This is a genomic window from Pseudomonas sp. 10S5 (genome assembly GCF_035019745.1).
In the GTDB taxonomy this organism is placed as follows: domain Bacteria; phylum Pseudomonadota; class Gammaproteobacteria; order Pseudomonadales; family Pseudomonadaceae; genus Aquipseudomonas.
Map to the genome: position 1 here is coordinate 57,672 of NZ_JASJVL010000012.1, position 57,671 is coordinate 115,342.

At 55.2% G+C, this 57,671-nt stretch carries 49 protein-coding genes and 1 pseudogene (2 of these 50 cut by a window edge); 23 read left to right on the forward strand and 27 right to left on the reverse strand.

Annotated elements, in window-relative coordinates; genetic code table 11:
- The 7 genes from ccoP (QN378_RS14710) to ccoN (QN378_RS14740) form a co-directional block, all read right to left on the reverse strand.
- On the reverse strand, positions 1–29 hold the start of the coding sequence (gene ccoP / locus QN378_RS14710; protein ID WP_322204562.1) for a cytochrome-c oxidase, cbb3-type subunit III. It extends 949 nt beyond the left edge of the window; only the first 29 of its 978 coding nucleotides appear in the window; its start codon is at positions 27–29; the stop codon falls past the left edge of the window.
- The gene (locus QN378_RS14715; protein ID WP_322165071.1) at positions 26–217 is read right to left on the reverse strand and encodes a cbb3-type cytochrome c oxidase subunit 3; all 192 of its coding nucleotides are present in this window, start codon (positions 215–217) and stop codon (positions 26–28) included. The genes ccoP (QN378_RS14710) and QN378_RS14715 overlap by 4 nt, the downstream gene beginning before the upstream one ends.
- Positions 218–222: 5 nt before the next feature.
- Complete coding sequence (ccoO, locus tag QN378_RS14720; RefSeq protein ID WP_322204560.1) at positions 223–831, reverse strand: cytochrome-c oxidase, cbb3-type subunit II; 609 nt, start codon at positions 829–831, stop codon at positions 223–225.
- Positions 831–2,273 (reverse strand): cytochrome-c oxidase, cbb3-type subunit I, encoded by a 1,443-nt coding sequence (gene ccoN / locus QN378_RS14725; RefSeq protein ID WP_322204558.1) that lies wholly within the window; start codon positions 2,271–2,273, stop codon positions 831–833. Before ccoN (QN378_RS14725) ends, ccoO (QN378_RS14720) begins: the two co-directional genes overlap by 1 nt.
- 502 nt (positions 2,274–2,775) lie before the next feature.
- Complete coding sequence (gene ccoP / locus QN378_RS14730) at positions 2,776–3,726, reverse strand: cytochrome-c oxidase, cbb3-type subunit III (protein ID WP_322204556.1); 951 nt, start codon at positions 3,724–3,726, stop codon at positions 2,776–2,778.
- A gap of 3 nt (positions 3,727–3,729) precedes the next feature.
- Positions 3,730–4,338 (reverse strand): cytochrome-c oxidase, cbb3-type subunit II, encoded by a 609-nt coding sequence (gene ccoO / locus QN378_RS14735; RefSeq protein ID WP_322204555.1) that lies wholly within the window; start codon positions 4,336–4,338, stop codon positions 3,730–3,732.
- A 10-nt stretch (positions 4,339–4,348) separates the two neighbouring features.
- Positions 4,349–5,773, reverse strand: a complete 1,425-nt coding sequence (gene ccoN, locus QN378_RS14740; RefSeq protein WP_322204553.1) for a cytochrome-c oxidase, cbb3-type subunit I — start codon at positions 5,771–5,773, stop codon at positions 4,349–4,351.
- A 100-nt stretch (positions 5,774–5,873) separates the two neighbouring features.
- On the opposite strand from ccoN (QN378_RS14740), the gene QN378_RS14745 reads away from it, so the two are divergent.
- Positions 5,874–6,566: an alpha/beta family hydrolase gene (locus tag QN378_RS14745; RefSeq protein ID WP_323547382.1), complete on the forward strand. Its 693-nt coding sequence runs from the start codon at positions 5,874–5,876 to the stop codon at positions 6,564–6,566.
- Positions 6,567–6,635: 69 nt separating this feature from the next.
- On the opposite strand, the gene QN378_RS14750 is transcribed toward QN378_RS14745, so the two are convergent.
- Positions 6,636–9,356 carry a hypothetical protein gene (locus QN378_RS14750; protein WP_323547384.1) on the reverse strand — a complete coding sequence of 907 codons (2,721 nt, stop codon included), beginning with the start codon at positions 9,354–9,356 and terminating at the stop codon, positions 6,636–6,638.
- Positions 9,357–9,360: 4 nt separating this feature from the next.
- The gene (locus QN378_RS14755) at positions 9,361–11,142 is read right to left on the reverse strand and encodes a hypothetical protein (protein WP_322204547.1); all 1,782 of its coding nucleotides are present in this window, start codon (positions 11,140–11,142) and stop codon (positions 9,361–9,363) included.
- Positions 11,143–11,830: 688 nt separating this feature from the next.
- On the opposite strand from QN378_RS14755, the gene QN378_RS14760 reads away from it, so the two are divergent.
- Positions 11,831–14,068: an autotransporter outer membrane beta-barrel domain-containing protein gene (locus tag QN378_RS14760; protein WP_323547386.1), complete on the forward strand. Its 2,238-nt coding sequence runs from the start codon at positions 11,831–11,833 to the stop codon at positions 14,066–14,068.
- An 86-nt stretch (positions 14,069–14,154) separates the two neighbouring features.
- Here QN378_RS14760 and QN378_RS14765 read toward each other — a convergent pair whose 3' ends face one another.
- From QN378_RS14765 to acnA, 4 genes are all read right to left on the reverse strand, one after another.
- The gene (locus QN378_RS14765; RefSeq protein ID WP_322204544.1) at positions 14,155–14,796 is read right to left on the reverse strand and encodes a hypothetical protein; all 642 of its coding nucleotides are present in this window, start codon (positions 14,794–14,796) and stop codon (positions 14,155–14,157) included.
- A 409-nt stretch (positions 14,797–15,205) separates the two neighbouring features.
- Complete coding sequence (locus tag QN378_RS14770) at positions 15,206–15,871, reverse strand: hypothetical protein (protein WP_322204542.1); 666 nt, start codon at positions 15,869–15,871, stop codon at positions 15,206–15,208.
- Between the two features lie 240 nt (positions 15,872–16,111).
- Positions 16,112–17,677, reverse strand: a complete 1,566-nt coding sequence (locus tag QN378_RS14775) for a PAS domain-containing methyl-accepting chemotaxis protein (RefSeq protein ID WP_322204541.1) — start codon at positions 17,675–17,677, stop codon at positions 16,112–16,114.
- A 398-nt stretch (positions 17,678–18,075) separates the two neighbouring features.
- The gene (gene acnA / locus QN378_RS14780) at positions 18,076–20,844 is read right to left on the reverse strand and encodes an aconitate hydratase AcnA (RefSeq protein WP_322204540.1); all 2,769 of its coding nucleotides are present in this window, start codon (positions 20,842–20,844) and stop codon (positions 18,076–18,078) included.
- Positions 20,845–21,077: 233 nt separating this feature from the next.
- Between acnA and rlmM the strand changes: the two genes are divergently transcribed.
- Positions 21,078–22,142, forward strand: coding sequence for a 23S rRNA (cytidine(2498)-2'-O)-methyltransferase RlmM (gene rlmM, locus QN378_RS14785; RefSeq protein WP_323547389.1), 1,065 nt, complete (start codon positions 21,078–21,080; stop codon positions 22,140–22,142).
- Between the two features lie 74 nt (positions 22,143–22,216).
- Complete coding sequence (tusA, locus tag QN378_RS14790; protein WP_322204536.1) at positions 22,217–22,471, forward strand: sulfurtransferase TusA; 255 nt, start codon at positions 22,217–22,219, stop codon at positions 22,469–22,471.
- 146 nt (positions 22,472–22,617) lie between these two features.
- On the opposite strand, the gene QN378_RS14795 is transcribed toward tusA, so the two are convergent.
- A complete protein-coding gene (locus tag QN378_RS14795; RefSeq protein WP_322204535.1) occupies positions 22,618–24,030 on the reverse strand; it encodes an MATE family efflux transporter in 1,413 nt (470 codons plus the stop codon).
- Between the two features lie 142 nt (positions 24,031–24,172).
- Here QN378_RS14795 and pdxB point away from each other — a divergent pair, with 142 nt between their 5' ends.
- The gene (pdxB, locus tag QN378_RS14800; protein ID WP_323547392.1) at positions 24,173–25,315 is read left to right on the forward strand and encodes a 4-phosphoerythronate dehydrogenase PdxB; all 1,143 of its coding nucleotides are present in this window, start codon (positions 24,173–24,175) and stop codon (positions 25,313–25,315) included.
- A gap of 43 nt (positions 25,316–25,358) precedes the next feature.
- Here pdxB and QN378_RS14805 read toward each other — a convergent pair whose 3' ends face one another.
- Positions 25,359–26,348 carry a zeta toxin family protein gene (locus tag QN378_RS14805; protein WP_323547394.1) on the reverse strand — a complete coding sequence of 330 codons (990 nt, stop codon included), beginning with the start codon at positions 26,346–26,348 and terminating at the stop codon, positions 25,359–25,361.
- Positions 26,349–26,520: 172 nt separating this feature from the next.
- Positions 26,521–26,697, reverse strand: a complete 177-nt coding sequence (locus tag QN378_RS14810) for a PA1571 family protein (protein ID WP_323547396.1) — start codon at positions 26,695–26,697, stop codon at positions 26,521–26,523.
- A 286-nt stretch (positions 26,698–26,983) separates the two neighbouring features.
- Here QN378_RS14810 and QN378_RS14815 point away from each other — a divergent pair, with 286 nt between their 5' ends.
- Positions 26,984–28,762, forward strand: coding sequence for an ABC transporter transmembrane domain-containing protein (locus QN378_RS14815; protein WP_323547398.1), 1,779 nt, complete (start codon positions 26,984–26,986; stop codon positions 28,760–28,762).
- A 78-nt stretch (positions 28,763–28,840) separates the two neighbouring features.
- Here QN378_RS14815 and QN378_RS23625 read toward each other — a convergent pair whose 3' ends face one another.
- Together QN378_RS23625 and QN378_RS23630 are read right to left on the reverse strand one after the other, a co-directional pair.
- The gene (locus tag QN378_RS23625) at positions 28,841–29,578 is read right to left on the reverse strand and encodes a methyl-accepting chemotaxis protein (protein ID WP_407074126.1); all 738 of its coding nucleotides are present in this window, start codon (positions 29,576–29,578) and stop codon (positions 28,841–28,843) included.
- 117 nt (positions 29,579–29,695) lie between these two features.
- Positions 29,696–30,841 (reverse strand): annotated as a pseudogene (locus QN378_RS23630) (cache and HAMP domain-containing protein); the annotation flags it as partial.
- A gap of 288 nt (positions 30,842–31,129) precedes the next feature.
- Here QN378_RS23630 and QN378_RS14825 point away from each other — a divergent pair.
- A complete protein-coding gene (locus tag QN378_RS14825) occupies positions 31,130–32,575 on the forward strand; it encodes a SulP family inorganic anion transporter (protein ID WP_323547402.1) in 1,446 nt (481 codons plus the stop codon).
- A 66-nt stretch (positions 32,576–32,641) separates the two neighbouring features.
- A complete protein-coding gene (gene zapE, locus QN378_RS14830) occupies positions 32,642–33,766 on the forward strand; it encodes a cell division protein ZapE (RefSeq protein ID WP_323547404.1) in 1,125 nt (374 codons plus the stop codon).
- Positions 33,767–33,832: 66 nt separating this feature from the next.
- Here zapE and rarD read toward each other — a convergent pair whose 3' ends face one another.
- Positions 33,833–34,729: an EamA family transporter RarD gene (gene rarD / locus QN378_RS14835; protein ID WP_322204521.1), complete on the reverse strand. Its 897-nt coding sequence runs from the start codon at positions 34,727–34,729 to the stop codon at positions 33,833–33,835.
- 225 nt (positions 34,730–34,954) lie between these two features.
- Between rarD and QN378_RS14840 the strand changes: the two genes are divergently transcribed.
- The 3 genes from QN378_RS14840 to QN378_RS14850 all read left to right on the forward strand — a co-directional run bounded on the left by QN378_RS14840 (position 34,955) and on the right by QN378_RS14850 (position 37,967).
- Positions 34,955–35,596, forward strand: a complete 642-nt coding sequence (locus QN378_RS14840) for an HD domain-containing protein (RefSeq protein ID WP_322204519.1) — start codon at positions 34,955–34,957, stop codon at positions 35,594–35,596.
- A 187-nt stretch (positions 35,597–35,783) separates the two neighbouring features.
- The gene (locus tag QN378_RS14845; protein ID WP_322204517.1) at positions 35,784–36,935 is read left to right on the forward strand and encodes an MFS transporter; all 1,152 of its coding nucleotides are present in this window, start codon (positions 35,784–35,786) and stop codon (positions 36,933–36,935) included.
- A 150-nt stretch (positions 36,936–37,085) separates the two neighbouring features.
- Positions 37,086–37,967, forward strand: coding sequence for an alpha/beta hydrolase (locus QN378_RS14850; protein WP_322204515.1), 882 nt, complete (start codon positions 37,086–37,088; stop codon positions 37,965–37,967).
- A 3-nt stretch (positions 37,968–37,970) separates the two neighbouring features.
- Here QN378_RS14850 and QN378_RS14855 read toward each other — a convergent pair whose 3' ends face one another.
- The gene (locus QN378_RS14855; protein WP_322204514.1) at positions 37,971–38,099 is read right to left on the reverse strand and encodes a hypothetical protein; all 129 of its coding nucleotides are present in this window, start codon (positions 38,097–38,099) and stop codon (positions 37,971–37,973) included.
- A gap of 378 nt (positions 38,100–38,477) precedes the next feature.
- Here QN378_RS14855 and rbsK point away from each other — a divergent pair, with 378 nt between their 5' ends.
- The 3 genes from rbsK to QN378_RS14870 are packed head-to-tail and all read left to right on the forward strand — an operon-like array spanning position 38,478 to position 41,871.
- The gene (rbsK, locus tag QN378_RS14860) at positions 38,478–39,416 is read left to right on the forward strand and encodes a ribokinase (protein WP_323547406.1); all 939 of its coding nucleotides are present in this window, start codon (positions 38,478–38,480) and stop codon (positions 39,414–39,416) included.
- A 38-nt stretch (positions 39,417–39,454) separates the two neighbouring features.
- Positions 39,455–40,786, forward strand: coding sequence for an L-fucose:H+ symporter permease (fucP, locus tag QN378_RS14865; protein WP_323547408.1), 1,332 nt, complete (start codon positions 39,455–39,457; stop codon positions 40,784–40,786).
- An 11-nt stretch (positions 40,787–40,797) separates the two neighbouring features.
- Positions 40,798–41,871: an aldose 1-epimerase family protein gene (locus QN378_RS14870; protein ID WP_407074085.1), complete on the forward strand. Its 1,074-nt coding sequence runs from the start codon at positions 40,798–40,800 to the stop codon at positions 41,869–41,871.
- Between the two features lie 88 nt (positions 41,872–41,959).
- Here the strand turns inward: QN378_RS14870 and deoR are convergent, their stop codons facing one another.
- Positions 41,960–42,724, reverse strand: coding sequence for a DNA-binding transcriptional repressor DeoR (gene deoR, locus QN378_RS14875; RefSeq protein ID WP_323547415.1), 765 nt, complete (start codon positions 42,722–42,724; stop codon positions 41,960–41,962).
- 96 nt (positions 42,725–42,820) lie between these two features.
- Positions 42,821–43,783, reverse strand: a complete 963-nt coding sequence (locus QN378_RS14880; protein WP_322204507.1) for an alpha/beta hydrolase — start codon at positions 43,781–43,783, stop codon at positions 42,821–42,823.
- 290 nt (positions 43,784–44,073) lie between these two features.
- On the opposite strand from QN378_RS14880, the gene QN378_RS14885 reads away from it, so the two are divergent.
- From QN378_RS14885 to QN378_RS14895, 3 genes are all read left to right on the forward strand, one after another.
- On the forward strand, positions 44,074–44,424 hold the full coding sequence (locus tag QN378_RS14885; protein WP_322204506.1) for a metalloregulator ArsR/SmtB family transcription factor: 351 nt from the start codon (positions 44,074–44,076) through the stop codon (positions 44,422–44,424).
- A gap of 28 nt (positions 44,425–44,452) precedes the next feature.
- Positions 44,453–45,742 (forward strand): arsenic transporter, encoded by a 1,290-nt coding sequence (locus QN378_RS14890; RefSeq protein ID WP_323547410.1) that lies wholly within the window; start codon positions 44,453–44,455, stop codon positions 45,740–45,742.
- A 76-nt stretch (positions 45,743–45,818) separates the two neighbouring features.
- A complete protein-coding gene (locus QN378_RS14895; protein ID WP_322204501.1) occupies positions 45,819–46,289 on the forward strand; it encodes an arsenate reductase ArsC in 471 nt (156 codons plus the stop codon).
- 4 nt (positions 46,290–46,293) lie between these two features.
- On the opposite strand, the gene QN378_RS14900 is transcribed toward QN378_RS14895, so the two are convergent.
- The gene (locus QN378_RS14900) at positions 46,294–47,163 is read right to left on the reverse strand and encodes a LysR family transcriptional regulator (protein ID WP_323547412.1); all 870 of its coding nucleotides are present in this window, start codon (positions 47,161–47,163) and stop codon (positions 46,294–46,296) included.
- Between the two features lie 98 nt (positions 47,164–47,261).
- Between QN378_RS14900 and QN378_RS14905 the strand changes: the two genes are divergently transcribed.
- Complete coding sequence (locus tag QN378_RS14905; RefSeq protein ID WP_323547413.1) at positions 47,262–48,200, forward strand: DMT family transporter; 939 nt, start codon at positions 47,262–47,264, stop codon at positions 48,198–48,200.
- A gap of 38 nt (positions 48,201–48,238) precedes the next feature.
- Here the strand turns inward: QN378_RS14905 and msrA are convergent, their stop codons facing one another.
- The 3 genes from msrA to msrB all read right to left on the reverse strand — a co-directional run bounded on the left by msrA (position 48,239) and on the right by msrB (position 51,347).
- A complete protein-coding gene (gene msrA / locus QN378_RS14910) occupies positions 48,239–48,889 on the reverse strand; it encodes a peptide-methionine (S)-S-oxide reductase MsrA (RefSeq protein ID WP_322206892.1) in 651 nt (216 codons plus the stop codon).
- Positions 48,890–48,991: 102 nt separating this feature from the next.
- Positions 48,992–50,773, reverse strand: a complete 1,782-nt coding sequence (locus tag QN378_RS14915; protein WP_322204495.1) for a cytochrome c biogenesis protein DipZ — start codon at positions 50,771–50,773, stop codon at positions 48,992–48,994.
- A gap of 52 nt (positions 50,774–50,825) precedes the next feature.
- A complete protein-coding gene (msrB, locus tag QN378_RS14920; protein ID WP_322204493.1) occupies positions 50,826–51,347 on the reverse strand; it encodes a peptide-methionine (R)-S-oxide reductase MsrB in 522 nt (173 codons plus the stop codon).
- Positions 51,348–51,516: 169 nt separating this feature from the next.
- On the opposite strand from msrB, the gene QN378_RS14925 reads away from it, so the two are divergent.
- Both QN378_RS14925 and QN378_RS14930 read left to right on the forward strand, forming a co-directional pair.
- Complete coding sequence (locus tag QN378_RS14925; protein WP_322204491.1) at positions 51,517–52,239, forward strand: response regulator transcription factor; 723 nt, start codon at positions 51,517–51,519, stop codon at positions 52,237–52,239.
- On the forward strand, positions 52,236–53,702 hold the full coding sequence (locus QN378_RS14930) for a HAMP domain-containing sensor histidine kinase (RefSeq protein WP_322204489.1): 1,467 nt from the start codon (positions 52,236–52,238) through the stop codon (positions 53,700–53,702). The genes QN378_RS14925 and QN378_RS14930 overlap by 4 nt, the downstream gene beginning before the upstream one ends.
- A gap of 79 nt (positions 53,703–53,781) precedes the next feature.
- On the opposite strand, the gene QN378_RS14935 is transcribed toward QN378_RS14930, so the two are convergent.
- Complete coding sequence (locus tag QN378_RS14935; RefSeq protein WP_322204487.1) at positions 53,782–54,729, reverse strand: LysR family transcriptional regulator; 948 nt, start codon at positions 54,727–54,729, stop codon at positions 53,782–53,784.
- Between the two features lie 135 nt (positions 54,730–54,864).
- Here QN378_RS14935 and QN378_RS14940 point away from each other — a divergent pair, with 135 nt between their 5' ends.
- The 3 genes in view from QN378_RS14940 to QN378_RS14950 are tightly spaced (at most 55 nt apart) and all read left to right on the forward strand, a layout consistent with a single transcriptional unit that may run on beyond the window.
- The gene (locus QN378_RS14940) at positions 54,865–55,692 is read left to right on the forward strand and encodes an FAS1-like dehydratase domain-containing protein (RefSeq protein WP_323549816.1); all 828 of its coding nucleotides are present in this window, start codon (positions 54,865–54,867) and stop codon (positions 55,690–55,692) included.
- 55 nt (positions 55,693–55,747) lie between these two features.
- Positions 55,748–56,911: an acyl-CoA dehydrogenase family protein gene (locus QN378_RS14945; protein ID WP_322204483.1), complete on the forward strand. Its 1,164-nt coding sequence runs from the start codon at positions 55,748–55,750 to the stop codon at positions 56,909–56,911.
- A gap of 10 nt (positions 56,912–56,921) precedes the next feature.
- Positions 56,922–57,671, forward strand: partial view of an MmgE/PrpD family protein gene (locus QN378_RS14950; protein WP_322204481.1) — the 5' portion only. Its footprint extends 600 nt past the window's final position; only the first 750 of its 1,350 coding nucleotides appear in the window; its start codon is at positions 56,922–56,924; its stop codon lies off the right edge, out of view.

Genomic DNA, 57,671 nt, shown 5'->3' on the forward strand with positions numbered 1-57,671 from the left:
GTGACGTACAGGCTCCAGAACGTTGTCATTCTTTGTTACTCCTGGACGCTTGTTCTTGCTCGACGTGCTTGATGGCTTCGGGATCATCCGCAAAGGGCAGCAAGGTCGCCTCATCGAACTCGGACTTACGTCGTCCGCTAAATACCCACAGTGCCAGACCGATAAACGCCACCAGCACAACAACTGTGCCAAGGCCTCGAATCATGCCGATATCCATCACTATCACCGTTTGCTTTTGATGATGGTGCCGAGGCCCTGAAGGTAAGCGACCAACGCATCCATTTCAGTTTTGCCTTTCACGGCAGCGCTTGCACCGGCGATATCTTCGTCAGTGTAAGGAACGCCAAGCGTGCGTAAGACTTCCATTTTTTTCCCTGTGTCTTTGCCGTCGAGCTTGTTTTCTACCAAGAACGGGTAGGCAGGCATTTTCGACTCGGGCACGACGTTACGAGGGTTGTACAGGTGGGCGCGGTGCCAGTCGTCAGAGTAGCGACCGCCGACGCGGGCCAAGTCAGGACCGGTACGCTTGGAACCCCACAGAAACGGGTGATCCCAAACGCTTTCACCGGCTACTGAATAGTGACCGTAGCGTTCTGTTTCCGCGCGGAAAGGACGAATCATTTGCGAGTGGCAGCCAACACAACCGTTGGCGATGAAGATGTCGCGACCTTCAAGCTCCAGTGCCGGGCGCGGCTTCATGCCTTCGACAGGTTTGTTGGTCACATCCTGGAAGAACAATGGAACGATCTGGGTCAAGCCACCGACGCTGACGGCGATGACCATGAAAAAGGCCAGCAGGCCAATGTTCTTCTCGAGAACTTCGTGTCTCATCAGTGAGCTCCAACTACAGCGATCTGAGCGGCGGCATCAGCTTCAACCGGGTCCGAGGCGCGTACAGTGCGAAACACGTTGTACGCCATGAACAGCATGCCGCTGGCGAAGAAAGCACCGCCAATGGCGCGCACAATGTAGCCCGGGTGGCTGGCTTGCAACGCTTCAACGAACGAGTAGGTGAGGGTGCCGTCATCATTGATCGCACGCCACATCAGGCCCTGAGTAATACCATTGACCCACATCGAGGCGATGTACAAAACGGTGCCGATAGTTGCCAACCAGAAGTGGGTGTTGATCAGGCCAACACTGTGCATCTGAGGACGGCCGAAGACCTTCGGGATCATATGGTACAAGGCGCCTATCGAGATCATCGCTACCCAGCCAAGAGCGCCGGCGTGTACGTGGCCGATTGTCCAGTCGGTGTAGTGAGACAGCGAGTTGACGGTCTTGATGGCCATCATCGGACCTTCGAAGGTCGACATGCCGTAAAACGCCAGGGAGACTACCAGGAAGCGCAGGATCGGGTCGGTGCGCAGCTTGTGCCATGCACCTGAGAGGGTCATCATCCCGTTGATCATCCCGCCCCAGCTAGGCGCCAGGAGAATGATCGACATCGCCATGCCCAGCGACTGAGCCCAATCCGGTAATGCGGTGTAGTGCAAGTGGTGCGGACCGGCCCAGATGTACAGGGTAATCAGCGCCCAGAAGTGCACGATCGACAAACGATAAGAGTAGATCGGCCGCTCGGCCTGCTTCGGAACGAAGTAGTACATCATTCCCAAGAAGCCCGTGGTAAGGAAGAACCCTACCGCGTTGTGGCCGTACCACCATTGAATCATTGCATCCGTCGCACCGGCGTAAGCCGAATAGGACTTAAAGAGCGAAACAGGTAACGAGGCGTGGTTAACGATGTGCAACATCGCAGTCACAAGAATAAACGCGCCATAGAACCAGAGGCCCACGTAAATGTGTTTGGTCTTGCGCTTAACGATGGTGCCAAAAAACACAATCGCGTAAGTAACCCAGACAATGGCCAACAAAATAGCGAGAGGCCATTCCAGTTCGGCGTATTCCTTAGTCGTTGTATAGCCCAACGGCAGAGTGATGATTGCGCCGACGATTACTGCTTGCCATCCCCAAAAGTGGAAAGCAGCCATGCCATCAGAGATCAATCGTGTCTGGCAGGTTCGCTGCACGACATAATAAGAAGTGGCAAACAATGCACAACCACCAAAGGCGAAAATCACCAGGTTTGTGTGCAGTGGGCGTAAGCGTCCGAATGTCGTCCACGGCAAACCCAAATTTAAATCGGGCCATACAAGCTGTGAGGCGATAAAGACACCAAGCCCCATGCCAAGGATCCCCCAGACCACCGTCATAATGGCGAACTGGCGGACTACCTTATAGTTATAAGCAGTCGGACTGATTGCTGTGCTCATTCTAAGGTTCCACGGTTGGAGTGTTTTTTTGGAATAAAAAAGCGGTCGCAAGTATGGAGAAAGCAGGTTTTCATTGCAACGCGACCAAAGCCGTGCAATTGCTCCCTGAAGCTTATTCTGCGGCCGTTACAGCATGGTCAGGAGGCCATCGGGCATCCTGAAGAAATGCTGAGGTAGACATACAAAGTAACGGTTCCAAGCGAGTGAAATAAAGTGTGCATCACGAGAAGCTACCCGCTAATACCAAAGTAAGCGGCGAAGAGCCGTATTACCGGGCGTTTTGCGCGCAGTGTCGAACAATCTGCAATGCACAATGTGTATCACTTTTTCGGTGGCCTACTGTTATGCGTCCACTGTGCGGGGAAGCTTAGTCCTGAATGACTAGGGTGGGAAGCCGTTCTCATAATAGGTGCGACACTTAGTCGCGGAAAATAAGAAAACTGCCGCTCTTGTCCAGAGAGTGGCAGTTTCTTAGCCTTAGGTTATTTTCTTTACAGAAAGACTATTTTGCCTTGGCTGTTTGTTCCCCAGTCTGTGCATTGTCTTGGGATAGGCTGTAAACATAGGCCGCTAACAACTGCACTTTGTCATTACCTAGCAGATCGTTTTGCGCAGGCATATGGCCCTGACGCCCGTAACGGATGGTTTGTTGCAATTGCGCCACGCTGCTGCCGTAAATGAAACCGGCAGGTTGAGTCAAGTCCGGCGCGCCCATTGCCTGAGTACCTTTACCGGCAGGGCCGTGGCAAGCAACACAGGTGGTGTTGAACGTTTGTTGGCCTGCCTCAATGTTGGCAGTGTCGTCAGCCGAGCGTGGCAGACCGGCAAGACCGTGACGTACATACGCCGCCACATTCTTCACCCCTTCGTCACCAAGAATCGGACCCCAAGCCGGCATCATCGCGATGCGACCACCCATGATGGTGGTCTTGATGGTGTCGGGACTGCCGCCCCAGCGCCAAATTTTATCCGCCAGGTTAGGAAAGCCGTAAGCACCCTTAGCGTCCGAGCCGTGGCAAACCGAGCAGTTGGACGCAAACAGGCGACCACCCATTTTCAATGCCTGTGGATCTTTTGCGACTTCCTCCACCGGCATGGCAGCGAATTTGGCGAAGATGGGTCCGAACTTGGCGTCAGCCTTGTCCATTTCCTTCTGCCATTCGTTAACCCCGGTCCAGCCATTTTCATAGCCGGGCAAAACGCCTTTCCAGTTACCTAAACCCGGATAAAGGATCAAGTAACCGATCGCAAATACGATCGTCCCGGCGAATAACATGAACCACCATTGCGGCAGTGGATTGTCATATTCCTCAATGCCGTCGAAGCTGTGACCCATGGTCTGATCGGTGCTGCCTTTGGTTTCGCCTTTGCGGGTGCCGACCAGCAACCAAGTGAGGGCTATCAGCGTGCCAATGGTCAGGACGCAAATGTAGGTGCTCCAAAAAGTTGTCATGGCTTACCTCTTGCTCTTGATCGAAGTGCCAAGCACTTGCAGGTAGGCAACCAGCGCGTCCATCTCGGTTTTGCCCTTGACAGATTCGACGGCCCCGGCGATGTCGCCGTCGGTGTATGGCACGCCAAAATTACGCATGGTTTTGAGCTTGATTTCAGTGTGGCTACTGTCGAGTGGAGTCGTTACCAGCCATGGGTAGGCGGGCATTTTCGATTCCGGCACGACGTTGCGCGGGTTGTACAAGTGCGCGCGGTGCCAATCATCCGAATAGCGTGCGCCGACCCTTGCCAAATCCGGCCCTGTACGCTTGGAGCCCCACAAGAATGGGTGATCCCAAACGCTTTCACCGGCCACTGAATAGTGCCCATAGCGTTCGGTTTCAGCCCGGAACGGCCGAATCATCTGCGAGTGACAACCCACACAGCCGTTGGCGATATAGATGTCGCGACCTTCAAGTTGCAGCGCGGTGTAAGGCTTCATGCCTTCGACCGGTTTGTTGGTCACGTCCTGAAAAAACAGCGGCACAATCTGCGTCAGACCGCCGATGCTCACAGCCAGCACCATCAGGAGCATTAAAAGGCCAACGTTTTTCTCGATTACTTCGTGTTTCATGGCGAACTCCTCAGGCCATTTGCGCAGCGGCGATGGCTTCGGCAGGCACTGAAGCCCGCACGGTGCGCCACGTGTTGTAGGCCATCAGCAGCATGCCGCTGAAGAAAATTGCGCCACCAATTAGCCGCACCACATAGCCGGGGTGGCTTGCGACCAGGGTTTCGACGAAGGAGTAAGTGAGCGTGCCGTCTTCGTTGACTGCGCGCCACATAAGGCCTTGAGCAATGCCGTTGACCCACATCGAGGCGATGTACAACACGGTGCCAATGGTTGCCAGCCAGAAATGCGCATTGATCAAACCCATGCTGTGCATTTGTGGACGACCGAAGATTTTCGGGATCATGTGGTAAAGGGCACCAATCGAGATCATCGCTACCCAGCCAAGAGCGCCGGCGTGTACGTGGCCGATGGTCCAGTCGGTGTAGTGGGAGAGGGCGTTGACGGTTTTGATGGCCATCATCGGCCCTTCAAACGTCGACATGCCGTAGAACGCGAGTGAGACGACCAAGAAGCGCAGGATCGGATCGCTGCGCAACTTATGCCAGGCACCTGATAACGTCATCATGCCGTTGATCATGCCGCCCCAACTTGGAGCCAGCAAAATCAGTGACATCACCATGCCCAACGACTGGGCCCAATCCGGCAGGGCGGTGTAGTGCAAGTGGTGAGGACCGGCCCAGATGTACAGCGTGATCAATGCCCAGAAGTGAACGATCGACAACCGATACGAATACACCGGACGTTCGGCTTGCTTGGGCACGAAGTAATACATCATCCCCAAAAAGCCTGCAGTGAGGAAAAACCCTACTGCGTTGTGCCCGTACCACCACTGCACCATGGCGTCCGTCGCCCCGGAGTAGATCGAGTAGGACTTGGTCAAACTGATCGGTACTTCAAGGTTGTTGACGATGTGCAAAATTGCCACGGTGAGGATGAACGCACCGAAGAACCAGTTGCCGACGTAAATGTGTTTAGTGGTGCGCTTTTTCAGCGTGCCAAAAAACACGACCGCGTAGGCGACCCAAACAATGGTGATCAGAATATCGATCGGCCACTCCAGTTCGGCGTATTCCTTGGAGCTGGTATAACCGAGTGGCAACGAGATGGCGGCCAGTACGATCACAAGCTGCCAACCCCAGAACGTAAACTGCGCCAGTTTCGGGGCGAACAGTTGCGTCTGGCAGGTGCGTTGTACCGAGTAGTAAGAGGCTGCAAACAGCGCACAACCACCAAAGGCGAAAATCACCGCATTGGTGTGCAAGGGGCGCAGACGCCCAAATGTTGTCCACGGTAAGTCGAAGTTGAGTTCGGGCCAAACCAATTGCGCGGCGATAAATACACCGAGCCCCATTCCGACGATCCCCCACACCACCGTCATAATGGCGAATTGGCGGACCACCCGGTAGTTGTAGGCGGTACTGTTCGTTGTAGTCATTTAGGTGTGTTCCTATCTTGCTTTGTTCGCAACAGAGCTCCGGAACAGAGCTCCGGGTCATAGCGCCGAGTTATTCAGACTGATCAAAAGCGAGGCAAGCATGAGCAATGGGCAAAGGGCCGGTATTGACGAGGATCAATGCGCGCAACTGGCGTACAACAATGGTTGGTTATGGACGCCTTCCTCGAAGCGGGCTGAAGACCCTGTGGCGACCCTGATTTTGGCTCACGGAGCGGGTGCGCCAATGGACAGCGATTTCATGAATGGAATCGCTGAACGCCTTGCAGCACGGGGCGTCAACGTATTGCGCTTCGAGTTCGCCCACATGGCCCAGCGGCGGGTTGATAGCCGCAAGCGCCCGCCCAACCCGCAAGCGCAGCTACTTGACTGTTGGCGGCAGGTCTACACGCAGGTGCGACCACAGGTCGCTGGCCGCCTGGCCATCGGCGGCAAGTCCATGGGCGGCAGAATGGCCAGTCTGGTGGCTGATGAGTTGGGGGTAGATGGGTTGGTATGCCTGGGCTATCCGTTTTATGCCGCGGGTAAGCCGCAAAAGCCCCGGGTCGCGCACTTGGCGGGGTTGAAAACGCCGACGCTGATCGTGCAAGGCGAACGGGACGCGCTGGGTAATCGCCAGACAGTGGAGGGGTATGAGTTGTCAGCGCTGATCAGTCTTTATTGGCTAACGAGCGGTGATCATGATCTGAAACCGTTGAAGTCGTCGGGGTTTACTCATGAGGAGCACTTGGACAGCGCGGCGCAGGCCGTTGAGACATTTTTAAAGGGCCGCTAAATACCTGTTGGTGCGTGTTTAGAGCAGGTAGGGCCCAAACCGGGACCTACCTGTTACAGCGCTTGATTTTTACTTTCTAATCCCGAAACAGTTCAATTTCAAATTGTTCGACACCAAGTTCACGCTGCCACCGTCCAGGTTGAAGGAGCGAGAGTTGCCGAGTGAACCACTGGATACTTGTTCATTCGTCCACCAGCCCCAGCCGTTATTCCAGCCCAATAGGTGGCCTACTGACGGGTCTTCCTCTGCATAAACGGCGCGAAGTTGTTTGAAGTCATTAACGTTCATTGAATGAACGCCTTGCTGATCGCAAAAAGCCCGATAGCCATAGAAGTCTTTGCGTATATCTTGGAAACCCACGAAAACCCGTGCACCCGAGGTGGTCAGTGTGTAACTAGCCGTGGCACCCAGCGCGTCCGTAACCGTGATCGTCGTAACGCCGTTACCAGCAGCGATAACCTTGCCATGGTTATCCACAAGCGCAACCGCTGTGGCGCTTGATTGGTATTGGTAAGGTGGCTGACCACCGGTTGCGACGCGGGTATAAATTGCACTCACCGGCGGATTCGCGGGTGGCCGCCCTTCGAATACTACATAGCCACCGAGTGTCAGTGCGTGGTCGGCGCCCAAATTCAAAGGCGGCGCCAGCGCCTGCACATGAAAGGTCTTCGCTGGTGACTCAACCGGCGCGGCTTCGCCACGAGTGACGCTGTAGTTGACGCTGACCTCACTGCCTGCACTCGCCACCGCTAACGACTTGGGCAATGTAAAGTCGATCTCTCCCGCGTCGCCCGCTACCTGAGGCGCGGTCGTATAAGGAAAACTGCCTGCCCACTTCACAATAATGCTGTCTTTGCCATCAATGTCGGTGTAGCGAGGGACCGTCACGATGACGCCGGAATCAGGGACGTTTTCCGGGATCAGGATGTCGTCTTGATCTACACCGGCGACGGTAGGTTTGGGGAGCAAAGTAGGGCCATGCGCAGCAACTTTTACGAGCAGCACGTCCGAGGAGAACGTCTGATTACCTCGTTTCACCGTGTACGACACGTTGACATTGCCGTTCAGGTTGGCGTCCACATACATTTTTTTGACCCGGAAAAGCACTTCCTTCCCCGACGTTCCGCTGTTAAGCGTAGTGCTTGTGCTGTATGCCCCGCCCGGGGATGTGCCATCCCAATGAAGGATAACTTTGTCCAACGGCGCCATGCCTGCGAACGGTCGAATACGCACGATTGCTTCCAACACGATGTCAGCTGGATCGAGTACACCGTTAGCACTCAGTCCCTCGACAATCGCAGGCGGCAGTAGCGTGCTTCCACCTGCGCTCACTTGAACATGCAGCGAAGGTGACTTGAAAAACGCTCGGGCGAACGTAGTCACTGTGTAATACAGCTCTAGCGTGCCACCTGCCAACGCGCTGACTTTTTCGTCGGGGATCAGAAACGCCAGCGGCACCCCGACGTCATCACTATTGAGATTCTTGACTTCCTCATGGATAACATTGGCCCCGCTGGCCGTCTTGCCCATCCATACCAACGTGACATCGTTGCCGTCAGCCATAAAATAATAGGCCGGCACCTGAGCGATTACGTTGTGCGCGGTAGGATCAAGCACGCCGTTATTCTGCTCCGCCGCAGGTAGCTTCGGTGGCGCCAACACCTGAGTTTCTCCGACGATTGACAGGGGCAGGCTTTTGGAACGCAACTCATCGCCGGATGCCGTCTTAACCTTATATTTAAGCCGCGCCCGGCCTTGGGCGATAGGCTCGAATTGTTCATTCGGAATCAAGAACTGCACAAATCCGACTGACGTCCCTACTGCCTTTTTCGAGACATAAGGTTCCAGCCCCATGCCTTCAGCCGTGCTGCGTTCGAGAGTTAGTGTGATTTCATCCGTGGCATTGATACCCGGATAAGACAGCACCAGTGCCTGTACGTCGGCACCGGCCAGAGTCACCAGATCCAATTCCATATTCAGGGCCTGTGGCGCGACTGGGGCGGGCAAAGTCGAGTTGCCGACTTCGACTTCGACGTAAGTGGGAAGAGACCAGCGCGACCAATTGTTTACAACGTCGCGAAGTTCATAACGTACTTCTAACATGTCGGAATCGCCAGCGGCATCAATGATGTCCTTGGCAATGGGGAGTACGACGGGTTTGCCAATCTCGGATTCAAGACTCAATTCATACTTGACGAATTCACCGTTCCACGAAAGTGTAATTCTGTCGCCTAATTCCATATTGTGATACGGCGCAATAGTAACGCTTACACCTTTGGTCGAATTGATAATACCTGGCGGTGAAATAACCACTTTGATCAGGGCTTCGTTTTCCCACGGTGTGACCGGGTTAATGTCAGTCCCACCGGGTAATGTCAACTTAACTCTGATGGTGGCAGGGTGGGATGTATTTTTTAACCCGCCAATAGGTTCGGTCACTTCGTAAAGTAGGGTTATCTGCTCAGGACGAATGTACTGCTGATCCAGTCCCAATACAATATGTGACGGCGTTTCAGGGATGAGATCTCCATCTTTGATCGTATAGTTTAAAACAGGGATGCTATCGCAATATAGATCGATGACATCACCCACCGCCATGCCTGAGTAAGGTCCTACTTTTACGAGAAGAGGTACTCTGGGGTCAAGTGTATCCGCATAACCTATACCACTAGGATCATGAAGGTTTTGCATAGAGGGCGCAGGGAGTAAGGTTTTTAAAAAATTTGTCATTATGTTTTCCGGTTTTATTAATTCATTAGAGGGCGAGCCGTTAGGACTCGCCCAGTTCATTACATCAGCAGCCTACGCCAGGGATGGCCATTCGAATCAAAACCGACGCGGTTCTGGAATTCACCGGACCGTTAGGACCATCGACTTTGTAATAAGCTTCTGCATGGCCTGTACAAATTAACCGTAACTTGGTATCTGGAACGCGGAAGCTATAACCGTTGACAATTTCGTCAACGTCTAGTGTATGCGTCTCCTCTAGACTTGCGCCCGGTACAGGTGTGCTTCCGTTGGCTGCGTTGTACCCATGAAACACCAGGGTGACGCGAGGGTATTTCTCGATATTTTCGTAGGGAGCAATGAAAATGGGAGTACCGTCAGGACTTAAAACCGGGCTGATAGCGTTATTTTCATTGGCACTTGTATACACTGGCTGAGATAAGCCAACTTCGCCGCCAGGTAAATCGCCCTCGGATCGAACTTCGACTGATTGGGCGAAGGATTTGGATATGTTTGGGTTACCGTCATGACTGACGGTATAGTAAACTTTGATCGCCTCGCCTGATCCCTCGGCAGCCATTACTTCATTGGGGATGGTTAGCGTAATATCCTTGTTTAGATCGATGGTTTTTATCTGGAATGTAATCGGTGTTGGTTGTGAACCCCAGAATAAGTGGACTTGGTCGCTTATTACGAAATCACTCTTCCAGCCAATGACGGCTTTTGCCTCTAGTAAAAAATCTTCTTCATCAATTACGTTGTCATCGTTATTAGCGTTACTGCTGGTTCCTCGGATTATCGGTAGATCGAGATTCTCATTTTCTGGGGTTTCCGGGTCCGGGTCAACGGGGCCTGGTAATTTCAAATTGACATTTACCATTAGCTCAGTAGAGCTACCGATCAAAATATTATTGCGCAAGACTTCATAACGAAGCGCGACCTCTCCATCCCCAGACAGTGCAATAGTTGAATAACGAACATTGATATCAAAGATTGGCTCTTGTGATTCATCGCCAGGCTTTAGCTCAGCTTCTGGCAAAGCAATATTACCCCAGTACAGGGTCACTTTGTCGCCGGATTGAGCATCGGGATATTTAGAAATACTCACGGCTACATTGGCGCGTGCGTCCGCGTCATCAATCACACCGTCTTCTGCTTGTTCGCAGAGTGGCGCAGGGAAGTTGTTTGGTACGGGTGTTAGAAGCAGGCTAAATGTTTTTGTCTGGGATTTAATCGATACGTTTCCAGCACGGTCGGTGATAATGTAGTGTACAGGCTCTGTAACATCGCCAACACTCTCCAAAAATGCTCGGTTAAAGTCGATCATCACCTCATCCATAGTGACTTCATCTTCCATTACCGTATGCGTCGGGCCAGCTTTCTCCCCCCAAAACGTTTGAATATAGTCGCCCCACGCTATGCCGGTATACCCAGGCACCTTCGTGTTTAATACATCGCCCAAAGCTGACAATTCGGCAGAAGTTAGTACACCGTCATTGATAACTGACGGGAATACCAGCCCGGCCAGCAGTCTGCCACCTGGCGCGGTTCTGTCGACAATGATCTGGGTGGGGTCAGAGTCGTTACTTAGGCCCCCTCCCGAGTTTTTGGCTTGATAAGCAACAGCATACCGTCCGTCGTTAACCAAAAGAGCTGCGGGGACGTTGAGAAAAATTGAAGCGCCGGGTTCCTCATTCTCGGCAATTTTTTTGATTTGTCCCGTAGGGATTTCATTCCATAACAGTTGGTATGTGTCTCCAGGTAAGGCTTCGTCCCAAACGACCAAAGTTGCAACAATGGGGTTTTGTAGGTCATCAAGCGTCAATAGTCCATCGATGGGATCAGACAACGGTATAACCGGGGCATTCAATGCCCGTGGACGGTTTCGTTTGCGAGTTATTAATGAGCGCGGGTGTGATGTACACATGGTAGTTCTCCAGGTTTAAAGACGACATTAGGTTTTTTAAATGTTCGTTACTTTTTAATTGGCAATAAAAGACCGATAATTTTTCACAAATTAACGTTTGGCCAAATATTGTCCAAGGTTTGAAAAATACTATCAGGTAGAGGGTTTCTCTATCTGTGGTTGAACTAATCGTAAGTCGTCCTTTGTGTCAATAGGGGGTGGTAAATAAATATTATATTTTATATATAATATTTTGATTGTCGGAATAGTATTACTTGGATATAAGACTTGTCCTGCATTAATGCGCTGATTATTTTCATTTTTTATTTTTGTAATAATCACCGAGCTGCACAGAATTTTTTCTGTGCCGAAAAAGCACTGATTGATCCGCTCCGCCGTAGTTGGTAGATGTTGCCCATCGTAAAATTCGATTATCCGATTAAAATCTAATGTTAACAGATGCTGAGAATGTCCATTAGGTAGGAATCCCTCGCCGTCAAGTAAATGTCTGTAGGAGAAATATTACTAAGATCAAGACAAGTCCTACACACTAAATAGATATCGTGCGGAGATTTGAGGTTTACAACTTTAGACAATACCCACTCTATTTTTTAGCGTGGGAGCATGGATATTGGAAAGTAATCGACAGTTGAATCGTCTGAACTTGAGTATGGCGGGAGTTGCCTTAGGGATGTCGGTGGCTGGAGCCGCATGGGCAGAAACTGAATATATCGTGGGGGGCGTCACAGAAATTAGTGCATCAACCGAGAACGATTTTCAAGTTTCTGGAGGGGCGACCTTTAATATCAGCGGCGCCGATGTTGGACGTGTTGCTGTTGATAGTTCATATATAAATATTAAAGGTGGATCGATCAGTCAATATGGCGCTGGTGGACTCATTCTTCGGTCCAGCGTACTAAATGCGGGCGGAACGGTTATTTCTAACTCTAAAGGAGACGGGCTTAAGTTAGAATTTGGTGCGGGTGGCATTATAAATGGTCCGTCAAAAGCATATATAACCGATAGTAAGATATCAGGCGTTGGCAAGGGGGTTTTGGTGGGGAAGTTGGGTTACCTAGAATTGAGCAATACTGATGTTGTAGGAATTCAGAGCGGTGTAGGCAAAGGGATAGGCATAGATGTGAAGGGCGGTACAGTTATCTTGAAGGAAGGTAGTTATGTTCTGGGTGATAGTGTCGGAATGTTATTGACCTCGGCTGGGGAGTTGCCCGGAGGTGGACGAAGTACGGAGTTGGATGCTATCACCATTGATAACTCTATTGTACAGAGCACGTATGGGTCGGCTATCACAGTTGATGAGATTATTCATAGTGGTAATGTTTCCATTGGTGGTTTAGCTAACATAGTTGTCCAAAACGAATCCACTCTACTGTCCGGTAACGGCAACCTCCTGGAAGTCAAACACGTTAGCACCGCCAACCTCAAAGTCGATAACAGCACTCTCACCGGCAATTTGGTCGCCGATGACACCAGCACTCTCAATGTGACTCTACAAAACAACGCGAGCCTCACTGGCGATGTGATCAATGGAAACAATCTAGCCGTCAATTCTGGCGCGCAGTGGCAGATGGTTGGCGATAACGCTGTCAAGACCATGAGCCTTGATGGCAGCCAGGTTAGATTCGGTCTCGATGGCTTTCATACGCTGTCGTTAGGCCAGTTATCCGGGAGCGGTGTATTTGGCATGAAGATCGATCTTGATGCCGGGTTGGGTGACCTGTTGAACGTGAACGGTCAGGCCAACGGTAATTTCACATTAGCAGTAAAAAACACTGGCACCGAACCGGTGTCACCAGACCTGCAACCCTTGCAGATCGTCCACACCGAAGGCGGTGATGCGCAGTTTAACCTGCTGGGCGAGAAGGTGGATTTGGGTGCGTATTCATACGAGCTGGAAAAACAGGGCAATGACTGGTTTATCGTCGGTTCCGGCAAAACCATCAGTCCGTCGACCCAAAGCGCATTGGCACTGTTTAATGCGGCGCCGACTGTTTTTATGAGCGAGCTGACGACGTTGCGCAGCCGCATGGGTGAGGTGCGCGGCAGCGAGGAAGGCGGGGGATGGATGCGGGCTTATGGCAGTCGTTTCGATGCCACCACTGGCGCTGGTGTTGAGTATAAACAGCAACAACGCGGAATGTCGTTCGGTGCGGATGCCCCCGTTCCTATTGGCAATGGCCACTTACTGTTGGGTGTGCTGGGTGGCTACAGCACAACTGATTTGGACCTTAGCCATGGAACGTCGGGCAAGGTTGACAGCTACTACGTGGGGGCTTATGGCACATGGTTGTCGGAGGCGGGTTACTACGTAGACGCCGTGCTTAAGCTCAACAAATTTCGAAACGAATCGAAGGTTGCCATGAGTGATCAGACCAAGGCCGAAGGCGATTACAACAACACCGCTGTCGGTGGCTCGGTGGAAGTCGGTAAGCACATCAAGCTCGGCGACGACTATTTCATTGAACCCTTCGCGCAGATGGAGGCTGTGGTGGTGCAAGGTGATCACTACCGCCTCGATAATGGTCTGGAAGCCAAGAACGACCGCACTCAATCGATTTTGGGCAAAGTCGGTAGCTCCGTGGGTCGTAACATAGCGCTGAAAGACGGCGGTGTGCTCCGACCTTACCTTCGTGCTGCGGTGGCTCATGAGTTCGCACGCAGTAACAGGGTGTCGGTCAATGAAACGAGTTTCGACAATGACCTGTTCGGGTCGCGTGCCGAGCTGGGCGTCGGGTTGGCGGTATCGCTGTCGAAGAATCTGCAAGTACACGCTGATTTCGACTACATGAAAGGCAATAACGTCGAGCAGCCGTGGGGGGCGAATGTGGGTATCAGGTTAGCCTTCTGATGGGTTGATATCGAAGGCTTTTTACTCTGCATCGAGTACCTCAAAAACCCCTGGTGATCACTCACTGGGGGTTTTGATTTTGGCCGTCAGGGTTTCTTCCGGTTCGGTCTACTTCTGCGTTGAAAAGAGGTTTTACGGCTCTTGTGTTTGTCGTTTGTGGTGTAGGACTCGTGCAGGTTGACGTACAGAATCGCTGAGGTGCCGATCCTTTGGCCGTTACGGTAAACGTCGTAACACACCTCTACTTTGCCTTGCTGAAGATGAGACCTTGGGCTGTGAAACAGCCATTCGCTGCCTATGACCGTTTGGTTCGCGTTCGTCGCATCAATAATTTGTTTTGGGTAAACCGCCCCTCCCCATAGCAGGTTGAACTCGTCACCAGGTTCGAGGTGCGCAGACCCCGGTATCAGCACCCTGAAACCTTTTCCGGCTTGGTCGAGGGACACTGACGTTGGATCGACGTCCTCCAGCGAGGGGGCCGCCAGATGCCCGGAAATCAGGGCTGGCAATGCAGCCGCGTATTCAACCGCTGTCTCATGATCGTAATTAAGTGACATCTCCTCGGTTGTCGAAGTGAAATTAGGGCTGTCTTGTGTTTCTGTCGGAAATTGAGGGCCTGCGGGCAAGCCGGGTTTGCTAGGGCTGTCTCGCCGAGCTGGACGGTTACTTTCCGTCGGCAGCTTTTTTTTCTTGATGGGAGGAGAGCCAGGCGACTGGTTATCGTCCATGTTTAATAATCCTTCCGAATAGTGAGATTGAAATTTTTGCCGCATTGGATGTATAGGTCACGGTGATCATTTGATCCTGGGAAATACATTGCCGTGTGTGACTGCACGACGGCGTCTAGTCAAAGGTTAACTGCTGCGTACGTGTTTTTCTAGTTAAAGTGAGGTTGGAGTGATGGCGCTGGTGTTCCGGCCGATAGGTAATGAACGAGTCATCTACAAGTAATGTTAGTCGGGAAATTTGTCAAGTATCGTATCCATTTGGGTAGGGTTTTCTAATATGTAACATTCGCTGTAGGAATAAACTTACATGGGCGGATTTATTCCTACAAGCCCATGGGAATCTACTTAACGTCGACAAAAATAAAAAAACCGGCAGACCAGCTGCCTGTTTTTTACAATATGCAAAAAACTATTGGTTTATGGTTAATTCCATGGTTTTAGAGGTGATGGATACATTGCCCGCACGATCAGTGATGGAGTAATTGATCACGAGTTTATCGGTTTCGAAAGAAAGCAAAAATGCTTTATCGAACTGAATTTTTATTAATGAAGTTGTGAGGTTCTCAGGCTCTACCAAAATCACAGGTCCATGCACTCCATTACACACCGTTTGAATACGGTCGCCCCGTCCCATCCCGGCATAACCGGGGATCAAGCCTGCGAGGGAGTCACCGAATGTAATGTTAGGAAAGATGATTGGAGCCAGCAGGGCTGCGCCCGGTGCGGTACGATCGATCTTGATTACAGTCATCTCAGAATCGAATATATTTTGTCCTGGGAACGAAATTGTTCGATAGGCGATTGAATAATTTCCATCGTTCATGAGCTCAGTTGCTATGGGAATGAGTCGGGTCAACAAACTACCGACGTCTGGAAGGGGGGTGGGTAATTGAACGGGATCCCCGATAGTGAGTCCGTTCACCAACAGTTGGTAACTATCGAGAGATATCGCTCCTCTCCAAACCGGTAAATGAACGACAATGTCGCTTTGAAGATCGGCAACTTTAATTAAACCGTCTGGCTCTGCTGCCGGAACAGTAGGGGCCTCTAAGCTATGCTTTGGTTGATTGGTCATTTTTATTCCTGACTAAGATTAATTAATTTTAGTGATCGTTTTGACAGGCCTACCTATCATTATTCAACCAATAGCGTTTTGCTAACTAAGTCAAGTTCAATCTGTGGTGAAAAAATTTTCACTAAAGTGGTTTGTATCCTAAATGGGTTAAGTGTGTGAAATTTCCTACGATCTAAATTCCACCCAATAAAAAACCCCAACAAACAAGTCTGTCGGGGCTTCTGATACAACGATTAGCAACTACCGATTAAAGCGCTCAACTAGTGAGTACTGAGTATGTGCTGTACTGGTCAGCTCACCGCTCAATTGCGCCGAGCGCCGCGCTTCGTCTGAGGTTTTATCCGCGAGTTCGGCAATGGTGCTGATATTACGGCTGATTTCCTCCGCGACGGCGCTTTGCTCTTCGGTTGCTGCGGCGATTTGGGTGGTCATGTCGGTAATGTTGGCCACGGCGTCGCTGATGCCAGCCAAGGCCTGATCGGCTTCCATTACCCTGGCAACGCCTTCTTCTGCCTGGCGATGACCGGCGTCCATGGTTTGCACCGCCGCAGTAGCCGTTTGTTGAAGTTTAGCGATGAGGCCGTGAATTTGTCCGGTGGATTCGGCGGTGCGTTGTGCCAGTTGGCGAACTTCATCGGCGACTACTGCGAACCCCCGGCCCATTTCTCCGGCGCGAGCGGCTTCGATGGCGGCGTTCAGCGCCAGCAGATTGGTTTGATCAGCAATGCCCTTGATCACATCGACTACGCTGCCGATTTCGTTGCTGTCTCTGGCCAACTGGGTCACGGTCAGCCCTGTTTCGCCGACAGCGGCAGACAGGCGCTGGATAGCGGCGCGGGTTTCGCCAGCAATATTACGACCTCGTCGCGTCAGTTCATTGGCTTGCTGGGTCGCCTCCGCAGTGCGTTGCACATGGCTGGCAACTTCTTGAGTGGTCGCCGCCATCTGATTAACGGCTGTGGCCACCTGTTCGGTTTCGACGCGTTGACGCTCCAGTCCCGAAGAGCTGGCGTGGGCGAGGGTGTCCGACTGCTTGGCTTGGTCAGTCAGTTGTTCGGCGGTGTCTTGCAAGCGTGTCAGGCACGTCCTCAAGCGCGCCTCCTGACTGAGAATGGACATTTCCAGTCGGGCCTGTGGTCCACGGCTGTCGGTATACATTTGAGCAATCAAGGGGTCAGACGTGGTTTGCTCGGCCAGTTTTAACAGGCGCTTGATGCCACGTTGTTGCCAAGTCAACCCGAGCAGGCCTAGCGGTACCGATAATACGGCCGCCAGTGCGAAGCCCCAATTGGAGTTCAGCCACGCACCGATCAAAAAACTTAGCTGGCTGACCATGATGAATGGAACCCAGTCTTGTAACACAGGCAGCCATTTATCTCGGCCAGGAACCGCCGATTTTCCCAGATTCACGCGCAAGTACAGCGCTTCAGCGCGACGGATTTGTTCCGCAGTGGGCTTGACCCGTACCGACTCATAACCTACGCACTGATTGTTCTCAAACATCGGCGTGACGTAGGCGTTCACCCAATAGAAATCGCCGTTTTTGCTACGATTTTTAACGATCCCCATCCAGGGCTGCGCTTGCTTTAGGGTGCTCCACATATGGTCGAAGACCGCAGACGGCACATCGGGGTGGCGGACCGTATTGTGCGGTGCGCGAAGCAGTTCTTCGCGGGAAAATCCGCTGATCTCGACAAACGCATCATTGCAGTAGGTGATTACGCCCTTGGCATCGGTGGTTGATATCAACCGTTGTTGCGCGGGAAACGTCCGTTCGCGTTGAGTGATGGGCTGGTTATTACGCATGGCTGTTCGATCCGCTGGGCTATAGCGTGGTATCGGCCAAATAGTAGAAAAATTAAGCGTCTTTTTTAAAGAACACTCAAAATTTACCTCGTTAACATGGGAGTCGGGTGCTGTGACCCCCGTTTGCGGGGTCTTATTTCTGCATATTGTTCGACAATTCAAGGTGTTCATTTGGACGGCCAAACAAAAACGTGAGTGCCAGGCACCCATCACCGTCGGCCTTTTACGCTAACACTCACTTATTCGGAAGGAAATTGGACTTATGATCAGTTGGGTCCGGGCTCGTTTTCGATGGGCGTGCTTTGCACTCCATCGCGGGCCAGCCAGCCCGTTTGGCTAAAAATACCAGCGCCTGCAGCCCGCATGGCGACAAACGCTGGGTCAATAACGTGAACCGATCAGCTTGCGATGGCTTGCGGACCTCCTGTATTGCCAATCAACTGACGCAACACATAGTGCAGAATGCCACCCGCCTTGAAGTATTCAACTTCATTGAGGGTATCGATCCGGCACAGCACTTCGACGTCTTCATGGCTGCCGTCAGTGCGGGTGATGGTCAGTTTCAAACTCATCCCAGGGCGTAACTCGGCGTGGGTCAAACCACTGATGTCGACTTTTTCATCGCCCTTCAGCTTCAGCGTCTTGCGACTTTGGCCGTTTTTGAATTGCAAAGGTAATACGCCCATACCTACCAGATTAGAGCGGTGAATCCGCTCGAAGCTTTCAGCGATAACCGCCTTGATGCCTAGCAGGTTAGTGCCCTTTGCGGCCCAGTCTCGGCTAGAGCCAGTGCCATATTCCAGACCGGCAAACACCACCAGCGGCGTGCCTTCGGTCTGGTAACGCATGGCCGCGTCATAGATCGGTAGTTTTTCCTCGGTGGGAATATGGATCGTATAGCCGCCTTCTTCGCCACCCAGCATCTCGTTGCGGATGCGGATGTTGGCGAACGTGCCGCGCATCATGACTTCATGGTTACCCCGGCGCGAGCCGTAGGAGTTGAAGTCGCGGGGTTCGACGCCTTTTTGCCGCAGGTAGCGACCGGCTGGGCTGTCAGCCTTGATATTTCCGGCAGGGGAGATGTGGTCGGTGGTCACCGAGTCACCCAGCAACGCCAGGATGCTCGCACCGCCCACGTCTTCGATCACCGGCAGTGGCCCGGCAATATTGTCGAAAAATGGCGGGTGCTGGATGTAGGTGGAGTCATCCTGCCAGACATAAGTCGCGGCTTGAGGCACTTCAATCGATTGCCATTGCGCGTCACCGGCAAACACTTCGGCGTATTCCTTGTGGAACATACCGGTGTTGACCTGGGCAACGGCGTCAGCGATTTCCTTCTGGCTCGGCCAGATATCGCGCAGGTACACCGGTTTGCCATCCGAGCCGTCGCCCAGCGATTCGGTGCTGATGTCGATACGCACGCTGCCCGCCAAGGCATAGGCCACGACCAACGGCGGGGAGGCGAGCCAGTTGGTCTTGACCAGCGGGTGTACACGGCCTTCGAAGTTGCGGTTGCCAGACAGTACCGAGGCAACCGTCAAGTCCGACTGTTGGATAGCTTTCTCAATAGGTGCCTCCAACGGTCCGGAGTTGCCGATGCAAGTGGTGCAGCCGTAGCCGACCAAATCAAAGCCCAGCGCATCGAGGTATTGGGTCAGCCCGGCCGCTTTATAGTAGTCGGTGACCACTTTGGAGCCCGGCGCCAATGACGTCTTGACCCACGGTTTGCTCTTCAACCCTTTTTCCACGGCTTTTTTTGCCACCAGTCCCGCCGCCATCATCACGCTGGGGTTTGAGGTGTTGGTGCAGGAGGTAATGGCCGCGATAACGACCGCGCCGTTTTTCAGGCGATAGGTATGGCCTTGGTACTCGTAGTCTGCTTCACCAATCAGGTCGGCGTTCCCCACCGCGACACCACCGCCGCCTTCACTTTCCAGTCGACCTTCTTCTTTATGTGATGGCGCGATTTGCAGGCCCAGAAAATCGCTGAACGCTTGTGCGACGTCGGGCAGCGAGACTCGATCTTGCGGACGCTTCGGCCCGGCGAGGCTGGCTTCAACGGTGCTCATGTCCAGGTCAAGGCTGTCGGTGAATACTGGCTCTTTACCCGGCAGGCGCCATAGGCCTTGGGCTTTGCAGTAGGCCTCCACCAGTTTTACGGTTTCGGCAGGACGCCCGGACAAGCGCAAGTAGTTCAGGGTGATGTCGTCGACCGGGAAGAAGCCGCAAGTTGCGCCATATTCCGGCGCCATGTTGGCGATAGTGGCGCGATCGGCCAGTGGTAGATCGGCCAGCCCGTCGCCGTAAAACTCGACAAATTTACCGACCACGCCTTTTTTACGCAGCATCTGCGTGACGGTCAGTACCAGGTCGGTGGCAGTAATGCCTTCTTTTAGCTTGCCGATCAGCTTGAAACCGATGACTTCAGGAATCAGCATCGACACCGGTTGCCCGAGCATCGCCGCTTCCGCTTCGATACCGCCGACGCCCCAACCGAGCACACCGAGACCATTGATCATGGTGGTGTGGGAGTCCGTGCCGACCAGGGTGTCCGGGAAGGCGTAGGTGCGGCCATCCTCGTCTTTGGTCCACACCGTGCGCCCGAGGTATTCCAGGTTGACCTGGTGACAGATCCCGGTGCCCGGTGGCACCACGCTGAAGTTGTCGAAGGCGCTTTGACCCCAACGCAAGAACGCGTAACGCTCACCGTTGCGCTGCATTTCGATGTCGACGTTCTGGCCAAAGGCGCTGGCATCGCCGAACTTATCGACCATCACCGAGTGGTCGATCACCAGATCTACAGGCGACAGAGGGTTGATACGTTGTGGATCACCCCCCGCTTTGGCCACGGCGGCGCGCATGGCCGCCAAATCGACCACCGCCGGCACGCCGGTAAAGTCTTGCATCAGCACCCGAGCCGGGCGGTATTGAATTTCCCGGTCCGAACGGCGCTCGGTGAGCCAAGCGGCCAAGGCTTTGAGGTCGGTGCCGGTAACGGTCTTGTTGTCTTCCCAGCGCAGCAGGTTTTCCAGCAGCACTTTCAACGACATCGGCAGCGTGTCCAGGTCGCCCAGGGTTTTTGCAGCTTCTGGCAGGCTGAAATAATGGTAGGTCTTATTATCGATTTCTAATGTTTTGAGACTTTTCAGGCTATCGAGGGAGGGCATGACATAACTCCTTGACGAGTCCGCACGGTACGGACCTTGGGAATTGAACAGCGTCTTGAACGAGCTCTGATGCAGGTTCCTGAGTGGTTTCGGCTAAGGCTTGAGTTACTACTGGACCGCAGAACGGCGCCAGTGGTTCATGATTGGGCTATCATGCGCCGCTTTTAAGCCTTGAGGCTCACCTCAAGCGCCGCGCAGTGGCTAAATGTTTCGCCACTGCCCAGGAGAAATGAATGAACACCCTGTTTATGCACTGCCGGCCGGGCTTTGAAAGCGAAGTCTGTTCAGAGATTGCCGAGCATGCGGCTCGCCTGAACGTGGCCGGATATGCCAAAGCCAAAACCAACGCGGCCTGTGCCGAGTTCGTGTGCACCGAAGAAGACGGCGCCGCACGCTTGATGAAAGGCCAGCGCTTTGCCGAGTTGATCTTTCCTCGGCAATGGGCGCGCGGGGTGTTTCTCGATCTGCCGGAAACCGACCGTATCAGCGTGATTTTGGCGCAGCTGGCAGGTTTTCCGGTCTTCGGCAGCCTGTGGCTGGAGGTGGTCGATACCAACGACGGCAAAGAGCTGTCGAACTTCTGCAAAAAATTCGAAGCGCCATTGCGCAAAGCGTTGACCAACGCGGGCAAGCTGACGGAAGACGCCAGCAAACCGCGTTTGTTGCTGACCTTCAAGAGTGGGCGCGAAGTCTTCCTCGGCATGGCAGAGGCTAATAATTCGGCGATGTGGCCCATGGGCATCCCACGTTTGAAGTTCCCCCGTGAATCGCCTAGCCGCTCGACCTTGAAGCTGGAAGAGGCGTGGCACCATTTTATTCCCCGTGATCAATGGGATGAGCGCCTGTCGGGTGAGATGACCGCTGTCGATCTCGGTGCAGCGCCAGGTGGCTGGACCTATCAACTGGTGCGTCGTGGAATGCTCGTGACCGCCATCGATAACGGGCCGATGGCCGAGAGCTTGATGGACACTGGTTTAGTGCAGCATTTGATGGCCGACGGCTTTACGTTTAAGCCACGTCATCCGGTGGATTGGATGGTGTGTGACATCGTAGAAAAACCTGCGCGCAACGCTGCGTTGTTAGAAACCTGGCTGGGGGAGGGCTTGTGCCGTGAAGCCGTGGTTAACTTGAAATTGCCAATGAAACAGCGCTTTGCCGAAGTGCGTCGCCTGTTGTTACGCATCGAAGAAGGTTTTGCTGATCGTGGGATCAACGTCAGCATTGGCTGCAAACAGCTGTACCACGACCGCGAAGAAGTCACCTGCCATTTGCGTCGACTGGACGGCAAGCGCCGTTAATTCTGAGCCCACTCAGCGAAATTGGCGGCATTCGCTTATTGGGTGACAATACCCGCCAGCTTTTGGAGAGACCTATGCCCGAACTCATCGATACTTTGCCGGTTGACGCGGTTCTTGACGCCAGCGGCCTGAGTTGCCCAGAACCGGTGATGATGCTGCACCAAAAGGTGCGGGATTTACACGCGGGCGGCTTGCTCAAAGTCATCGCCACCGACCCTTCAACCCGTCGCGATATTCCCAAGTTTTGTGTGTTCCTGGGTCATGAACTGGTCGAGCAACAGGCTGACGGCGGGACGTATGTGTACTGGATTCGCAAGAAGATTGATTGATTGATCAGATTCTGTAGGAGGGTCCGCCACGTCTTCGACGCCGCGCTGTCGCACAGCAAACTGTGTGGCACTTTTTGTGTGGTTTGAGGTTGCAGGGTGTCAGGACTGAAGCCTTCCCGAATAAATTCGGTCCCACAGTGCCGGGATTACCTTGCCGCCATCCGAATCCGCTTGCGCGCACTGCTGACCAAGCGCATCGACAGCATCAACGCCGCGCAGGATAGGCCGACAATCAACCCCTGCCACAGGCCGCCGGGTCCACTGGCGGGGCCGAGCACGTCGGTCAGGCCGAGAAGGTAGCCGACCGGCAAACCCACTCCCCAGTAGGCGAACAATGTCAGGATCATTGTTACCCGTGTGTCTTGATAACCGCGCAACGCACCTGCTGCGGTGACCTGAATCGCGTCGGAAAACTGGAACAGCGCCGAAAACACAATCAACGAAGCGGCCAGCTTTATCACCAGTGGGTCGGCAGTATAAATCCTGGCGATGTGCTCACGCATAAGCAGCATCAAACTGGCCGAAAAGCACGCGTAAAACAACGCCGTCGCCATGCCGACACCGGCAGTAAAACGTGCGTCTCGTGGCGCATTGCGGCCTAGGGCCTGGCCGACCCGCACGGTGACCGCCATGCCCAGCGAAAACGGGATCATGAACACCAGCGAGCTGAAGTTGAGGGCGATTTGATGCCCGGCCACCACGTTCGAGCCTAGACTGCCGATCAGCAGTGCGATCACGGCAAAAATACTGGCCTCGGCAAAAACAGCAATGCCGATAGGTAAACCGATATCGATCAGGCGTTTGATCACTGCCCATTGCGGCCATTCGAAGTGGCTAAAAACGGCGCTCGGCTTATAGACCGGCGCTCGGCGTACCCAGGCAATCATGCCCAAGAAAATCCCCCACATCACAATGGCAGTGGCCCATCCGCAACCAACCCCGCCAAGCGCCGGCATGCCGAAGTGGCCGTAGATGAAGATGTAATTCAGCGGAATATTCAACGCCAGGCCGCAGAGACCCAGCACCATGCTCGGACGGGTTCGGCCCAGGGCATCACTGAGGCAGCGCAATACGTAGAACAACGCCGTAGCGGGCATGCCGCAAGCGATGCCGCGCAGGTATCGCATACAGGGTTCGATCAGTACCGGATCAACGCTCATCAGATGCAGCACCGGTTCAGCGCTCAACAGCAGCAGCGCGGCGATAACACCCACCGTCGACGCTAACCACAATGCCTGCCGCACCAAGGAGCCTATTTCCGAGGTTTGACCCGCACCATGCCGCTGCGCGACTTTGGGCGTGGTCGCCAACAATATGCCGGTCATCAGCAAATAGATCGGCACCCAGATCGAGTTGCCCAAGGCCACGGCCGCCAAGTCACGAGGGCCGACGTTGCCCGCCATCACGGCATCGACAAACCCCATCGCGGTATAGGCCAGTTGCGCAATGATGATTGGCAATGCCAGTGCCATCAGCGAGCGAAGTTCTAGACGAACGCGAGCTGTGCGATTGAGCGGCAGTAGATCTTTAGGCGGGGCAAGTGTCTTTGCACAATTCACGGTCAGTCCAAAAGCGGGTACAGAAAGCCGAGCATTCTACCTGCTTGACACTAGGGTCAGGAATCCTAGTTGTGTCGGCGGTAGATCCCATGCAGGATGGCGGGCTGTGCCTACACTGCCGCCGACCCCATGGAGCCCAATCATGCGCATTGTTGCCGATGAAAATATCCCGCTGCTCGACGCCTTTTTCGCCCAATTCGGGGACATACGACGTTTGCCGGGCCGTTCCATTGACCGTGCTGCGGTGGCAGAGGCTGACGTGCTGCTGGTGCGCTCGGTGACCAACGTCAATAGGGCAATGTTGGAAGGTAGCTCGGTACGTTTTGTCGGCACCTGCACCATTGGCACTGATCATTTGGATCTGGATTACTTTAAGCAGGCTGGAATTCAGTGGTCCAGCGCCCCCGGTTGCAACGCGCGTGGGGTGGTGGATTACGTGCTAGGCAGTCTGTTGACCTTGGCTGAGATTGAAGGTGTCGAACTGACCCAGCGCACGTATGGCGTGGTCGGCGCTGGCCAGGTTGGCAGCCGCCTGATCGAGGTATTACGTGGCTTGGGTTGGAATGTGTTGGTGTGTGATCCGCCTCGGCAGTTGGCAGAGGGTGGCGACTTTGTCAGCCTTGAACAGATTATCGAGCAGTGCGACGTAATCAGTTTGCACACGCCTCTGACCAAAAACGGTGGAATGCGTACATGGCACTTGTTCGACCAGCAGCGCCTGAGTCAGCTCAAGGCGGGCACTTGGCTGATCAATGCCAGCCGCGGCGCGGTGGTGGACAACGGCGCTTTGCGTGAGGTTTTGCTGCGGCGCGAAGATTTACAAGCCGTGCTCGACGTCTGGGAAGGCGAGCCGCAAGTCGATGTAGCATTGGCCGATTTATGTGTACTGGCTACGCCACACATCGCCGGCTACAGCCTTGACGGTCGGCAGCGGGGAACCGCGCAAATCTACGAGGCGCTTTGTGCTTACTTAAAACGTGCGCCCGCTATCAGTTTGCAGCAATTGTTACCGCAAACCTGGCTGACGCAAGTAACCCTGAACCCAAGCTGTTCCCCGACGTGGGCGTTGGCCATGCTATGCCGTGGGGTGTATGACCCACGTCGGGACGATGCAGACTTCCGACGCAGCTTAGTCGGCGATACAGCGAGCCAGCGTTTGGCCTTCGATGCGCTACGTAAGCATTATCCTGCGCGTCGCGAGATTGAAGGGTTACTTGTGCAGATCAATGGTGAGTCCGAACCGTTAAGACAATTAGTAACGGCGCTGGGGGCTCGTGTGGTTTAAATTTGATTTATCTGCAAGGCAACGCGCGAGCCTTGCAGTTTTTTCAGTATCGGTAAAGATGCTTAGCAATATAGGCGTACAAGTCGTTAAATACTGAGAAGTGCACGTTGTCCGAATGGGCGTTCGTATGGGTGAGCGCCAAGTGGCATTCTTTAAGCATTTCACCTCGTTCGGTTCTGGTTTCAATCGGCGCGTTCACTATTTCGCAATAGCGAGAGTAACTGCACGGAGTATTCAGCGTGGGCGTTCGAATGATACTGACCGTATTTTGTGCCGGGCTTATCACGTCGCCATGATTGTTCGTTATGGGTTGCGGCAGTAATTCGAAGCCATCAGTGCACACACTGCTGCACACAACGCGTCGGTTTTTTAGTACCCCAAGACCTCGTTCATACAAGGTAAGTTTTGAGCCTGACGCCCGCATACAGGCATTTTCGAATGAGGTCAGGATTCCCTGAGCGTTGCCCATGCTGACATCAATTGCGGTCATGTCGACAAAGCGTTCCAGGGTTTGGTCGGTCAAGCTATTGAGCGCCCTTTTGATAGTCGATAGATGAGCAAATTCTTTTTTGCAGGCAATTAAATGAACATCAAACTGATACCCCAACCCCGTCACCATGTCTGGAACATTTGCAAAGTTAATGTCGTCTAAGGCACATTCCATAATGACGTTATATTTGAAGCTAAAAGCCTGATTGAATATTTTTCCGCACACGGCTCTGACAAAGTTCTCTGTGTGTTCGTAGGCATGCAAGACACCATGACGTCGCATCGCTTGATAGTGTGGGTGAAGCTCCCTGAATGCCGGTAAGTACAATCGAACGTAGTTGTTGTAGTTGCCCGAGGGTAGCAGTGCGTTCTCGAGTAGGTAAGTTTTTCCCGACCCTTGCACCCCAGCGACAATAAGAATTTTCGGTGGCCATACGGTTGAGATATTGACCACTGCGGGTCGGGTAAATACGTCAGCAAACAGCGTGTCATAGGCGTACTGCACATCGGCGGGAGTATAAGGATAACGAGCAGGTTCTATCATGTGGCACTCCATTAGTTTGATAGGGTTCGCTTCAATTTAAGGAAGCTGCGGCGAAGTAATTGGCTTTTCCGCACCGTGTCAAACCAGCGCTTGTCACGTGATGTTGCATGAAAGGGGCACACAGAAAAAACCCGGCATCAACGCCGGGTTTAAAAATATGCTTATTGCAGCATCAATCTTTTTTTTCAGGGTTGACCCAGTTTTTATCGCATTCTTGACACGCGGCCTGAACCATTTCTTCAGTGATCAGTATCTCGCGTCCATCGTCGTCGAGAATGGCGCCACCGACAGCCAAGGTCGGAGTGGCTCGAACGAGCGATACGTGATTGGTGCTGTTTTGCAAACTCATGGCCTGGCTCCTCATCAGGTTGTGCGCTTAAAACTAATCTCGTTCTATGACGGCGCTGTGACATCTTTCAACGCCCGTTCAACACACGTCTAAGTCCACCAGAAATGTCTGAAAATTTCCAGCAAGGTTTTTAGAGCGAACCGTATAAGTAGAATTATTGAGCTCATAAAAGCACAGGGATTTGAAGGTAATGGCGGTATTTTACGACCCTTACATATTTCAAGCTTCGTTTGAGCCACAGGTGTAGGCTTTCTGGCTCAGTCTTTCCGGCAGGCAGGTGTCTTGTATGGTCTCAATGTTATCAAGTCGTCAGCGCAATGCCGTTCGTCTGGCCCTGCGTTACGTCGCTCCGTATCGATGGCCCGCCATGGGGGCGCTAGTGGCATTGATCGTTACTGCGGGCATTACTTTGTCCATGGGGCAAGGCATCAAGCTGATGGTCGATCAGGGTTTCATGACTCAATCCCCGGCCATGCTTAACCGTTCGATCGGTTTTTTTCTGATACTGGTTGTCGGGCTGGCCATGGGTACATTTGCCCGGTTTTACCTGGTGTCGTGGATTGGTGAGCGCGTGGTTGCTGACATGCGTAAACAGGTATTCAACCATCTAATTAATTTGCATCCGGGGTTTTATGAAAATAACCGAAGCTCAGAAATTCAGTCGCGGCTAACCACCGACACCACGCTGTTACAGTCGGTGATCGGGTCGTCACTTTCGTTATTCCTGCGCAACTTGCTGATGGTGATCGGCGGTATTGTCTTGTTGTTTTTTACCAATCCAAAGCTCACCAGTATCGTCGTCGTCGCCTTGCCGCTGGTGGTCGCGCCAATCCTGATTTTCGGTCGGCGAGTGCGCAGTCTCTCGCGTTTGAGCCAAGACCGGATTGCCGACGTCGGAAGCTATGTCGCCGAAGCATTGGGGCAGATCAAAACCGTACAGGCTTACAACCATCAGCAGCAGGACAGAGTGCGTTTCTCCGCGACGGCGGAAGAGGCATTTAATACGGCGCGCAAGCGCATATTGCAGCGCTCCTGGCTGATCACCCTGGTGATCGTGTTGGTGTTGGGCGCGGTTGGGGTAATGCTGTGGGTCGGTGGGATGGATGTCATCGCCGGGCGTATTTCCGGTGGGGAGCTGGCAGCATTTGTGTTCTATAGCCTGATCGTAGGCAGTGCTTTGGGCACCTTGAGTGAAGTCATCGGCGAACTACAGCGCGCAGCGGGTGCGGCTGAACGAATCGCAGAGCTGCTTCAGGCGCCTAGCGAAATTGAGCCGCCTATCCAGGGTTTACTGCACCTGCCGGAACGGGTCAGTGGTCAGATCACCTTAGAAAACGTTAGTTTTGCGTACCCATCTCGCCCGGAGCGCAATGCTGTCGATGGGTTTAGCCTGACTATCGAAGCCGGCGAGACCTTGGCACTGGTCGGACCTTCTGGCGCCGGTAAGTCGACGCTGTTCGATTTGCTATTGCGTTTTTATGATCCGCAGCAGGGGCGGGTGCTGGTGGAAGGGCTGCCCATCGCACAGCTTGACCCGTCGGACTTGCGACGTTGTTTCGCCATGGTTTCGCAAAACCCTGCACTGTTTTTCGGCACCGTTGAGGACAACATCCGCTACGGCAACCCTAAAGCAACGATTGAGCAGGTGCAGGCCGCCGCGCGTATTGCCCATGCCCATGAGTTCATTTTGCAGATGCCCGATGGTTATCAGACACACTTGGGGGAAGGCGGACTTGGCTTGTCTGGCGGCCAGCGTCAACGTTTGGCAATCGCTCGGGCCTTACTGGTCGATGCGCCGATTCTCTTGCTTGATGAGGCGACCAGCGCATTGGACGCTCAAAGCGAACACCTTATCCAGCAGGCGTTGCCAAGCTTGATGAAAGGCCGCACAACCTTGGTCATTGCCCACCGGCTGGCCACCGTACAGAACGCCGACCGCATTGCAGTGATTGATCAAGGACGTTTGATTGCCGTCGGTACTCATCAACAACTGATTGCCAGCAACCCGTTGTACGCGAGGTTGGCGGCGTTGCAATTTAATGGGCAGCAAGAAGAGGTAGTTTAGGCGCGGTGTGCCCACGCCCAAACGCTCAAAGGGATTGCCCCGCCCTGCGATGCCGTGCTGTTGCGTAGTCAGCACGGCTTACAACTTGAACCGCGCCATTTGCGTGGCCAGATGCTCTGCTTTGCTCGACAGTTTTAGGCAGTCCTCGCGACAAATTTGCACGTCTTTAGCCGTCGACTGAGCAAGGTCAGCGATGCCCTGGACGTTACGGTTAATTTCTTCGGTGACCGAACTTTGTTCCTCTGTGGCGGCGGCGACCTGATGGTTGCGGTCCGTGAGTTCCTCAACGTGCCCTGCTATGGCATCCAGCGAGTTACCAGTGCGGCGGGTCGCTTCAACACCGGTGCCTGTGGCGGCTTGACCTGCGCGCATGGACGCTACGGCTTGACTGGCACCCCCTTTCAACTCACCTATCATCTGCTGTATTTCGCCGGTGGCGCTCTGGGTGCGCCCGGCGAGGGTGCGAACTTCATCGGCTACCACGGCAAACCCGCGTCCCAGTTCTCCGGCACGCGCCGCTTCGATGGCTGCGTTGAGGGCCAACAAGTTGGTCTGTTCGGAAATGCTACGAATTACCGTCAACACTTGATCAATGTTGGAGATCTTGGTCGCCAGCGCTTCGACCGCGCCCGCTGCGTTGCCGACGCCGTCGGACATCGCCTGAATGTGAGCAATCGATTGGCCGACGATGATTTTGGCGGACACGGCTTCGTCTTGAGTGCTGCGCGACACCTGGGCGGCGGCGCCTGCATTTCGGGCAATTTCCTGCACGGTCAGGCCCATCTCATGTACCGCAGTGGCGACCATGTCAGTCATTTGCTGTTGCTGCACCGCCCGTGCCGATGTGCTCTCCACCACCCGCGCCACGTCCCCCACGCTTTGGCGTAATTGTTCGCTGGTCTGCAACGCATCGCCGATCAGTTCGCGCAGGCTTGCGATGAAACGATTGAAGCCTCGGGCCAGGTCGCCCAGCTCGTTCTGCCGGTGATCATCCAGGCGGTGGGTCAGGTCGCCATCGCCGCCACCAATGTCGATCAGGGCAGTAGTGACCTGACGAATGGGGCGCACGATGCCACGCGCTATCCAGGCTACGAAACCGAGAAAACACAGCACTACGGCCAGACTGATGGCGGAAATGATCGTCAAAGCGTCTTTGGCCGGGCCATAGACTTCCGCCATCGGCACTTCACTGACCAAGGTCCAACCCAATGAGTCCACCGGAGCAGCCAAGGCGACAAAAGCCTGGCCGTTGCGCTCGAATTCGACCGGGGTTTTACCGGTGGTAGCGCCCAGTAAAGAGTGGGCAGGCCTCGGGCCGACCAATTGCTCCAGTGTTTGGCGGTCGTTGAAATCAGCGTTAGGGTGAACCTTGACCTTGCCGTCCGGGCTCACTAAGTAGACTTGGCCTTGCTCACCGAAATGGAAGTTGCGGACCATGTCTGACAAGGCACTCAAGCTGAAGCCAAGGCCTGCCACGCCAACAACGCTACCGTTGCTTTCAATTCGCTGGTTGATGAACAGCGTCGGTAACCGAGTGTTTTTATCAATATCGATTTCCAGCGCGCGCTGTTTGCCGCTGGCGAGGAAATCATAGAACCAGCTGTTTTCCTTGGTTGCAGGCTGCAACGTGCGGTCCACGCCTCTGTTGGTGAAATAATGGCCACTGCCTTTGGCGACGATAAAGGTGGTCAATGCGTGGTGTTTTTGCTGGATATTGGCCAGATAGCGTACGAAGGTTGCCTGTTGTGCCGGGTCTTCGCCCGTGCGCAGCCAATCCTCGACCAGTGTGTTGTCGGCAATATCACTGGCTGCGGTGAGAGGGGAGGCAAGGAGCCGTTCAAGGTCGTTACGGATTGCCTCGACACTGGCGGGCATCGCCTGTTGCAGCAAATAACGATCGGTCAACCGATTTAAGGCGAAGGCGTAAATAGCGATCACAATCAGGCTACTGATCACCAATGCAGCACCCATGCTCAAGGTGAGTTGCCACTGAATACTTTTTCGCCAGACAGGCATAGGGAAACTCCAAAACGAGCGGACGCACAACCACGACGGAAAAGTGCTGGGGAATCTTTGCATAAGGCAATAATTGCGCCATAAAGTTGATCTTTTGGTCAGCTTTAGGGTGGGGCTATGTCCCGATGGCCCGAGCTAGAGCGGCTTTTCGAAGAAATTTAAAGATCTGATTAAGACCAAACCACACGCCACCCTATATCAGCGCTGTGTCATTTCGGAGCAGCCCCTGGCGAGAAATGAGTGCTTATGTGGCATTCCGCTAGCGGGACCGGTCTCAACTCCGTACCATTCTCCCCCCTCTTTTCCCGCGTTCCTGCGACCGGCTTCGCTGGCCAACTTATTAGGTAAGCCATGAAATCAAATCGCCTACGCGCCGATGCTCTGGCTGGATTGACGACGTCATTCGCCCTGCTGCCCGAATGTATTGCTTTTGCTCTGGTTGCTCATCTCAATCCGCTGATGGGCTTATACGGCGCCTTCATCATTTGCACCCTGACTGCTTTGTTTGGCGGGAGGCCTGGAATGATTTCCGGTGCTGCGGGCTCGATGGCCGTGGTGATCGTTGCGCTGGTGGTACAACACGGCGTGCAGTACTTGCTCGCCACGGTGTTGATCGGTGGGTTGTTGATGGTTGCGTTCGGCCTGCTTCGACTGGGTAAGTTAGTGCGTATGGTGCCGCACCCGGTGATGCTGGGCTTCGTCAACGGCCTGGCAATTATCATCGCTCTGGCGCAGTTGGAGCAGTTCAAGAGCGGCGAGACCTGGCTGAGTGGTTCAGCGCTTTACCTGATGATCGGGCTGGTGGCATCGACCATGGCCACTGTTTATCTGCTGCCACGGTTGACCCGCGCCGTGCCGCCAGCGCTGGTGGCCATCCTCGGCGTCGGTCTGGCGGTGTACCTGCTTGGTCTGCCGACACGCACCCTTGGAGACATGGCGCACATTGCCGGAGGTTTGCCCGACCTGGCGTTCCCGCAGGTGCCTTGGAGCCTTGACACCCTGCGCATCGTGGGCCCTTACGCGGTATTGATGGCCTTGGTTGGCATACTGGAAACCCTCCTGACGCTCAACCTTACCGACGAGATTACCGAGAGCCGTGGTTACCCGGATCGCGAATGCGTGGCGCTGGGGGCGGCCAATATGGTCTCCGGTCTGTTTGGCGGCATGGGCGGTTGCGCGATGATCGGTCAAACCGTGATTAATCTCAGCTCCAATGGCCGCGGACGTTTTTCCGGTGTGGTCGCTGGGGTCATGATCCTGTTGTTCGTGTTGTTTCTTTCGCCGCTGATCGAGCATATCCCGCTGGCCGCGTTGGTCGGCGTGATGTTTGTGGTGTCGCAGCAAACCTTTGCCTGGGCCTCGCTACGAGTGCTGAATAAGGTGCCACTGAACGACGTGCTGGTGATTTTGGCGGTGACGGTGATCACGGTGTTCACCGATCTGGCCACCGCAGTGTTGTGCGGCATTGTCATTGCCGCGCTCAATTTCGCTTGGCAGCAGGCACGCGAACTCTACGCCGACAGTTCACTGGAAGCTGACGGGAGCAAACTCTATCGCGTGCATGGCACGCTGTTCTTCGCCTCAACGACACCGTTCCTCAACCAGTTCGACCCCGCAAACGATCCTGCCCTTGTGATCCTTGACTGTCGACGATTGAGTTTTGTCGACTATTCAGCGATCGCTGCATTGAAGGCATTGCGTGAGCGCTACCTCAAGGTGGGCAAACACTTGCGCGTGCTTCACTTGTCCGAGCGCTGCAAGCACATGCTTAAACGCGCCGGCGTTCATCACGAATAACCGGCGACGGGTACGGGCGTTGCGTTTTGTGTGAACATGCGGGCTTGAGCCTGCCGGTAACTTTAGATGAATGTTGTTTCTCCTCTGGACGCCTATCAACGGGCCATCGACCAGCACGGGTTTACCCCCGATGCTGCACAGTTGAATGCTGCACTGTGCCTGCAAGACTGTTTCCTGACACTGCACGACGGCAAGCGTCGGTCAGCGATCAAGGGCGTTTACTTGTGGGGGCCGGTGGGGCGTGGCAAAACCTGGTTGATGGACCGTTTCTACGAAAGCTTGACCGTGCCCGCGCGGCGTCAGCACTTTCATCACTTCATGCGCTGGGTTCACAGGCGCCTGTTCCAACTTACCGGCACCCCTAATCCTTTGCGGGCGTTGGCACGGGAACTGAGCAAAGAGGTGCGGGTGCTGTGTTTCGATGAGTTGTTCGTCAGCGACATCGGCGACGCAATCATTCTGGGTAGCTTGTTCCAGGTAATGTTCGAAGAGGGCGTGGTGGTGGTGTCTACCTCCAATCAACCACCCGACCAGCTGTATGCCGAAGGTTACAACCGTGAACGCTTCGCACCGGCCATCATCGCCATCAATCATCACATGGCGGTGGTCGCGGTGGACGGCGGCGAAGATCATCGTCTGCATCCAGGTCAATTGCACCGGCGGTATTGGGTGAGTCAGCCGGGCAGCCCGAGTGCGCTGGGCGGTGTATTTGAAAAACTGAGCGGGGGCCGGTCTTCTTCGACTGACCCGGTTGCGATTGGCCATCGCAATATCAACGTGATTCGGCACAGCGACACTATTCTTTGGTGTCGTTATCGCGACGTGTGCGAACAACCCTTAGCGGCCATGGATTTCATCGAGGTGTGCGACCGCTTTTCAGCGATTTTGCTCAGCGAAGTACCGGCGCTGAGCGCTAAGCAGCGTGCAGGAAAAATCGCGCGGGGGACTGAAGACGCGGCCCTGCAAGTCGCCGCCGGTGATCGTGAACTGCCACAATTATCAGTCAATGACGACGGTGTTCGGCGCTTTATTGCACTGATTGACGAGTGCTATGACCGCCGAGTACCGCTGTATGTAGAGGCGCAGGTGCCGTTAGATGAGTTGTACAACGAAGGCTATTTAGCTTTTGCGTTTCGTCGCACGTTGAGTCGATTGCAGGAAATGCAATTGGAGCGGTTTTCAAATCCGTAGCAGCGAACGTGTTTGCGAGACGGCGTAACTGATACCCCGTATAGCGCGTCTCGCCAACACGTTGCTCTACAAAACAGCGCGGACGCGATTCTTTCGGCGCTGGGCCAGCAAGTGTTTGCTGCCTTCGGCGATCAGTATCAGCACCGCGAACCAGATCGGCAGGTAAGTCAGCCATTCATCGCGGTTGATGCTTTCACCCAGCAACAACGCCACGCCGACCAATAACACCGGTTCGACATAACTCAGCAGGCCAAACAGGCTGAAGGGCAACAGACGGCTGGCGATGATGTAGCTGCACAGTGCCGATGCGCTGATCATGCCCAAGACCGGAATCAACACATACAGGCGTGGAAAGTGGGAGAGGGCGCTGGGATCGCCGCTGAAAATGAACCACAGGCCTAGCGGCAGCATGAGTGCCATGTCAAACCAGAGACCGCCAAGGTTATCGGTGCTCAGCCTGCGCCGCAGGACGAAATAAAGCGGGTAACCCAAAGCCACCAGCAGGGTCTCCCAAGAAAAACTTCCCACGCGGTATAGCTCGTTGCCAACTCCCACCAAGGCGCAACACGCAGCGATGGTTTGTAAGCGTGACAGGTGTTCCCCATAAGCGATGCGCCCGGTAACGATCATGGTCAGTGGCAACAAAAAATAGCCCAGCGACACGTCCATACTGCGCCCATGCAGCGGCGCCCACATGAACAGCCAGAGCTGCACGCCCAGCAAAAACGATGACAGCAGCATGCTTGTTAATAGAATGGGTGATCGCCGCAGGCGCTTGGCAATGTCACGTACCAGTCGCCAATCGCCGCTGGAGAGCATAAACAGCGTTACGCATGGCACCGTCAGCAGCATGCGCCAGCCAAAGATTTCGCTGCCGCCCAGAGGCTTGAGCAATGACGTGTAAAAATACATGACCGCAAACAGAATCGAGGCCAGAACCGACAGCACAATGCCTTTTGACACAACTTCCTCACGTTTTATGAATTCTTATTAGTTGCGCAGATGTTCTGCGCCGGATTTGGTTTTAGCCAAGGCAGAAGCGGCGCGTAGTCTAGCCGATCCCTTGTGGCAGGATATGACGGACGTTTGGCAGATAACGTAACCTCGCACGGATTGTGGCAAATACCCCACCGGCGGAGACTTGTTTCAGCCGCGCCGTACAGGTGCGACAGCCTGAGGAACGTCCCTATGACCGCTACCATCGCCGGTATTAAAATCCCTGACAGTGCCTTGGCCAAAGCCACCACTGAATACATTCGGGATAACGAACCTGACCTGCTGTATCACCACTCTCGCCGGGTTTTTCTGTTCGGCGCATTGAGCGGTGAACGTCAAGGGCTCAAGTACGATGCGGAGCAGCTGTACGTCGGTGCAATGTTCCATGACCTCGGTCTGGTTGAAGGTCATCGCAGCGCTGACGAGCGTTTTGAAGTTGACAGTGCCAATGCTGCACGCGCGTTCGTGAAGCCCTTTGGCTTGTCGGAAGGCGACATGGAACAGGTCTGGTTATCCATTGCCCTGCACACCACACCGAACGTTGTGCGCCATTTGCGTCCGAACGTCGCATTGGTGACTGCGGGGGTCGAAATGGACGTGCTGGGTATGGAATACGCGGCCTTCTCCGCTGAACAGCGTGACGCTGTCGTGCATGCGCACCCACGTGGTAATGGCTTCAAGGAGTGCATCATCTGCGCATTCGCCGACGGCTTCAAAGACAAACCAGATACTACGTTCGGTACCGTGAACGCTGATGTACTGGTGGCCGTTGATCCTAAGTTCAAACCAATGAACTTCGTCGAAATCATCCGCACATCCCCTTGGATGGCTTAACCCTGCAAAACTGCGTCTAAACTTTCGCAAATGAATTCGCGCCCACGGAGAAATCATCCCTGTGGAACCGAATTCATTCGAGAAGGCTATTTTAAAAGCGATGCAAAACATTTGGTTAGTCCGCCACCTTTGTTAGGCTACTTCGATTGCCGGGTTCTACCCGCTTGACGTTTTCGAAGGACGTTGCATGACTTCCATCAATATCCTCGCGCCAGCCATCAGCGCTCGGCGCGAGCAGCTTTCCACTCGAATTGCCTTTTTCATCGCCGGCTTCAGCGTCGCCGCTTGGGCGCCATTGGTGCCTTATGCTAAGGCGCGCTTGGGATTAAACGACGGCGCGCTCGGGCTATTGCTGTTGTGCTTGGGCGTTGGCTCGATCATCGCGATGCCCTTAGCGGGAATACTCGCCGCACGCTTTGGCTGCCGATTGGTCTTGGTGATGTCCAGCGTATTGGTCTGTATATGCCTGCCATTATTGGCGACGGTCTCCAGCTTGCCCCTGCTGATTGTGACCCTGTTTGTGTTCGGCGCCAGCATGGGGGCGTTAGATTGCACGGCAAACACTCAGGCGATTATTGTCGAGCGGGCGAGCGGTAGAACCATGATGTCGGGTTTTCATGGCTTATTCAGTCTCGGCGGGATCGCCAGCGCAGCCAGTGTCAGCGGCTTGCTCGGTGCTGGCGCTTCCCCGTTGATCGCCATGTGGGTGGTCGTGGCGATCATTGGTATCGCGCTGGTTAAGGCCTCGCCGCATTTCCTCACTTATGGCAGTGAAAGCAAAGGACCGGCGTTTGCCGTTCCCCACGGCACCGTGTTGTTTATCGGTTTGCTGTGCATGACGGTGTTCCTGACTGAAGGCGCGATGCTTGACTGGAGCGCCGTGTTTCTGAGTTCGATGCGCGGCGTCGACCCTGCTTACGCAGGCTTAGGTTATGCGGTATTCGCCCTGACGATGACGCTCGGCCGACTCTTCGGTGATGCCATCGTACGTCGGGTCGGGGCCAATCGGATGATCATATTGGGCGGCCTGTGCGCGTCAGCAGGATTAACACTGGCAACAGTTATTCCCACCTGGGAAGCGACGCTGCTGGGGTACGCGTTGGTAGGCGTTGGGTGCTCGAATATCGTGCCGGTGCTCTACAGCGCCATCGGACGGCAAACCGTCATGCCGGAGCACGTGGCGGTTCCGGCCGTCACCACGCTGGGGTACGGCGGCATTCTTGCGGGACCGGCCGTTATCGGGTTCATCGCCCATGCCAGCAGCTTGAACCTGGCGTTTCTGAGCATTGCCTTGCTGCTGCTGGGTGTGGCGTTGGGTGGCCGGTTGCTCAGGGTCTGAGCTGAACCAACCCAGCGGGACGTCGCTGTCCAGCAAGCATGATTGGCTCCGCCGAGCAAACACACTTCATGAACGGGGGCGCCACGTTTCGCGCCTTGCCGTTATCGCATAGCAATCTAGGATGTCTCTAACAATCATAAGGAGTCATCCATGTTCGCTGGATTTGAAAAGCATGCGTGTCAGGTCAATGGCGTTGAAATCGCCTACCGGATTGGCGGTTCTGGCCCCGGCCTATTGCTGCTGCACGGCCACCCGCAAACCCACGTGATCTGGCACAAAGTCGCCGAAACCCTGGCCAAGCGATTCACGGTGGTCGCGGCTGACCTGCGTGGTTACGGCGACAGCAGCAAGCCGTTGGCTGACGCCGACCACAGCCTTTATTCCAAGCGCGAAATGGGCCGCGACAACGTTGAGTTGATGGGTAAATTGGGCTTTTCAACGTTTTCGATATTGGCCCACGACCGTGGCGCCAGGGTTGCCCATCGGTTGGCGTTGGATCATCCACAGACCGTGAACCGCATGGTGCTGCTGGACATCGCCCCCACGCTGTCGATGTATAGCCAAACCAACGAGGCTTTCGCTCGTGCCTATTGGCATTGGTTTTTTCTAATTCGCCCGGCTCCGCTGCCGGAAACTTTGATTGAAGCTGATCCCGAACAATTCCTGCGCAGCGTAATGGGTAGCCGTAGCGCAGGCATGGCACCGTTTACCGACGAAGCGTTTGGCGAATACCTGCGCTGCCTGAGACTGCCGGGTGCAGCGCGTGGCATTTGCGAAGATTACCGGGCCAGTGCCGGTATCGACCTCGATCATGACCGTGCCGACATAGCAGCAGGCAATCGGCTACAGCTGCCGTTGATGGTGCTGTGGGGTGAGGAGGGGATTGTCGGGCGTTGCTTTGATCCGCTCAAGGAATGGCAACTCGTTGCCACTGATGTGCGCGGCAAACCTATTGCCGCAGGGCACTACATCGCTGAAGAGGCACCGGAACTGCTGCTGACACACGTGCTGCCGTTTCTGGGTTGTGTCTGATATTCAGGACTTGGGAGCGCTTACTTTGTCTTTCTTGGGCTTACTGGTACGGAGGAAGTCCAAATAGAAATTGAGGGCTCCCAACACGGCTATGGCAAACAGGGCAAACATACCGATTTGAATATTGCTCATGGCGTACTCCCGGCGTAACGAAAAGCGATTGATAGTAATTAATCCAAAACACCTGAGAAGGGAACGAGCTTTACCCGAGCTTTACAGAAAAGGTTCTTGTATTGATCGGGATATTACTTAGAAGGCGGCACTTCTTAGCGATCAGGCATCCTCCTTGCCCGATGCCCAACTTAACTTTGCGTTGCCGCGTGAGGGCGATGCTTCCTGCCTGAAACCCCATAAAAATCGCAACCTTTTGGCATTTCATATAGGGACTGCCCCGAGCAACTGCGCCTCCAGCCAAAAAAAGATTGGATAATCACAAAATATGTTACTAAAGTAACAAAAATAATAATGCATCGGGTGGTCTCTCCCGGCGTTAATGAGGTAGCCAGAACAATGAGCAAGATTGCGGTCATTGGCAGCAATATGGTGGATCTGATCACTTACATTGATCGAATGCCTTTGCAGGGCGAAACCATCGAGGCACCTGGTTTTGCCATGGGCTGTGGCGGCAAGGGGGCTAACCAGGCGGTGGCTGCTGCGAAGTTAGGCGCCGAAGTGGTGATGGTGAGCAAGGTCGGTGACGATGTGTTTGCGGGCAACACACTGGCAAACTTTCAACTGTTTGGTGTCGATACTCAGCACGTAACCCGAGTTCCGGGTGTTTCCAGCGGCGTCGCGCCGATCTTCGTTAAAAGCGATTCTCACAACAGTATCCTGATCATCAAGGGCGCCAACGCTTACCTCAAACCTGCCGATATCGACGCCGCCCGCCCAGCCTTACGTGACTGCGCATTGATCTTGCTGCAGCTGGAAATCGAACTGGAAACGGTCTATCACGCCATTGCTTTTGGCAAACAGCAGGGCATTCCAGTATTGCTTAATCCGGCCCCGGCACTCGCGGGGCTGGACCGTTCACAACTGGTGCAACTCGACTTTCTGGTCCCCAACGAAACCGAACTGGCATTGATCAGTGGTCAACCTGTGACCTCGCCCGAGTCTGCCTTGCAAGCCGCGCGGTTGCTGGTGGCGGACGGTATTCGCCATGTCGTGGTGACCTTGGGCGAAAAGGGCGCGCTATATGTTGGAGAAGAGGGTGAGTTCCGCGTCACCGGACACGTCGTCTCTGCGGTGGACACCACGGGTGCGGGCGATGCATTCATTGGTTGCTTTGCTCATCACTGGACGCAAACCCGCGATATCAAACACGCCATGACCCTGGCCGTGGCCTATTCAGCGTGTTCGGTCACCGGACTGGGCACCCAGACTTCCTACCCTGACGGGTTGAAGTTCGCCGAATTTCTGCACAACCACCTGCCGGAACGCCAAGCCTGAAGGTGTTGTTTCAACCCTGTTTTTCACGGAGAACAATAATGACTAAGCCTGCGCTTCAACAGACGCCGGACGGGTTTTACCTCAACCGAACGCCCTGGTTTGCCTTCTTGCTGTTGTGCAGCATTTTTGCCCTATGGGCGGCGGCCGCCAGCATGAACGACGTGTTAATTGCGCAATTCAAAAAAGCTTTTTTACTCAGCGATTTCCAGACTGCGTTCGTCCAGTCGGCGTTTTACCTGGGCTATTTTTTTGTTGCGATCCCGGCAGCTTTGGTGGTTCGGCGCTTCAGTTACAAAACCACGATTCTCGTCGGATTGCTGCTGTACATGTTTGGCTGCTTGCTGTTCTTCCCGGCGGCGTCCACCGCGAAGTACGGGATGTTTTTGCTCGCGTTGTTTGTGATCGCGGCCGGCCTGTCATTCCTGGAAACCGCCTGTAATACCTACTCTACCTTGATGGGGCCGAGGGAAACCGGCACTCGTCGTTTGAATATTTCCCAGACCTTTCACCCATTTGGCGCCATGGCCGGGGTGTACGTTGGCAGCTTCGTGATGTTCAAGGATACCGACGCTAGCCATGCGCAACTGTTGCAAATGAGCCCCGCAGACGCGGCAGTCCAACAGCTTCAGATGATTCAATCGACCTTGCTTCCGTACAAATGGATGATCGCCGTTCTGGTACTGATGTTCATTCTGGTCGCAGTCACGAAGTTTCCGGCTTGTAAGGGCATTGTCGAAGCCAAAGTCAAACACAGCAGCCTCGGCCAAAGTCTGTCGCGCTTGCGCCGTAATCCACGTTTTGTGTTCGGGGTATTGGCGCAGTTCCTGTACGTCGGCGCGCAAGTGGGGGTTTGGAGTTTTACCATTCGCCTGGCGATGCAGATGGGTGGGATGAACGAGCGTAGCGCGTCGTGGTTTTTGCTGACCACTTTTGCTGCTTACTTTGTGGGCAAGGTGATTGCCAACTTGCTGATGCGCAAACTGCACCCGGCCAAGGTCTTGGCGCTATATGGCGTGCTGTGCATTGTATTGCTGGCTTACACGATTCTGGTGCCCAATATTTCTGCGATATACGCCGCTGTGGGCGTCAGTATTTTCCTTGGTCCTTGCTGGCCGACCATTTATGGCCTGACCATCGATGGCTTGGGTGAAGACACCGGCGTCGGCGGTTCGCTGTTGGTGATGAGCATCGTCGGCGGCGGGGTCATTCCGATCTTCCAAGGCCTGCTTTCCGATTACACCGGCGGCAATATGCAACTGGCCTACAGCGTGCCGTTAGTGTGTTTCGTGGTCATCGTCGGCTATGCCCCGCACTGCATGCGTCATTCGAAAAGCGAGCGAGCGCCGGTCGGTGCGGTGGCAGTCTCATGAGTGTCAACTCAATGAAGCACACAACCGTTACGCTGTTTCCACAGCTGTTCGCGGGCGCTGAAAAGACCTTGCTGGAGTCGTCTGATTTTAAGGTCAGCGCGTGGACCTACCCGTCTGGCGTATTGGCCCTTGCTTTGGAAAATAGCCGTGGGCGAGTGGTGGTATTGCCGTATCAGGGGCAGATGGTTTGGTCGGCGGTGTTCGATGGCTGCGATCTGACCATGCGCAATATGTTCCGCCAGCCACGACCCAGTGCCCATGTGATTGGCACCTATGGCTGCTTTATGTTCCACAGCGGCCTGCTGCGTAACGGCTGCCCCGGCCCGGAAGATGATCATCCGCTGCACGGTGAAATGCCCTGCGCGCCCATGGACAGCGCGTGGCTGGAAGTGGGTGAAGACGGTGGCGGTACGTTCCTTCGACTGGGCGGCGACTACGAATACGTGCAAGGGTTTGGTGATCATTACCGGGCACGTCCCGGCATCACGTTGCGGGTGAATTCGGCGCTGTTCGATATCAGCATGCACGTGACGAATCTGGCGGGAGTGCCGATGGACCTGATGTACATGGCGCACATGAATTACGCCTACGTGGAAGGTGCGCGCTTCGTCGAACCGTTGGGCATGGATCAAACCAGGGTGCGCAGCAGCGTGCCGGCGCATGTTCGACCGACTCCGGAGTGGGCTCGCTATATGGCGCAATTGACGCAAGAACCGTCGCGTTTGCAGGTATTGGATACGCCTGAGCTATACGACCCGGAAATTGTTTGCTTTTTCGATGGCGTGCGCGCCGATAGCCATGGCAACGCGCATTTTTTGCTGACCCACCCTGAGGGTTCGGCGTTTTATACCCGCTATCGTCCCGAGCAGTTTGAGCATGCGGCGCGCTGGGTTCTGCACAACGCCGATCAGCAAGTAGCTGCCTTTATATTGCCTGCGACCTGCGAGCCTGAAGGTTATAAAGCGGAATCTGCCAAGGGCAATGTTCGCTCACTGGCGGCCGGGGAGGGCGCCCAGTTCAGCCTCACCACCGGGTATTTGACTGAGGGTGAGCGGCGATTGCTGGAGCAAGGACTGCACCAGTAGCGGCCAGCGGCGATCGAGGTAGGGCCTAATTCATGTCGGGAAGCACGCCGTGGTGCGCCTTTCGCGAATAGGTTCGTAGATGTCTCCTTTACACCACCAGTTGCATGCCGTGGGTGCTTACCAAATCGCGATAAAGCTTAGGGATTTTCTTGTCACTGATGACGTATTGAAAGTCTTCCAGCGAGGCGAAGTGCGCGGTGCGTACGGCGTCAAATTTGGAGTGGTCGGCCAACAACATGCATTGTTGGGCTTGGCGCAATACCTTCTTTTTGATTTCGACTTCATTGAAGTTAAAACAGGTCACGCCGAATTCCTGGCTAACTCCGGCGGCGGAAAGGAAGGCCCAAGTTAACCGAATACTGTCGAGAATTCCGTTTTCGGCACTGTTTTCAAACACCTGGTTTTTTCGGTGAAACGTGCCGCCACACAGGATGATGTTGCAGTTGGGTTTTTGTTGGAGTTTGAGCAGAACATTCAGTGAGTTGCACACCGCGGTAAATTCCAGCTCGTCAGCAATGAAGTCCACCACAAATGGAATGGTGGTGCCGCAGTCGAAAAATACCGTGTCGCCCGGCAGGATGAAGGCGGCTGCCAGTTTGCCGATTCGACGTTTCTCCTCAACATGCCGTGCGTCCTGCTCAGTGACCCGATAATCGCTGGCTTGCGTACTGTCGAAAACGCGAGTGATGTGGCCGCCGAGCAGGCGAAATTTGTCGGTGTGGCGTCCAAGGTCGCGACGTAGGGTCATCTCCGACACATCCAGCAAAGCCGCCATTTCTCGCAGGTGGATGGCTTTTTGGTCCTGCAGGGCTTGTTGAATCAATTTGATACGGTCGGATTTTTTGGTGTCCACGGGTGTACCGGCAAAGAATGAAGATGTCATTAGTACAACACGCTTTGTGAGCGTCCGTGACATTTGCATGGCCGTTAGTTGAATGGCGTTACCGATTTAACCAGAAACGCTGTTCTGCGCTGGTGCCACAGGTGTGGCTGCCGGAACTGCTGCGTGGATCGGCATGATGTTCGAGCGCAATAAGGTTTTGATGGCTTGGCTGTATGCCTCCCGCCCCAAACTCATGCTGTTGTTATGCGTACCGCCCGGAACCAAAAGTAAGCTTTTCGGTTCCTGCGCGGCCCGGTAAAGCTCCTCGCTGAAGCGCGACGGCACAAACGGGTCCGCAGTACCGTGGACAATCAGTACCGGCATACGGATATCGGCGATTTTGTCGACGGAGTCGAATTTTTGCGACAGCAGCCAGCGCACCGGTAATGAGGTTTTGGCCACAGCGGTGGCCACGTCGGCGAGGGAGGTAAAAGTAGATTCGATAATCAACCCGTGCGCCTGCTTGCCGCTGCCGTCGCTCTTTACGTCATTGCCCAATTCTTTCGCCAGATCAATTGCCACCGCACCGCCCAATGAATGGCCGTAGATCAAGCGTTTGTTGGCGTCCGGCTGCAAGATTTTAAAGCGCGCCCAGGCGATGCGGGCATCTTCATAAACCGTGCGCTCCGATGGCAGCGCGCCTTGGCTTTGGCCAAAACCCCGGTAGTCGATGGCCAGAATGGAAAAGCCCATGGCGTGCAGTTGTTCAATGCGGAACAGTTGGCCCGTCAGGTTCCAACGTGTGCCGTGCAAATACAAGATAGAGGGCGCCCCGGCCTGTGCCGCAGGCCACCACCAGGCGTGAATGTTTTGCGACGTGCCAAAGGCCGGGGTTTTGAGCTCAAGTTCCTGAACGTCGGCAGGCAAGCCGTGATACCAACTGGCGGTGCCAGGCTCGATCTGGAACAGCAGCTTGCGTTCCTCATGCTTAAGCAGCGCACAGCTCGCTGGCAGACCGACGACCAGCAAGGCCATAAGCAGCAGCATCAAGCGGCGAGCCTTGACGCGCGAAAGAAATGAAGTGGGCATGTCTGCTCTCCGCGTAGCGGGTTGTGAGTCAATGGATCGGGCATGTTACGCAGGCTCTAGGTGTTTTGCGCCGGTGTAGATACGGCGCAGAGGGTTTGTAGGTTGAGTGAGTAGCGCTTCGACGCGGGTCCTGGCACCCGGACCGTTGGCCGCCAGTCTGCCGGTGGCAACCCGGTTAATGCAAAGCTTCTCATCGGTTTTCTGTCAGGCATCAAGAGTCCGTTCTGTTTTATCGTTCGTATATCTGTATATTCGAATATTCATATATTTAGAGAGGAGGTCGCAGGTGTATGAACATCGAGCCCCCTGTGTTTTTCAAGTGCCTGGGTGATGAAACCCGCGTGCGGATCATGCTGTTGTTGTGCAGTGAACCCGAGTTATGTGTGTGCGAGCTGATCTGCGCGCTTGACGACAGCCAGCCCAAAATTTCCCGTCACTTGGCGCAGTTACGCGCATGCGGTCTGTTGGAAGACCGTCGTCAAGGCCAATGGATTTATTACCGCCTGCACACCGGGCTGCCTGAGTGGGCACGTGAGGTGCTGCGGGTAACGCAAGAAGCCAACACGGCCTGGATCGCCAGTGACAGCAAACGTCTGACCGCCATGGGCGAGCGACCTGTTCGTATAGTGGCGTGCTGCTGATCTTCAACCCTTTGTTTGAGTGCCTCGGATGTTATTGGCTGTATTGATTTTCGTGTTCACGTTGGTATTGGTCATCTGGCAACCCAAAGGCCTCGGCGTCGGCTGGAGCGCCGCTATCGGTGCGGTGTTGGCGTTGCTCGCCGGGGTGGTCCAGTTGGGAGATATTCCAACGGTATGGGCCATTGTCTGGAATGCGACGGCGACGTTTATTGCCGTGATCATCATCAGTTTGCTGCTGGATGAGGCCGGTTTTTTCAAATGGGCTGCACTGCACGTTGCCCGTTGGGGACGCGGCAACGGCGTCCGTTTATTTGCGTTCATGGTGCTGTTGGGGGCGTTGGTTTCTGCGCTGTTCGCTAACGACGGTGCGGCATTGATTCTGACGCCGATTGTCATTGCCATGCTGACAGCGTTGCGCTTTTCTCCCGCAGCCACCTTGGCATTCGTCATGGCTGCGGGGTTTATCGCAGACACAGCGAGCCTGCCGTTGGTGGTGTCCAACCTGGTCAACATTGTCTCGGCGGACATCTTCAACCTGGGTTTCGGTGAATACGCGTCCGTAATGTGGCCGGTCAATGTGGTCAGCGTCGCGGCAACGTTGTTGATGTTGTGGCTGTACTTTCGCAAAGACATTCCCGGCAACTACGACCCCGCGCAGCTAGAAGACCCCGCCGCAGCGATTCGTGATCACGCAACGTTCCGCGCCGGCGGTTGGGTATTGGGTTTGTTACTGATAGGGCTGTTTGCGCTGGAACCGTTGGGGGTTCCCGTCAGCGCTGTGGCGGCGGCCTGTGCCGTTTTACTGTTGATTATTGCTGCACGTGGGCAGGTGATCTCGGTGCGCAAGGTGATAAAAAATGCCCCGTGGCAAATCGTCATATTCTCCCTCGGGATGTACTTGGTGGTGTACGGCCTGCATAACGCCGGGCTGACCCATGCGCTGACCGCATTGCTTGGCCGGTTTGCTGAATACGGGATCTGGGGCGCGGCAATGGGTACCGGGATTACCAGCGCATTGCTGTCCTCAATCATGAACAACATGCCGACGGTACTCATCGGCGCGCTGTCGATTCAGGGTACGCACACCAGCGGTGTGGTTCAGCAGGCGATGATTTACGCCAACATCATCGGCAGCGACCTGGGTCCAAAAATCACCCCCATCGGCAGCTTGGCGACGCTGTTATGGCTGCACGTACTGGCCAGCAAAAATATTCGTATCAGTTGGGGCTACTACTTCAAAGTCGGCAGCCTCCTGACCTTGCCGATTCTCATCGTCACCTTGGCCGCGCTGGCGCTTCGTTTGAGCTTTCGCAGCTAAGTGAGCAGTGCCACGTCCTGCGGCGTCGAGGAGGCGGTATTTCCTTCAGTTTTGTCATGGAATTTATGAGGCCCCGATGAAAATTCTGTTCATGTGTACCGCCAATAGCTGTCGCAGCGTGCTGTCCGAAGCGTTGTTCAATCATATGGCCCCAGCGGGTTTTCAGGCGGTTAGCGCTGGCAGCTTTCCCAGCGGTCAGCTGAATCTTCGCGCGCTGGCGACGTTGGAAAAAGCGGGGGTTACAGTCCACGGGCTCTACAGCAAAGGCTCAGAAGTGTTTGCCGATTCGCCGCCCGATATCGTGATCACGGTCTGTGACCAAGCAGCGGGTGAGCCGTGCCCGGTGTACTTGGGTCCGGCTATTAAAAGCCATTGGGGTTTGGCTGATCCATCGGATGTCCAAAGCGAGCAAGAGGCTATTCAAGCGGCGTTTGACACAACCGTAGAAATAATTAAACGTCGCTTCACCGCATTGTTCGCGGCGAAGATTGATCGGCTTTCACCCCATGAACAGAAAGAGGTATTGGATGAAATCGGCGGCCTGTAGCCACTTACAGCCGGAAGTGTTCGCTTATCAACTGGGTCAATACTTCAACCGCTGCACTGGCGGCTCCCGGCGCTTTGATCAGTTTTAATTCATGCAGCGGCAAATCCGGGAAGCCATCGTCGATGGTCAGCTCGCGCATATCATCGCTGATTCGAGCGCGGTCGATGATGCCGATGGCGAGCCCAGCGCTTATCGTCAATTCCAGCGCCATCACCCCCGCACTCATGACCACCGTGCGCCACCGCCGCTGGGTGTGCGCCAAGGCATCAATCGCCACGGCACGATAAGGGCAGCCTCTACCGTGCAGCGCCAACGGCACGGGTCGGGTACTGTCGATCCGGTACTGATGTGCAGCCACCCACACCGGTTGGGTCGTGCCAAAGGTTTTTGCAGGTTGGTCGTCGGGTGAAGGCATGCCTATTGGCTCAACGACCAACGCCAGATCCAGCTGGCCACGGATCAATCGTGTCCGCAAACGCCCACTTGAACCCGTCTCGATTTCTAATTCAATATGCGGAAAATGCGTGGTCAATGACGGCAATGTGCATTGCAGCAAGGCCCCGGCGTACTCCTCTGAAATCCCCAAGCGCACGCGGCCATTGGCAACTGGATTACTGAAGCTGTCGAGCACCTGGTCATGCATCCTCAGCAGCTCAGCGGTGTGCAACGCGAAACGCCGCCCCAGCGGGGTCAAGGTCACGGTCTGGTTGTCGCGCTCAAATAATCGCCCACCGGCCACATCCTCCAAGCGTCGCACATGCAGACTCACTGCCGACGGGCTGCGATTGAGAAACGTCGAGGCCGCCAGAAATTGCCCGAACCGGACGACGGCATGGAAGGTACGCAACAGATCGATGTCCAGGGTGTTGGCCATGATTGAGTAATCCTGCATTACTGCTGCTAATCGTATCGTTTGATTGCATTACCGCTCTATTCATACCCTGTTGCAGACATCCTGCACAGGCATTGCTCATGACCCTCCGACAGACCGTTCCGTTGACGACGCCCTGCGCCCAGCGTCGTCGGTTCAACGTGTTGTGGATTACCCCAGCGCTCTTAATGGCCGCCATGGTGCTCAGTTGGAGTTCGGGTTTTATTGGCTATCGCTATGTAGCGCAGCAGGGCGGGGTATTTCTCGCGACGTTCTGGCGCTTTGTGCTGGCCGCGCTGGTGCTGTTGCCGTTTGTGATTGGCGACTTGCGCAGGCTGGCTTGGGGAGATGGCATGCGTCAGGCGCTGACAGGGTTGTTCGCAATCGCCGGTTATATTGCGCCCATCGCCAAAGCGATTGAGTGTGGGGTGGCGCCGGGAATGACGGCATTGATCGCCAACCTGTTGCCATTGATGATCGTGCTGATGACGGCTATTTACCCAGGCCAACGTACCCGAGGCTGGCAATGGTGTGGGTTAAGCACCTGCGTGCTGGGCATGATTATCGCCAGCGGCACGGGGTTTGAGCTCGGAACTGCGGCGCGGTGGGCTTACAGCTTGCCGTTGACCGGTGTGCTTTCGTTGGTCGCCGCCACCCATTACCAGAAACAACGCCCCAGCAAAATGCCACCACTGCTGGGGCTGTTTATTCAGGTGTGTGCGTCGTTGCCCGTATTTGCGTTGTTGGCATCGTATGAAGGCAGTCTGCGACCGATTGCAACCCTCGGCTTCGGGGCAGGGGTGGTGTGGTTGGTCGTACTGTCGACACTCGGTGGTTATGGATTTTATTGGCTTTGCTTACAACGCTTCAGCCTGCAACGCATCAGCAGCGCATTGTTCCTGACACCCCCCGTGACCATGCTCTGGGCTCACGTGCAATTCGGTGATGCACTGACCTCGTTTAGCATGGCGGGCATGGGCCTGACCTTGATAGGGCTATGGGTTTTTAATCGACGGGTGCACCCTCGCCACGCCACTTGATCAGATGTGTTATCTGCCAATTGTCATGGCGTCGCCACTCAAAGCTTGCCCACCAACACTGGATCGGCGCGATAAAGCGTCGGCACCAGTTCTTTCAAACTCTGCACTTTGGGCAAATCATTCATCGCAATGTATGGGCTGGTTGGGTGCAAGGTCAGGTAGTTCTGGTGATAGCCCTCTGCCGGGAAGAAGTTTTTGTGGTCTTCAATTGTGGTCACAATCGGTGCGTTGAACGCCTTCGATCTCTCTAACTGGGCGATGTACGCCTGAGCAACTTTTTCCTGTTCAGGGTTCTGCGCGAAAATCGTCGAGCGGTATTGCGTGCCGCGATCAGGGCCTTGGCGGTTCAGCTCGGTCGGGTTGTGCGCCACCGAGAAGAACACCTGTAGCAAACGCCCATAACTCACCTTCGTCGGGTCATACGTGACCTGCACCGATTCCGCATGCCCGGTATCGCCGGAGCCAACCTGCTCGTACTCGGCGGTGTTCGCTACGCCACCGGCATAACCGGACAGCGCATTTTCAACACCGATCACGTGTTGAAACACGCCTTGAACGCCCCAGAAACAGCCACCGGCAAATACCGCGACTTCGCTGTGGGATGTGCCGACCGCTTCATCCAGTGTTGGCGGGGCGAGGGCCACCACTGGTTCGGCAGAGTTCGCCGATTGCAATGACAAGCCCAACATCAACGCCACGGCACCTGCGCAGCTCAGCGCGACAGATGCTTTATGTTTGGCAAAACTGAACGTACTCATAGGTAATCCTCACGTGTTAAAGACAGGCTGTGATCAACCGAAGGTGAACGCATACGCCTGTACGCCGGGGTCAAGAAATTCAATAGAGAAAAGGTGATCGGTCACTGGACCGTTTTGCCGCACTAACTGATAGAGCCGTTGCGCAGTCACCGTGCCGCTACCGTCGGCGGCAATGTCGGTGCCGTGATTGTCGCCCGGTGCTGCGCCATCGACGCTGACCCGAAAGCGCACCGGTTTGCCGTCTGCGCCAGGTCCGAGAACTAAGTGCAAGTCCCGCGCATGAAAGCGATAGACGATGCGTCCAGGTGCTTTTTCGAGCACGACTTGCTCGGGTTTTGCCGTCCAGTTACCCATCAGCCCCCACTGGTTGAGGCTAGGCTGCACGGGTGCCGCGTAGGTATGCGCCGAGTCCATCACTTGCTCACTGGCCGAGGCGAAATTTTCAGTACGGTCATAACCGAGGTAGGTTTCAGGCGAATGCATTTGGGCATCGTCTGCGCTCTTCTGCACGCCTTGGGCGTCGGCCACCACCACATCGCTTGAGACGTTTTTCTGACCGGCTTCGTTCAACAGTTGCTGAATAACCTGTTCCGACTGCGCGTAATCGCCCTCGCCGAAATGGTGATAACGAATGTGCCCTTTGGCATCGACAAAGTAATGCGCGGGCCAGTATTGATTGTTAAATCCCTTCCAGATGGCGAAGTCGTTATCCAGCGCCACCGGGTAGTTGATGCCCAAATCGTGGACCGCTTTTTTAACGTTATTAAGGTCACGCTCGAAGGCAAACTCTGGTGCGTGTATCCCGATGACCACTAAGCCCTGGTCGTGGTATTTCTTCGCCCAGGCGTTGACGTAAGGCAGGCTGCGCAGGCAGTTGATGCAGGAATACGTCCAAAAATCGATGACTACCACTTTACCCTTCAGTTGTTCAGCGGTCAGTGGCGCAGAGTTCAGCCAGGCCACTGCGCCGGAGAGGTCAGGCAGCGTGCCCTCCACGGGTAACGACAGCGGCGTATTGGCGATGTTCTGCAGGCCGACGTTCATCATGCCGCCTTGTGTTTGGGGCAACAGCGATGAAGACGCGATCGGCGATGGCGACAGCGTATCTAACAACTTTTGTTCGATCCCAGCAGTTGCCACGGTTGAGACTTTGGTCAGCAAACCGGTGTCCAGACCCAAGGCAATGGCGGCTACGCCGCACAACATGGCCACTCCCAACCCTCGACGTAGCCATTCCCCTGCGCCCAACGAGCGTTTCATCGCGGTGAACAGCTTGCCGCCGATCAACAACGCCAATGCCAATGAGGTGGCCGCGCCTGCGGCATAGGCCAATAGCAGAAAGCTGGTGCCGACACTGGCACCGTGCAGCGCCGCTCCGGTCAAAACCAACCCGAGAATCGGACCGGCACACGGCGCCCATAACAGCCCCGTGGCAACTCCCAATACAAACGAGGATTTGACGCTGGATTTACCGGGCTCGGTTCGGGCCGAATTGGACAGCCGATCCCCCATGGACACCAGTGGGCGGGTAAGGCGATCAGCCAAATGCGGAAACAATAAGGTCACGCCGAAAAACGCCATCAGCGCGATTGCCAGCCAACGGCCGTACTGATTGGCCTGTACCACCCAGCCACCGCCGACAGCGGCCAAGGTGGCAACCAGCGCGAAGGTCAACGCCATGCCGCATAACAACGGCAAACCACTGCGACGAAACGGCTCACCGGAGCGGGCGAAAACGAACGGCAGTACCGGGAGAATGCAGGGGCTCAGGATCGTTAGTACCCCGCCCAGGTACGACAAAATGATCAGTAACATTGCTTCAATTCCTTATAAGAGGCCGTTCAATTGTCGCGAGCCATGGGCTGACTCAAGCCTGTCCCGGCGCGAAGGTCATTGCCACGCCGTTCATGCAATAACGCAGCCCCGTGGGTTCGGGGCCGTCATCGAACACGTGGCCCAAGTGACCGCCGCAGCGCTTGCAATGCACTTCGGTGCGCTCCACGCCAAACGAGGTGTCACGGTTTTCCACCACCGCACGGGCCAATGGCGAGGTGAAACTCGGCCAGCCGGTGTGGCTCTCAAATTTGGTGCTGGAAGAAAATGCCTCTAACTGACACCCGGCGCAGGCGAACCGACCTGTGCGGTGTTCATTGTTTAGCGGACTGCTACCAGGCCGTTCAGTGCCGCTGTTACGCAGTACGTCGTATTGAACCGGTGTCAGCCGTGCGTGCCACTCGGCGTCGCTATGGGTCACCTCAAACACCTCAGCGGCACGGGCCGTTGTTGCTGGCAGCGGCGACGCAGCGAAGGCACGTAAACCGAGTACACCGCTGGCGGCGAGGGCTACGCCGGCGCTGCCGTATAAAAGAAACCACCGTCTGGATTGCATAACGTTCACTTGGAGGGAGTGGGTGTGCTGCTATTCTTTGGCGCAGACGGTCCCCAAGTCTTCACGCAAAGTTAAATTAATTGTGAAGATTGGCCACGCTGCAATCTTGCACAATGGCCGTCCTGGCGCATGCCCCGTGCGCCGAGCCACTGACCCCCGAAGGCTGATAATGGATGTGCCCAAGCGCGTATTAATCGTCGAAGATGACCTGCACATTGCCGGCCTGCTGCGCCTGCATTTGCAGGACGAAGGCTATGCCGTGACCCATTGTGCCGACGGCAATGCCGGGTTGGCGCACCTGGAACAAGGCGGCTGGGATGCGCTGATCCTCGATTTGATGCTGCCTGGGGTAGACGGTTTAGAAATTTGTCGCCAAGCCCGGGCCATGGCGCGTTACACGCCGATCATTATTACCAGCGCCCGCTCTAGCGAAATGCACCGCGTGTTAGGACTTGAGCTAGGCGCCGATGATTACCTCGCCAAACCGTTTTCGATGCTGGAACTTGGCGCGCGGGTCAAAGCATTGTTGCGCCGAGTCGACGCGCTGGAAAAAAACCTGCGTACCGTCGCTGGCAAAATCGAGCTCAACGGCTTGGCCCTAGACCCGGTGACCCGCCAGGCAGAGGTTGATGGCAAATATATTGAACTCACGCCGCGTGAATTCGATTTGCTGTACTTCTTCGTCAAAAACCCCGGCAAAGTCTTCTCGCGCATGGACCTGCTCAATCAGGTATGGGGTTATAAGCACGACGGGTACGAGCACACGGTCAACACCCACATCAATCGCTTGCGTTCCAAAGTCGAGGTCGATCCGGCCGAACCGACACGCATCCTGACCGTGTGGGGCAAAGGCTATCGCTTCTCCCCGGACCGCGCGAGATTGGCGGGATGAACCTGACGCTGCTCCAGCGCTTATCGGTAGCGTTCGCCATCCTGTTGCTCGCCTGTTGCGGTGCATCGGCCTGGCTGCAAATTCGCGCCAACGACCTGCATGAAAAAGAAGTGGTGCAAGGCCTGTCCCTCGGCTTGGCGCAAACGATCGCCCGGGACAACAACATGATCGGCGCCAAGGCTGACGTGGTGCGTGGGCTGTTCAGCAAGCTGATGAACGTCAATCCTAGCGTCGAAGTGTATTTACTCGACAGCAGCGGACGTGTCACGGCTGATGACGCTCCGGCCGGACACCTCAAGCGTGATCACGTCGACCTCGCGCCGTTGCATCGGTTGTTGGCCGGTCAGCCTTTGCCGATTTTGGGCGACGACCCGCGCAGCCTGGATGGCGAAAAAGTCTTCAGCGTCGCCGCTTTGCACGTGGGTGATCAGGATCTCGGCTACATCTACGTGGTGCTATTGGGCGAGGCTCACGATCAATTGTCTGCTCAGGTAGCTGCCAGTTCGGTGTTGCGCACCACGTTATGGTCCATGGGTCTGGTCTCACTGTTAGGGCTTGTGGCCGGGTTGATGGCCTTCCGCTTGATCACTCGGCCGTTGCGCCGGTTGACCGACACCATGCGCGATTTCGACACTGAGGCAGAGCCGACCGTGCTACCAATGGTGGCTGTAACGGGCGTCAGTCGCCGGGATGAAATAGCGGTGTTGGAAGCCAGCTTTGTGCAAATGGCGACCCGAATCGCCGAGCAATGGCGGACGTTAGTGGAATTGGATCAGGACCGCCGCGAAGTGGTGGCGAACATTTCCCACGACCTGCGCACGCCCTTGGCTTCAATGCACGGCTACCTGGAAATGCTCTCGGTTAAAGGCGCAAGCCTCAGTGAAGTCGATCGGCAACGCTACTTGGCGGTGGCGCTGGCCCAGAGCAACAAAGTGCGGCAACTGGCGCAGGCACTGTTCGAACTAGCCCGCCTTGAACACGGCGGTGTACAGCCGGTGATCGAAGACTTCTCGCTGACGGATTTGATCCAAGACGTGTTCCAGAAATTCGAACTGATGGCCGAGGAAAAAAACTCGCGGCTAGTGGCAGTGTTGCCGCGTTCGTCGTCGATGGTTTCGGCAGACCTAGGCTTGATCGAACGTGTTCTGACTAACCTGATCGACAACGCCATTCGCCATACCCCATCCGGCGGCATCATTGAGGTCGAAGTCCGGCACGAAGCGGCGAACGTCATCGTCACGGTTAGCGATAGCGGCCCCGGTATTCCTGAAGAATTGCTTGAAAGCCTGTTCCGCCGACCGTTCAGCCAAACGGGTGATCGCCGTACGGGGGGCCTTGGCCTGTTAATCGTGCGGCGGATCCTGCAACTGCATGGGTGCGAGATACACCTGCTGTCAACACCGGGAAAGGGCGCATCGTTTTGCTTTGAATTGCCGGCAATGAGCAGTAAAACCGGGGTGTGAAGCCTGCACGGCGGCGTTGGGGCCTTCGCAGGCAAGCCTGCTCCCACAGGGAAGCTGCTTACACAACTAGCAGCAACTGTTAAAACTGTGGGGGTTGGCTTGCCAACGAAGGGGCCGGCACAGACGGCTTACCCTCCACAGCAACCTGCGGCATCAACGTGGCGATCAACGCACGCACGGTCCCCGGCAATGCATCCAGCTCCCGCACCAGAATACTGCGCTCACGAATCGCCCAAGGTTCATCAAGCTCGATAATCGCCAGTTCCATCGTGCGACTGTGCCGAAGTGCCGCAGATTCAGGAATGATCCCGATCCCCACGCCCGCTTCAACCATCCGGCAAATTGCCTCAAAACTCGATACCTGTATCCGTAACGACAGGTTCTGTCCCAAACGCTCGACGTGATCGCGCAAGAAGCTCAGCAACGTGCTGCCTTCGTGCAGCCCAATGTGCTGGAACGCCAAGGTCTGTTTCAGCGTTACTGGCATTGGCCCAGCCAGTGCATGCCCTACGGCCACCACCAACACCAGCCGGTCTGTGCTGAAATGCATGATTTGCAGTCCAGCAGCCTCCACCGGCCCGGCAATAATTCCCATGTCGGTGCTGCCATCCAACACGCCCCGGACGATGTCTCGCGACAAGCGCTCCTGCAGATCAACCGTCACGCCGGGCCTTTTCGCCAGGAATCCTGCCAGCACCTCGGGGAGAAATTCAGTCACCGCCGTGGTGTTGGCAAAGATGCGAATGTGTCCAGCCGAGTCTGCCCCGTAACTGGTGAACTCCGACTTGAGGTAATCCACTTGGCGCATGATCAGTCGCGCATGTTTGAGAAAGCGTTGCCCGGCAGGCGTCAACTCAACACCACGGCTGTCGCGGTACAGCAGTCGGGTGTCAAATTGACTCTCTAACGCCTTGATGCGAGCGCTGGCCGCGGCCGGCGACAAAAACGCACGACGGGCGCCTTGGGTCAGGCTCGGTGACTCGCCAATGTGGATGAACAGGCGCAAGTCGGCCAAATCAAAGTGCATGGTCGTCTCCTGAAAAAGCGGCGGGCGTTCAGCATATATGAACGCCGGGTTACGCAAATGCAAATTCTCAGAATGCCCGGCACCTTGCATGATCCTTCCCAGAACAATAGCTGGCCCAAAAAAGAGGGAACCCGCATGAGTGCTGCAGATTTCACCGCGTGGCTTGGACGTACCGAAGAGGCCCAGGACCAGTTCAGCTGCAACCTGATCAAGCGTATTGCCGCCACCTTCGGTGAAGACGCACCTGTCCATGGCGCCGCGTTGCCGCCGCTGTGGCAGTGGTGCTTTTTCCAGGAACCGCTGGCTGAATCTCAGTTGGGCAGCGACGGTCATCCAGCGCGTGGTGGTTTCTTGCCCCCGGCCGACAACCGCAACCGGATGTGGGCTGGTGGCCGCATCGAGTTTTTCGAACCCTTGCGCGTGGGTGCCGATGCCCATCGCCTGTCGACCATCACCCACATTGAAGAAAAGATCGGCCGCACGGGTGCGTTGTTGTTTGTCACCGTGCGCCACGAATATTCCCAAGACCGTCGCCTGGCCATCCGCGAAGAACAAGACATCGTTTACCGTGAGCCTAACCCGCCGAAGCAGAGCAGCGGCCAGGCGCTGGATGAAGGCGACTGGCACGAAAGCATTGAGCCTACCCCAACCCTGCTGTTTCGCTATTCGGCCGTGACCTTCAACGGCCATCGGATCCATTACGACTACCCCTACGTCACCGGTACCGAAGGCTACGCGGGTCTGGTAGTTCACGGCCCGATGATCGCCACCCTGAGCTTGCGTGCATTTTGCCGAGCCAATCCGAATGCGCGTGTTCGGCACTTTTCCTATCGCGGCGTTCGGCCATTGATAGCGCCGCAACCGTTCAGCGTTGGCGGACGAATCCTTGAACCCGGCAAGGCGCAACTCTGGGCCGGCAATCACGCCGGTATCGCCCAGAGTGCAGAAGTGCTGTTCGACTAAATCCGCCGCGCCCATGAGATCAAGGCGTCCTTGCGGACCCCACGAGAGCCCAATGATGAACCCTAATAACAACGAAGAACTCAATGCCATCCGCGAAGGCGTGCGCGCTTTGTGTGCTGAATTTGATGCCGCTTACTGGCGCAAGATCGACGAAGAAAAAGGCTTTCCCGAAGCCTTCGTCAAAGCTCTGACCGATGCCGGTTGGTTGTCGGCGATGATCCCCGAGCAATACGGTGGTTCAGGCCTGGGCTTGGCCGAAGCCTCGGTGATCCTTGAAGAGGTTAACCGCTGCGGTGGTAACTCGGGCACGGTGCATGGCCAGATGTACAACATGTTCACCTTGCTGCGGCACGGCAGCGACGCACAAAAAAGTTACTACCTGCCGAAGCTGGCCAGCGGCGAGTTGCGCCTGCAATCCATGGCCGTGACCGAACCCAGCACCGGCACCGACACCACCAAGATCAAAACCACTGCGGTGAAACAGGGCGACAACTACCTGATCAACGGCCAGAAGGTCTGGATCTCCCGGGTTCAGCATTCCGACCTGATGATTCTGCTGGCGCGCACCACACCATTGGCCGAGGTGAAGAAAAAATCTGAAGGCATGTCGATCTTCCTGGTGGACCTGCGCAAGGCAATTGGCAACGGAATGACGGTTCAGCCTATTGCCAACATGGTCAATCACGAGACCAACGAGCTGTTTTTCGACAACCTGGAACTGCCCCTCGACAGCTTGATCGGTGAAGAAGGCAAAGGCTTTAAATACATCCTTGATGGTCTGAACGCCGAGCGCGCCTTGATCGCCGCCGAGTGCATCGGTGATGGCCGCTGGTTCATCGAAAAAGCCAGTGCCTATGCCCGTGATCGGGTGGTGTTTGGTCGGCCTATCGGGCAGAACCAAGGCGTGCAATTCCCCATTGCCGAAGCGCACATCGAGATTGAAGCGGCAGACCTGATGCGCTGGAGAGCCTGCGAGGAATACGACAGCGGCGTCAACGCCGGGGCCAGCGCCAACATGGCCAAATACCTCGCCGCCAAAGCTTCATGGGAAGCGGCCAACGCTTGCCTGCAAACCCACGGTGGTTTTGGTTTTGCCTGCGAGTACGACGTCGAGCGCAAGTTCCGCGAAACCCGGCTTTACCAAGTCGCGCCGATCTCCACCAACCTGATTCTTTCCTACGTCGCCGAGCATTTGCTCGAACTGCCGCGTAGCTTCTGAGGAACCGATCATGAGCCATACCCAAGCACTGGCCGGTTTCCTGGCTGAGCTGAAATATGATGACATTCCGGATGCGGTCCTCGGCCGTACCGAAGATTTTTTTCTTGATTGGATCGGCTCCGCGCTGGCCAGCCAGGGCTCCCATCCGATCCCGCTGTTTGAACGTTATGCCCAGCGTATGGGGCCGAGTGATGGTCCGGCAAAAATGCTGGTCAATGGCCGGGGCACCTCGGCCTATTTCGCTGCGTTGGTGAATGCGGCGTCCTCGCACCTGGTCGAGCAAGACGACCTGCACAACAGCTCTGTGTTACATCCGGCCACCGTGGTGTTCCCTGCGGTGTTGGCAGCGGCACAAGATTTGGGCAAGTCCGGTCGTGAGTTGCTGCTGGCCTCGGTGGCCGGTTACGAAGCCGGGATTCGTATCGGCGAGTTCATGGGCCGCTCGCACTACACCGTATTCCACACCACGGCGACTGTCGGCACCTTGGCGGCAGCGGTTGCCGTCGGCAAATTACTCGGCTTCGACAAAGAGCAATTTATCAACGTGCTGGGCAACGCGGGCACTCAGGCCGCTGGGCTGTGGGAGTTCCTGCGCGACGCTGCCGACTCCAAACAACTGCACACGGCCAAGGCCGCCGCCGATGGGTTGCTAGCGGCGTACATGACCCTCGACGGTCTGACCGGTGCGCGCAATATCCTCGAAGGGGACCAAGGCCTGGCGGCGGGAATGTCCAGTGACTCGGACCCGAGCAAGTTATCG

Coding starts and splice junctions, on each gene's coding strand:
- QN378_RS14945 (WP_322204483.1), top strand. CDS start 55,748: ATGAACCCTAATAACAACGAAGAACTCAATGCCATCCGCGAAGGCGTG.
- zapE (WP_323547404.1), top strand. CDS start 32,642: ATGAATGTTGTTTCTCCTCTGGACGCCTATCAACGGGCCATCGACCAG.
- QN378_RS14885 (WP_322204506.1), top strand. CDS start 44,074: ATGAACATCGAGCCCCCTGTGTTTTTCAAGTGCCTGGGTGATGAAACC.
- QN378_RS14930 (WP_322204489.1), top strand. CDS start 52,236: ATGAACCTGACGCTGCTCCAGCGCTTATCGGTAGCGTTCGCCATCCTG.
- QN378_RS14915 (WP_322204495.1), bottom strand. CDS start 50,773: ATGTTACTGATCATTTTGTCGTACCTGGGCGGGGTACTAACGATCCTG.
- QN378_RS14770 (WP_322204542.1), bottom strand. CDS start 15,871: ATGACCAATCAACCAAAGCATAGCTTAGAGGCCCCTACTGTTCCGGCA.
- ccoO (WP_322204560.1), bottom strand. CDS start 831: ATGAGACACGAAGTTCTCGAGAAGAACATTGGCCTGCTGGCCTTTTTC.
- QN378_RS14880 (WP_322204507.1), bottom strand. CDS start 43,783: ATGCCCACTTCATTTCTTTCGCGCGTCAAGGCTCGCCGCTTGATGCTG.
- msrB (WP_322204493.1), bottom strand. CDS start 51,347: ATGCAATCCAGACGGTGGTTTCTTTTATACGGCAGCGCCGGCGTAGCC.
- QN378_RS14775 (WP_322204541.1), bottom strand. CDS start 17,677: ATGCGTAATAACCAGCCCATCACTCAACGCGAACGGACGTTTCCCGCG.
- QN378_RS14935 (WP_322204487.1), bottom strand. CDS start 54,729: ATGCACTTTGATTTGGCCGACTTGCGCCTGTTCATCCACATTGGCGAG.
- QN378_RS14745 (WP_323547382.1), top strand. CDS start 5,874: ATGAGCAATGGGCAAAGGGCCGGTATTGACGAGGATCAATGCGCGCAA.
- ccoO (WP_322204555.1), bottom strand. CDS start 4,338: ATGAAACACGAAGTAATCGAGAAAAACGTTGGCCTTTTAATGCTCCTG.
- QN378_RS14750 (WP_323547384.1), bottom strand. CDS start 9,356: ATGAACTGGGCGAGTCCTAACGGCTCGCCCTCTAATGAATTAATAAAA.
- rlmM (WP_323547389.1), top strand. CDS start 21,078: ATGAACACCCTGTTTATGCACTGCCGGCCGGGCTTTGAAAGCGAAGTC.
- tusA (WP_322204536.1), top strand. CDS start 22,217: ATGCCCGAACTCATCGATACTTTGCCGGTTGACGCGGTTCTTGACGCC.
- fucP (WP_323547408.1), top strand. CDS start 39,455: ATGACTAAGCCTGCGCTTCAACAGACGCCGGACGGGTTTTACCTCAAC.
- QN378_RS14900 (WP_323547412.1), bottom strand. CDS start 47,163: ATGGCCAACACCCTGGACATCGATCTGTTGCGTACCTTCCATGCCGTC.
- QN378_RS14765 (WP_322204544.1), bottom strand. CDS start 14,796: ATGGACGATAACCAGTCGCCTGGCTCTCCTCCCATCAAGAAAAAAAAG.
- QN378_RS23625 (WP_407074126.1), bottom strand. CDS start 29,578: ATGACTGACATGGTCGCCACTGCGGTACATGAGATGGGCCTGACCGTG.
- QN378_RS14925 (WP_322204491.1), top strand. CDS start 51,517: ATGGATGTGCCCAAGCGCGTATTAATCGTCGAAGATGACCTGCACATT.
- rbsK (WP_323547406.1), top strand. CDS start 38,478: ATGAGCAAGATTGCGGTCATTGGCAGCAATATGGTGGATCTGATCACT.
- QN378_RS14905 (WP_323547413.1), top strand. CDS start 47,262: ATGACCCTCCGACAGACCGTTCCGTTGACGACGCCCTGCGCCCAGCGT.
- QN378_RS14855 (WP_322204514.1), bottom strand. CDS start 38,099: ATGAGCAATATTCAAATCGGTATGTTTGCCCTGTTTGCCATAGCCGTG.
- ccoN (WP_322204558.1), bottom strand. CDS start 2,273: ATGAGCACAGCAATCAGTCCGACTGCTTATAACTATAAGGTAGTCCGC.
- QN378_RS14850 (WP_322204515.1), top strand. CDS start 37,086: ATGTTCGCTGGATTTGAAAAGCATGCGTGTCAGGTCAATGGCGTTGAA.
- QN378_RS14805 (WP_323547394.1), bottom strand. CDS start 26,348: ATGATAGAACCTGCTCGTTATCCTTATACTCCCGCCGATGTGCAGTAC.
- QN378_RS14815 (WP_323547398.1), top strand. CDS start 26,984: ATGGTCTCAATGTTATCAAGTCGTCAGCGCAATGCCGTTCGTCTGGCC.
- msrA (WP_322206892.1), bottom strand. CDS start 48,889: ATGTTGGGCTTGTCATTGCAATCGGCGAACTCTGCCGAACCAGTGGTG.
- pdxB (WP_323547392.1), top strand. CDS start 24,173: ATGCGCATTGTTGCCGATGAAAATATCCCGCTGCTCGACGCCTTTTTC.
- QN378_RS14715 (WP_322165071.1), bottom strand. CDS start 217: ATGGATATCGGCATGATTCGAGGCCTTGGCACAGTTGTTGTGCTGGTG.
- acnA (WP_322204540.1), bottom strand. CDS start 20,844: ATGCCCTCCCTCGATAGCCTGAAAAGTCTCAAAACATTAGAAATCGAT.
- ccoN (WP_322204553.1), bottom strand. CDS start 5,773: ATGACTACAACGAACAGTACCGCCTACAACTACCGGGTGGTCCGCCAA.
- QN378_RS14895 (WP_322204501.1), top strand. CDS start 45,819: ATGAAAATTCTGTTCATGTGTACCGCCAATAGCTGTCGCAGCGTGCTG.
- QN378_RS14840 (WP_322204519.1), top strand. CDS start 34,955: ATGACCGCTACCATCGCCGGTATTAAAATCCCTGACAGTGCCTTGGCC.
- QN378_RS14940 (WP_323549816.1), top strand. CDS start 54,865: ATGAGTGCTGCAGATTTCACCGCGTGGCTTGGACGTACCGAAGAGGCC.
- QN378_RS14870 (WP_407074085.1), top strand. CDS start 40,798: ATGAAGCACACAACCGTTACGCTGTTTCCACAGCTGTTCGCGGGCGCT.
- QN378_RS14825 (WP_323547402.1), top strand. CDS start 31,130: ATGAAATCAAATCGCCTACGCGCCGATGCTCTGGCTGGATTGACGACG.
- QN378_RS14890 (WP_323547410.1), top strand. CDS start 44,453: ATGTTATTGGCTGTATTGATTTTCGTGTTCACGTTGGTATTGGTCATC.
- QN378_RS14845 (WP_322204517.1), top strand. CDS start 35,784: ATGACTTCCATCAATATCCTCGCGCCAGCCATCAGCGCTCGGCGCGAG.
- ccoP (WP_322204556.1), bottom strand. CDS start 3,726: ATGACAACTTTTTGGAGCACCTACATTTGCGTCCTGACCATTGGCACG.
- QN378_RS14810 (WP_323547396.1), bottom strand. CDS start 26,697: ATGAGTTTGCAAAACAGCACCAATCACGTATCGCTCGTTCGAGCCACT.